The 43656-nt window shown below is 59.7% G+C and carries 34 protein-coding genes and 1 tRNA gene; 16 read left to right on the forward strand and 19 right to left on the reverse strand.

Going from position 1 to position 43656, the window contains the following annotated elements; genetic code table 11:
- Positions 1 to 158 precede the first annotated feature (158 nt).
- From WA157_RS03920 to WA157_RS03930, 3 genes are all read right to left on the reverse strand, one after another.
- A complete protein-coding gene (locus WA157_RS03920; RefSeq protein ID WP_422619715.1) occupies positions 159 to 3185 on the reverse strand; it encodes a chemotaxis protein CheB in 3027 nt (1008 codons plus the stop codon).
- Between the two features lie 36 nt (positions 3186 to 3221).
- Positions 3222 to 4886, reverse strand: a complete 1665-nt coding sequence (locus WA157_RS03925) for a methyl-accepting chemotaxis protein (protein WP_422619716.1) — start codon at positions 4884 to 4886, stop codon at positions 3222 to 3224.
- 70 nt (positions 4887 to 4956) lie between these two features.
- Complete coding sequence (locus WA157_RS03930; RefSeq protein WP_422619717.1) at positions 4957 to 6198, reverse strand: DNA polymerase Y family protein; 1242 nt, start codon at positions 6196 to 6198, stop codon at positions 4957 to 4959.
- 101 nt (positions 6199 to 6299) lie between these two features.
- Here WA157_RS03930 and WA157_RS03935 point away from each other — a divergent pair, with 101 nt between their 5' ends.
- Positions 6300 to 8978 carry a GNAT family N-acetyltransferase gene (locus WA157_RS03935; protein WP_422619718.1) on the forward strand — a complete coding sequence of 893 codons (2679 nt, stop codon included), beginning with the start codon at positions 6300 to 6302 and terminating at the stop codon, positions 8976 to 8978.
- Here WA157_RS03935 and WA157_RS03940 read toward each other — a convergent pair whose 3' ends face one another.
- Positions 8979 to 10136 (reverse strand): alpha-hydroxy acid oxidase, encoded by a 1158-nt coding sequence (locus tag WA157_RS03940; RefSeq protein ID WP_422619719.1) that lies wholly within the window; start codon positions 10134 to 10136, stop codon positions 8979 to 8981.
- Between the two features lie 246 nt (positions 10137 to 10382).
- Between WA157_RS03940 and WA157_RS03945 the strand changes: the two genes are divergently transcribed.
- The gene (locus WA157_RS03945; RefSeq protein ID WP_422619720.1) at positions 10383 to 11930 is read left to right on the forward strand and encodes a methyl-accepting chemotaxis protein; all 1548 of its coding nucleotides are present in this window, start codon (positions 10383 to 10385) and stop codon (positions 11928 to 11930) included.
- 58 nt (positions 11931 to 11988) lie between these two features.
- On the opposite strand, the gene WA157_RS03950 is transcribed toward WA157_RS03945, so the two are convergent.
- Positions 11989 to 12065: transfer RNA gene (locus tag WA157_RS03950), tRNA-Pro, on the reverse strand.
- A 54-nt stretch (positions 12066 to 12119) separates the two neighbouring features.
- Here WA157_RS03950 and aat point away from each other — a divergent pair.
- The 3 genes from aat to WA157_RS03965 all read left to right on the forward strand — a co-directional run bounded on the left by aat (position 12120) and on the right by WA157_RS03965 (position 14527).
- The gene (gene aat / locus WA157_RS03955; protein WP_422619721.1) at positions 12120 to 12884 is read left to right on the forward strand and encodes a leucyl/phenylalanyl-tRNA--protein transferase; all 765 of its coding nucleotides are present in this window, start codon (positions 12120 to 12122) and stop codon (positions 12882 to 12884) included.
- Between the two features lie 10 nt (positions 12885 to 12894).
- Positions 12895 to 13656 (forward strand): arginyltransferase, encoded by a 762-nt coding sequence (locus tag WA157_RS03960; protein ID WP_422619722.1) that lies wholly within the window; start codon positions 12895 to 12897, stop codon positions 13654 to 13656.
- 79 nt (positions 13657 to 13735) lie between these two features.
- Positions 13736 to 14527 carry an IclR family transcriptional regulator gene (locus WA157_RS03965; protein WP_422619723.1) on the forward strand — a complete coding sequence of 264 codons (792 nt, stop codon included), beginning with the start codon at positions 13736 to 13738 and terminating at the stop codon, positions 14525 to 14527.
- 11 nt (positions 14528 to 14538) lie between these two features.
- Here the strand turns inward: WA157_RS03965 and pbpG are convergent, their stop codons facing one another.
- On the reverse strand, positions 14539 to 15579 hold the full coding sequence (gene pbpG, locus WA157_RS03970; protein WP_422619724.1) for a D-alanyl-D-alanine endopeptidase: 1041 nt from the start codon (positions 15577 to 15579) through the stop codon (positions 14539 to 14541).
- 156 nt (positions 15580 to 15735) lie between these two features.
- Positions 15736 to 17274, reverse strand: a complete 1539-nt coding sequence (locus WA157_RS03975) for a 2-isopropylmalate synthase (RefSeq protein WP_422619725.1) — start codon at positions 17272 to 17274, stop codon at positions 15736 to 15738.
- Positions 17275 to 17507: 233 nt separating this feature from the next.
- Here WA157_RS03975 and WA157_RS03980 point away from each other — a divergent pair, with 233 nt between their 5' ends.
- From WA157_RS03980 to WA157_RS03990, 3 genes are all read left to right on the forward strand, one after another.
- The gene (locus WA157_RS03980) at positions 17508 to 17912 is read left to right on the forward strand and encodes a ribonucleotide reductase subunit alpha (protein ID WP_422619726.1); all 405 of its coding nucleotides are present in this window, start codon (positions 17508 to 17510) and stop codon (positions 17910 to 17912) included.
- A 238-nt stretch (positions 17913 to 18150) separates the two neighbouring features.
- Positions 18151 to 18465 (forward strand): BON domain-containing protein, encoded by a 315-nt coding sequence (locus WA157_RS03985; protein ID WP_318665150.1) that lies wholly within the window; start codon positions 18151 to 18153, stop codon positions 18463 to 18465.
- 192 nt (positions 18466 to 18657) lie between these two features.
- Positions 18658 to 20184 (forward strand): methyl-accepting chemotaxis protein, encoded by a 1527-nt coding sequence (locus WA157_RS03990; RefSeq protein ID WP_422619727.1) that lies wholly within the window; start codon positions 18658 to 18660, stop codon positions 20182 to 20184.
- Here WA157_RS03990 and WA157_RS03995 read toward each other — a convergent pair.
- Both WA157_RS03995 and WA157_RS04000 read right to left on the reverse strand, forming a co-directional pair.
- Complete coding sequence (locus WA157_RS03995) at positions 20181 to 20879, reverse strand: RnfABCDGE type electron transport complex subunit B (protein ID WP_422619728.1); 699 nt, start codon at positions 20877 to 20879, stop codon at positions 20181 to 20183. The genes WA157_RS03990 and WA157_RS03995 overlap by 4 nt on opposite strands.
- Positions 20879 to 22276, reverse strand: a complete 1398-nt coding sequence (locus tag WA157_RS04000; protein WP_422619729.1) for a polyhydroxyalkanoate depolymerase — start codon at positions 22274 to 22276, stop codon at positions 20879 to 20881. The genes WA157_RS03995 and WA157_RS04000 overlap by 1 nt, the downstream gene beginning before the upstream one ends.
- A gap of 241 nt (positions 22277 to 22517) precedes the next feature.
- Between WA157_RS04000 and ygiD the strand changes: the two genes are divergently transcribed.
- A complete protein-coding gene (ygiD, locus tag WA157_RS04005; RefSeq protein ID WP_422619730.1) occupies positions 22518 to 23375 on the forward strand; it encodes a 4,5-DOPA dioxygenase extradiol in 858 nt (285 codons plus the stop codon).
- On the opposite strand, the gene WA157_RS04010 is transcribed toward ygiD, so the two are convergent.
- The 3 genes from WA157_RS04010 to WA157_RS04020 form a co-directional block, all read right to left on the reverse strand.
- Entirely contained in the window at positions 23376 to 24725 is a 1350-nt protein-coding gene (locus WA157_RS04010; RefSeq protein ID WP_422619731.1) for a hypothetical protein, read from the reverse strand.
- Between the two features lie 71 nt (positions 24726 to 24796).
- A complete protein-coding gene (locus WA157_RS04015; RefSeq protein ID WP_422619732.1) occupies positions 24797 to 26500 on the reverse strand; it encodes a PAS-domain containing protein in 1704 nt (567 codons plus the stop codon).
- 112 nt (positions 26501 to 26612) lie between these two features.
- The gene (locus tag WA157_RS04020) at positions 26613 to 26801 is read right to left on the reverse strand and encodes a VOC family protein (protein WP_422619733.1); all 189 of its coding nucleotides are present in this window, start codon (positions 26799 to 26801) and stop codon (positions 26613 to 26615) included.
- Positions 26802 to 26939: 138 nt separating this feature from the next.
- Between WA157_RS04020 and WA157_RS04025 the strand changes: the two genes are divergently transcribed.
- Both WA157_RS04025 and WA157_RS04030 read left to right on the forward strand, forming a co-directional pair.
- Positions 26940 to 27146, forward strand: a complete 207-nt coding sequence (locus WA157_RS04025; protein ID WP_422619734.1) for a hypothetical protein — start codon at positions 26940 to 26942, stop codon at positions 27144 to 27146.
- A complete protein-coding gene (locus tag WA157_RS04030) occupies positions 27134 to 28558 on the forward strand; it encodes an FAD-binding oxidoreductase (protein ID WP_422619735.1) in 1425 nt (474 codons plus the stop codon). The genes WA157_RS04025 and WA157_RS04030 overlap by 13 nt, the downstream gene beginning before the upstream one ends.
- A gap of 44 nt (positions 28559 to 28602) precedes the next feature.
- Here the strand turns inward: WA157_RS04030 and WA157_RS04035 are convergent, their stop codons facing one another.
- From WA157_RS04035 to WA157_RS04045, 3 genes are read right to left on the reverse strand one after another with little or no spacing between them, the layout of a single operon-like run.
- Positions 28603 to 30162 (reverse strand): FGGY-family carbohydrate kinase, encoded by a 1560-nt coding sequence (locus tag WA157_RS04035; RefSeq protein ID WP_422619736.1) that lies wholly within the window; start codon positions 30160 to 30162, stop codon positions 28603 to 28605.
- Between the two features lie 6 nt (positions 30163 to 30168).
- The gene (locus WA157_RS04040) at positions 30169 to 31809 is read right to left on the reverse strand and encodes an FAD-dependent oxidoreductase (RefSeq protein WP_422619737.1); all 1641 of its coding nucleotides are present in this window, start codon (positions 31807 to 31809) and stop codon (positions 30169 to 30171) included.
- Complete coding sequence (locus tag WA157_RS04045; protein ID WP_422619738.1) at positions 31797 to 33413, reverse strand: FAD-binding oxidoreductase; 1617 nt, start codon at positions 33411 to 33413, stop codon at positions 31797 to 31799. The genes WA157_RS04040 and WA157_RS04045 overlap by 13 nt, the downstream gene beginning before the upstream one ends.
- Positions 33414 to 33762: 349 nt before the next feature.
- On the opposite strand from WA157_RS04045, the gene WA157_RS04050 reads away from it, so the two are divergent.
- The 4 genes from WA157_RS04050 to WA157_RS04065 all read left to right on the forward strand — a co-directional run bounded on the left by WA157_RS04050 (position 33763) and on the right by WA157_RS04065 (position 38349).
- Complete coding sequence (locus tag WA157_RS04050) at positions 33763 to 34755, forward strand: SGNH/GDSL hydrolase family protein (protein ID WP_422619739.1); 993 nt, start codon at positions 33763 to 33765, stop codon at positions 34753 to 34755.
- A gap of 265 nt (positions 34756 to 35020) precedes the next feature.
- Positions 35021 to 35833 (forward strand): thioesterase family protein, encoded by an 813-nt coding sequence (locus tag WA157_RS04055; protein ID WP_422619740.1) that lies wholly within the window; start codon positions 35021 to 35023, stop codon positions 35831 to 35833.
- Positions 35834 to 35922: 89 nt separating this feature from the next.
- Positions 35923 to 37221 (forward strand): glycerate kinase type-2 family protein, encoded by a 1299-nt coding sequence (locus WA157_RS04060; RefSeq protein ID WP_422619741.1) that lies wholly within the window; start codon positions 35923 to 35925, stop codon positions 37219 to 37221.
- Positions 37222 to 37308: 87 nt separating this feature from the next.
- On the forward strand, positions 37309 to 38349 hold the full coding sequence (locus tag WA157_RS04065) for an AraC family transcriptional regulator ligand-binding domain-containing protein (RefSeq protein ID WP_422619742.1): 1041 nt from the start codon (positions 37309 to 37311) through the stop codon (positions 38347 to 38349).
- A 135-nt stretch (positions 38350 to 38484) separates the two neighbouring features.
- On the opposite strand, the gene WA157_RS04070 is transcribed toward WA157_RS04065, so the two are convergent.
- From WA157_RS04070 to WA157_RS04085, 4 genes are all read right to left on the reverse strand, one after another.
- A complete protein-coding gene (locus WA157_RS04070; protein ID WP_011464613.1) occupies positions 38485 to 39243 on the reverse strand; it encodes an amino acid ABC transporter ATP-binding protein in 759 nt (252 codons plus the stop codon).
- Positions 39244 to 39270: 27 nt separating this feature from the next.
- A complete protein-coding gene (locus WA157_RS04075) occupies positions 39271 to 40374 on the reverse strand; it encodes an amino acid ABC transporter permease (protein ID WP_422619743.1) in 1104 nt (367 codons plus the stop codon).
- Positions 40375 to 40389: 15 nt separating this feature from the next.
- Positions 40390 to 41565, reverse strand: coding sequence for an amino acid ABC transporter permease (locus tag WA157_RS04080; protein WP_422619744.1), 1176 nt, complete (start codon positions 41563 to 41565; stop codon positions 40390 to 40392).
- A 130-nt stretch (positions 41566 to 41695) separates the two neighbouring features.
- The gene (locus WA157_RS04085) at positions 41696 to 42730 is read right to left on the reverse strand and encodes an amino acid ABC transporter substrate-binding protein (RefSeq protein WP_422619745.1); all 1035 of its coding nucleotides are present in this window, start codon (positions 42728 to 42730) and stop codon (positions 41696 to 41698) included.
- A gap of 273 nt (positions 42731 to 43003) precedes the next feature.
- Here WA157_RS04085 and WA157_RS04090 point away from each other — a divergent pair, with 273 nt between their 5' ends.
- Positions 43004 to 43606 carry an isochorismatase family protein gene (locus WA157_RS04090; protein ID WP_422619746.1) on the forward strand — a complete coding sequence of 201 codons (603 nt, stop codon included), beginning with the start codon at positions 43004 to 43006 and terminating at the stop codon, positions 43604 to 43606.
- Positions 43607 to 43656 lie beyond the last annotated feature (50 nt).

Consider the following 43656-nt stretch of genomic DNA (forward strand, 5'->3'; position numbering starts at 1 on the left):
CTGAAGCCGTAGAGCGCCCTGATTGGGGGCAAGATCGGCACCCGTTTAAATCGAACAAGCGCTATATATTTAATAGCTATACACGCATATTCAACGGGGGCTAGAGGCCTAAAACTTATATAGGACCGCCGTGACAACAGGGCGGGCATGGAAGGCGCTCAGCCTTTCGCGACCGGGTCATCGCCGGGCCGTTCGGTGGTGGCAATCGCATACACCTGACCCGCCTCATCGAGCAAGGCGGTGGCGGTTAACAACACGTCCAGCACGCGGCCGTCCTTGGTCAGCCGCCGGGTCGGGTAGGGCGCCAGCGTTTGCGCCTGACTGAGCCGGTGTACCTGTGCCAAGGCCTCTTCTTGCAGTGCTGCGGGGATGCGCTCGCGCACGTTCAGCTTGAGCGCCTCGGCCTCGCTCCAGCCATACAAGCGCTCGGCGCCCGGGTTCCAGGCGATGATGCGGCCGCTCAGCTCCTGCACCGTGATGGCGTCATGCGCGTCGCGCACCACCACCGCCAGGCGCAGCAGTTCATTGGTTTTGTGCAGCGCCACGCGCGTGCGCTTGACTTCGGTGATTTCGACAAAAGTGATCACCGCGCCTTCAATCACGTTGTCAAGCGTGCGGTAGGGCAGGATGCGCAGGGTGTAAGTCTTGGCATCAAAGGTCTGCACCTCCACCTCTTTGGGGATCAGGGTTTTGAGCACGGCCTGCAGGTCTTCCACCAGGGTGTTGTAGCCCACCAGATTGCTCACAATGTGGGCCACCGGACGCCCCACGTCGCTCAGAATCAGGTTGATGATCTGGCTTGCGGCCGGGGTAAAGCGCAGGATGCGCAAGGCATGGTCCACAAAAATGGTGCCAATGCCGGTGCCTGCCAGCAGGTTGTTCATGTCGTTGTTGGCGCGTGACAGATCTCCCACCTTGGTTTGCAGCTCGGTGTTGACAGTGGACAGCTCCTCGTTGATCGACTGCATTTCTTCCTTGGAAGTCTCCAGTTCTTCGTTGGTGCTTTGCAGCTCTTCATTGACCGACTGCATTTCTTCGTTGCTTGATTTGAGCTCTTCGTTGGTGGTTTCCAGCTCTTCATTGGCCGCGTGCAGGTATTCTTCTTTGGCTTGCAGCTCTTCGTTGAGTTCGGCAATCTGGGCGCTGGCATCAGCGCGCAGATTGTCGTTGCCGCCTGCCGCGCTGACGGCCGGCAGGGTGGCGGGGGCTGGCGGGCTTTTGGACTCAGCGGCGTTGGCATCGGGTGCTTTCTCCAGCATCACCAAAAACAGAGGCGACTCCAGCGCTGCGGCCGGGCCGCCCGCCACCGGGCAAATGCTGAGGTTGACCAGCGTGAAGTGGCCGTTGGTCTTGACGCGCACACCCGAAGCGCGCACGGTGTCGCGGCTGGTGGCGGCTTTGTGCAGGGTGGTGGTCAGGTCGCGGCGCAGGCCTTCACGCGCCATTTTCAGGATGTTGTTGATACCCGCTTCGCCCGGCGCGGGCTCCAGGTACAGGCCCGTGCGCCCGTGCAGGTAGAGGATGTCACCGTGGCCGTTGACCAGCGCCGCTACCGGGGCCACTTGCTGCAACAGGGTTTGCTCGGTCAGCTCGCGCAATGACAGCTTGGGCAGATGCGCGGCTTTGCCGGGCGCGGTTGGCCGTGTTGCCTCCTGGTCCGTCAAGGGCGGCAAAAACCGGCCCAGGGCGGCGCGCTGCGCCCCTTGAAAATCTTCCTTGCGCTGGTAGATCTTGGCTTTGCGCTCCATCACGGAAAACAAGCCGCTGACTTCACCAGCGGTCTCCGAGGTACCCAAAAACAGCACCCCACCGGGTTGCAGGGCGTAATGGAACAGTGAGATCAGCTTCTTTTGCAGCTCGGGGCCCAGGTAGATCAGCAGGTTGCGGCAACTGATCAGGTCAAGCTTGGAAAACGGAGGGTCTTTGATCACGTCCTGTTCGGAAAACACCAGCAGGTCGCGAATGTTCTTGTGGACGCGGTAAGCGCTGCCGTCGGGCTCAGCGGTGAAAAATCGGGCCAGTCGCTCGGATGAGATGTCGTCGGCAATGCTGCCGGGGTACAGGCCGGCCCGGGCCACGGCGATGGCGCGGCTGTCAATGTCGGTGGCAAACACCTGCACCCGGTAGCTGACTTTAAGGGCCTCCAGCCGTTCTTGCAGCAGGATGGCGATCGAATAAGCCTCTTCCCCCGTTGAGCAGCCGGCGCACCAGACGCGCACCGTGCTACCGACAGGCTTGCCCTCAAACAGCTTGGGGATCACCTGCGACTCCAGCACGGCAAAGGCCTCTGGGTCGCGGAAGAAATTGGTCACGCCAATCAGCAGGTCATTGAACAGCGCTTGCACTTCAACCGGTGTTTGCTGCAAATATTTGACATAGCCACCAATGCCATCGATCTGGTGCACCGCCATGCGGCGCTCGATGCGGCGGTAAATGGTGTTGGGTTTGTACTGGGAAAAGTCGTGCCCGGTCTGGCTGCGCAGCAGGACAAATATTTTTTTCAGCGCGTTCTCGGTGTGCGGCGCGGTCAGAGTGGCGGACTGGGGTGGGTGGCCAAAGGCATGGGTGACGTAGGCCATCAATTGGGCCGCCATCTCGGCTGGCGGCAGCTCATAGTCCACCAGGCCCGTGGCCAGCGCACTTTGCGGCATACCGTCAAACTCGCACGAGGCGGGGTTTTGCACCATCACCATGCCACCCTCGGTTTTGATGGCGCGCACGCCCAGCGTACCGTCGCTGCCGGTGCCGGAGAGCACGATGCCAATGGCGTGCTCATGCTGGTCCAGGGCCAGTGAGCGGAACAAAAAGTCAATCGGCAGGCGGTGCCCGCGTGGTGCGGCGGGCTCCAGCAATTGCAGCGTGCCGTTCAAAAACGCCATGTCGCGATTCGGCGGAATGATGTAGACGCAATTGGGTTGCACCGGCATGCCGTCCTTCACCTCGGATACCTGCATGCGGGTGGTGCGCTGGATCAGTTCAGTGAGAATGCTTTTGTGGTCCGGGTCCAGATGCTGCACCAGCACAAAGGCCATGCCGGGGTCAAACTCGGCAGGCATGCCCGAGAAAAACGCTTCAATCGCGGCCAGGCCGCCCGCCGAGGCACCGATGCCGACGATAGGAAAGCTGCTGGGCGCCAGCGTCGGAACGGCTTGTGTTGGGGCTGGGTTGGGGCCTTGGCTGGTCATGAAGGTTTTTGCGCAGTAAGCGTGGGGGATAGCGGGTCAAGCCCGCAATGACAGCCGGGAGGGTGTTGACAACTGAGGGGGCGTTGACTGCTGCACGCGCGGGCGCATGGGCGATGGGTTGCCAGCGCCAGAACTCGGGATTTTGAAGGTGCCAACCACCTCAGCCAGGCGTTGGGCCTGCTCGCGCAAGCTCTCGGCGGCGGCGGCGGACTGCTCAACCAGGGCGGCGTTTTGTTGCGTCATCTGGTCGAGTTGCACCACCGCGGTATTGACTTCGCCGATGCCCTGGCTTTGCTCGGCCGCGGCGCCAGTGATCTCCCCAATGATGTCGGACACCCGTTGCACGGAATTCACAATGTCGGTCATGGTTTTTCCGGCGTCTGTCACCAAGCGCGAACCGGTCTCGATGCGTTCGACGCTGGCGCCGATCAGGCTCTTGATTTCCTTGGCCGCCTCGGCCGAGCGGCCCGCCAGGCTGCGCACCTCGCTGGCCACCACGGCAAAGCCACGGCCCTGCTCACCGGCGCGGGCGGCCTCCACCGCGGCGTTCAAGGCCAGGATGTTGGTCTGGAAGGCGATGCCGTCAATGACACCGATGATGTCGCTGATCTTTTTGGAGCTCGTGTTGATGTCGTTCATGGTGCTGACCACTTGCGAGACGACCGAGCCCCCGCGCGCCGCCACGTCACCTGCTGTCGAGGCGAGCTGGTTGGCCTGGCGCGAGGCATCGGCAGACTGCTGCACCGTGTGCGTCAACTGGTCCATGTGGGAGGCGGCGCGCTGCAAGTTGCTGGCCGTCTGCTCGGTGCGCGCACTCAGGTCCTGGTTGCCGGACGCGATCTCGGCGCTGGCGGTGGCGATGCTGTCGGTTGACATGCGCACCTGGCCGACCAACTGCCCCAGCGATTGGCGCATGGCCTCCAGGGAGCGTAACAGCCGGGCGGCCTCGTCGTTGCCGCGGCAGTCTACGTTGTGGTCGGTCAGATCGCCTTGGGCAATGTCCTGAGCGACTTGCTCGGCCTTCAGGATGGGCACACAAATGGCGTTCATGTTCCAGATGGTCAACGGGATGAACACCAGCAGCAAGACGCCGGTGGCCCCGGCAATGAGCCAGACGACCTGGTTGACGGTGGTTTGCAATTTGCCCTGGCTGGTTTCAGTGGCGCGCTGCAGTCCAGTCGCCAGCGTGGTCAAAGTGGTATTAGCTTTGTCGTAAATCGGCTGCAGCTTGCCAATGGTGGCCGAGGCGACCTGCGCGGACGGAAATGCCAGGCTTTCCAACTGCTGGGCCAGGGGTGCAAATTCGGTGCGAAATTGCTGCATGCCCGTCACCACTTGCGCCAGTTCGGCGCGTTGGGCATCCTGCGGCAGCAGGGGTGCAAGGGCCTTGGCAGAGGCTTCAAGCCGCGCAAATGACGCCGTCCAGGCTTCCTTGTATCTGGCGGCCTCCACACTGTTCTCGTATTGAATGATCATCTCTTTTTCATTCAGCCGCACGTTGCCCATGGCCTGTTGCAGGCGGGCAAGTTCTGTCAGGGAGCTGATGTCGCGCGCCACCAGGTCGGTCGCGATGGAGTTGGCATACAACTGGGCCGCCACACCAATCGCGCCAATAAATACCAAGGCCATCGCCACCATGGCAATGGCACCTAACATTCGAAAACGGATGGTGAAGCGGCGCATGAAAGTGGCAAATTGCATGGGAGTCCTCAAAAAAACGACTGCATGTGAATAAATTTTCGATGCCGGACTTTACGCCAAAGTCAGTTGCCTAAAAGATCTGATCGTTCTGTGCTTCTAAATTAATAGCGGGTTGCGCATGTTTGACGGGGGCTAGAGGCTGATTTGTTATAAATTCCTGGACTTGTTCCGCTTTCACCAGGGTGGCCACGCGCACGCCCAGCAGGCGCAGGCGTTGCGCCAGCGGCACCCGTTTGAGACAGAGCCCGGCGGTCTGGCGAATGACGGAGAAGTCGGCGGTGTAATCGTCAAGGGTCTGGTCGCGCGTGACGCTTTTGAAGTCCTCATAACGCAGCTTGATGCCAATGGTCTTGCCGACGTAGCCTTTGCTGGCCAGGTCCGAGGCGACCTGCTGGCACAGACGGGTAAAGATCGCGCCGAGCGCCGCCTTGTCGCGCACGGCGTGCAAGTCGCGCTCAAACGTGGTCTCGCGGCTGATCGACACGGGCTCGCTCTCCAGCACCACTGGCCGCTGGTCGCGGCCGTGCGCGGCGTCAAACAGCCAGGCGCCCGTCTTTTGGCCAAAGTGGTCGATTAGCCAGTCAACCGTCTTCTGGGCCAGCTCACCGATGGTCTGAATCCCCAAACCCTGCAGCTTGACATCGGTCTTGGGGCCGATGCCGTTGATCTTGCGGCACGCCAGCGGCCAGATTTTGCTTTGCAAATCTTCTTCAAACACGACCGCGATACCCCTGGGCTTGTTGAACTCGCTGGCCATTTTGGCCAGCAGTTTGTTGGGCGCCACGCCGATGGAGCAGGTCAAGCCGGTTTGCTCAAAGATGGTTTTCTGGATCAGGCGCGCCAATACCCGCCCACCTTCACGCTGACCACCGGGCACATCCGTGAAGTCGATGTAGACCTCGTCCACGCCCCGGTCTTCCATCAATGGGGCGATGTCGGTGACGATGGTCTTGAAGGCGCGCGAATATTTGCGGTACTCGGCAAAGTCAACCGGCAGCAGAATCGCCTGCGGACAGAGTTTGGCCGCTTTCATCAGGCCCAGCGCGGAGCCCACACCAAACTGGCGCGCCGCATAGGTGGCGGTGGTGACGACTCCGCGCCCGGTGTAGCCCTGCAAGCGGGGAAAGGCGTCCAGCGAGATGCGCGCCAGCGAACTGTGTTCCTGTAGCTGGCGCAGCGTTTCGTCCTCGGCGCGCCGGGCGCCGCCTATGACAACCGGCAGGCCCTGCAGTTGGGGGTAGCGCAGCAGTTCAACCGACGCATAGAAAGCGTCCATGTCGAGGTGGGCGATGCGGCGGATTTTTTCGCTCATGGGAGGAGGATAGCGCGAACCCGTATTGCTTTGAGTCAAGCTACGACGCCGGTAAAATGGCTATGCTGCAGCGCAGCAACTAATTTTTTATTGGAATCGGTATGGACAAGCACTTTCTCACGCCTCTTTTTTCGCCGAGTTCGATCGCTGTCTTTATTGGCAAGGCCGACGATCCATCGACCCAGACGCCGCAGGCGCAGGCTTTGAACCGCGCTTTGCGGGCGCAGCGCTTTGCCGGTACGCTGGTGTTTCTGGATATCAACGTCAGCGGCACCCTGGGCGATCTGGCGCACACCGAGGCGGATCTGGCGATCATTGCCTTGCCAGCGGCCGAGGTGGCCGCCGCCCTGGAGATTGCCGGTCGCATCAAATGCCGTGCCGCCCTGGTGATCTCCAGCGGCATTGACGCCGCGCTGGCCGCCGAGCTGAACAAAATCGCGCGGCGTGACGGCATGCATCTGTTGGGGCCAAATTGCCTCGGTTTTCAGCGCCCGCACCTGCTGCTCAATGCCAGTGTGGCGGGTGCTTTGAGCGCGCCCGGGCCGCTGGCGCTGGTGTCGCAATCAGGCGCATTGACGTCTTCCATTCTCGACTGGGCGCAAAAAAATGGCGTGGGGTTTTCCACCGTCGTGTCGCTGGGCCCCAATACCGCCGTGGACATGGCCCAAGTGCTCGATTTTCTGGCCTCCGACGCCCACACGCACAGCATCGTCGTCTACCTGGAAGGCATCAGCAGCGCGCGCCGTTTCATGAGCGCCCTGCGTGCGGCTGCCAATGCCAAACCGGTGGTGGTGCTCAAGGGCGGCCGCAAAGCCGCAGGTAACCGGGCCGCACTCACCCATTCGGGCGCGATTGTCGGCAGCGACGATGTGTTTGACGCCGCCTTGCGCCGCGCTGGCGCGGTGCGGGTGCGCTCGTTTGTGGCGCTGTTCTCGGCTGCCAAGTGTCTGGCCTCGCGCTATCGCCCGGTGGGGCGCCGCCTGTCAATCGTGACCAACGGCGGCGGCCCCGGTGTGCTGGCCGCCGACTGGGTGAGCGAGATCAACCTGCTGTTGGGCAGCCTCACCCCTGAGCAGGCGCGAGCGCTCCAGCCTGAATTGCCACCACTGGCTTCGCTGTGTGATTTGATCGATATTTCGGAAGAAGCCGGCCCCGAGCACTTCAAGACAGCGGTGCAAGCGGCGGCCAAAGCACCGCAGATTGATGGCGTGTTGGCGATCTTTTCACCCAAGGTTGACGTTGACAGTGCAACGATTGCCACGGCGCTGGCTGATGCCAACAAGCAGCTCGGCAAGCCGCTGTTCACCTGCTTGATGGGCGATGCGACCGTGGGGGACGCACGGCGCATCCTGAGCGATGCGGCAATTCCGACCTTTCGCACGCCGGAGGCTGCCGTGGGCGCTTTTGGCAATATCGCGGCCTTTTACCAGAACCAGCAGTTGCTGCAGCAGACGCCGCCGCCCATGTCCGACCTGGCCAAGCCCGACGTGGAGGGTGCCCGCATGTTGATTGAGAGTGTGCTGGCCGAACGGCGCAAGGTGCTCACCGAGATGGAGTCCAAGTCGCTGCTGGCGGCGTTTCATATTCCGGTGACACGAACCATCCTGGCGCGCAGCGTCAACGAGGCGATCATGATCGCGACCCAACTGGGTTTTCCGGTGGCCCTCAAAATTGACTCGCCCGATATCAGTCACAAATCAGATGTGCAGGGCGTGGCGCTGAATATTCTCAATGCCGTCGGCGTGCGCGATACCTATATCGACATGATGGAGACGGTGACCAGGCTGCAGCCGCAAGCGCGCATCAATGGCGTCACGATTCAGAACATGTCGAGCCAGCAGCGCGGTCGTGAGGTCTACGTGGGGATGGTCACCGATGATCCGTTTGGCCCGGTGATCGCGTTCGGTTCGGGGGGCACCATGATCGAACTGATCAATGACCGCGTCATGGAGTTGCCGCCGCTGAATCAATTTTTGGCGCGCCGACTGATTGAGCGCGCCCGCGTAGCCGAGACGCTTGGTGACTGGCGCGGCGCAGCACCGGTCAACATGGAGGCACTGGAGCAGATATTGCTGCGGGTGTCCGAGATGGTGTGCGAGCTGCCGCAATTGCGCGAGATGGACATCAACCCCATCATCGTGGACGAAACCGGCGCCGTGGCGGTGGATGCGCGCATCGTGATCGACAACACGCCACCCTCAGCGCGCCACTACAACCACCTGGCGATCCTGCCGTATCCGTCGCGTTACGAACAAGTGTGGCCGCTCAAGGGCGGCGGCGATTACACGGTGCGCCCGGTGCACCCGGATGACGCCAGCATGTTGCAGGAGTTTGTGCGCAAGCTCTCGCCCGAGAGCCGCTACTTCCGCTTTGTGTCCTCCATGCAGGAGTTGCCAGCGACCATGCTGTCGCGTTTTACGCTGATTGACTACGACCGCGAAATGGCGTTGGTGGCGGTGTACCGGGAGCGCCGCGTTGGTGCCGGCGGCGAAGTGACCGAGGTGCCGCGCATCGTGGGCGTGTCGCGCTACATCACCAACCCGGATCGCACCACCTGTGAATTTTCTTTGGTGGTGTCCGATGACTTCAAGGGTCAAGGACTGGGATCGCGCCTGATGCTGTCGGTCATGGACGTGGCCCGCGACAAGGGCCTGTCCGAGATCGAGGGCCTGGTGCTGGCAAAAAATCAGACCATGCTCAAACTGATGAAAGGCCTGGGGTTCGTGATCAAGCCGTTCCCGGAGGATGCCGATTTCAAGCTGGTGACGCAGACTCTCTAATCAGTTGGGGGAGTAGGTCCCTGGCAACAGAATGCTCTGGTCGACGGTGTTGATATCGGTGCGGCCGCAAAACGCCATGGTCAGGTCCAGTTCTTTGTGGATGATTTCGAGCGCTTTGCTGACGCCCGCTTCACCCATGGCGCCCAGACCGTAAATGAAGGCACGACCAATGTAGACGCCGCGCGCACCCAGGGCACGGGCTTTGAGCACGTCCTGTCCGCTACGCACGCCGCCGTCCATGTGAATTTCAATGTCCTTGCCCACGGCCTCGACGATGCGGGGCAGGGCGCGGATGCTGCTTTCCGCGCCGTCGAGCTGGCGGCCACCGTGGTTGGAGACGATCAGTGCGTCAGCCCCTGCGTTGACCGCCAGGAGCGCATCTTCCGGGTCCTGGATGCCCTTGAGAATCAGCTTGCCACCCCAGCGCTTCTTGATCCACTCGACGTCGTTCCAGTTCAGCGTCGGGTCGAACTGCTTGGCCGACCATTCCGACAGCGAGCCCATGTCCTGCACGCCGCTGACGTGGCCCACGATATTGCCAAAGCCGCGCCGTTGGGTGCCCAGCATGCCGAGGCCCCAGCGCGGCTTGGTCATCATGTTGATGATGTTGGGCAGTGTCAGCTTGGGCGGCGCGCTCAAGCCGTTCTTCAAGTCCTTGTGGCGCTGGCCGATGATCTGCAGGTCCAGCGTCAGTACCAGGGCCGAGCAGTTGGCGGCGCGGGCGCGCTCGATCAGGCGCTCGATGAAGCCGCGGTCCCGGATCACGTAAACCTGGAACCAGAACGGATGGTTGCCGGTGCCCGCAGCAACGTCTTCAATCGAGCAGATGCTCATGGTTGAAAGGGTGAATGGCACGCCAAATCTCTTGGCGGCGCGCGCCGCCAGAATTTCGCCGTCGGCGTGCTGCATGCCGGTCAATCCAACCGGTGCCAGGGCAACCGGCATGGCCACCGGCAGCCCGACCATGGTGCTGGCGGTGCTGCGGTTGTCCATGTTGATGGCCACCCGCTGGCGCAGTTTGATGCGCTGGAAATCAGACTCATTGGCGCGGTAGGTGCTCTCGGTCCATGACCCGGAGTCGGCGTAGTCGTAGAACATGCGCGGAACGCGCTGTTGCGCCAGAACGCGCAGGTCTTCGATATTGGTGATGATGGGCATGAGATTTTCTTTCGGGATGCCTGAATGGTAAGGGTGATTGCTGATGTTCAACCTGAATACAAACACGCGGGCATCGAAAGTAATGGCGCGCCGGCGGTGTCTGGTGTTGGCTTACAGATTTCTGACCGGGTGACCAGCTTGGGCACGAACCGAGGGAAAACCCGTTGGGTGTTGCCGGGCCGGTTACTTATTATCATGAGCGCATGAAATTGCCTCATCGAGGTAGAGACCAAACCAGGGTTTTGTATGTTTTTATCGAATTTACTTCTTCGTCCCGGGGTGGCTTTGTTGCAGCGCTTGAGTCTGCGTGTGCGGCTGTGGCTGATGGCTATGCTGGTGCTGTTGCCCTTGTTGATCTTGGGTCTGCTGTTGGGTTATCAGTCTTATGCGCAGCAGTCTGGCCTCAGCCTTGCCATGGTTCTTGGGCTGCTGGGATTTCTTGTGGTGCTTTACTTGTCTGCGGCTTTTTATCAAAGCCTCACGCTGGCAGTGGACGTCCTGACGCGCGTCGTGCGCAGCAGCGCGCGAGGCGACCTGTCGCACAGCGTGGTGGTGCCCGGGCACGATGAGCTGTCGCAAGCGGGTCGCCATCTCGAATCCATGAGCGAGAATTTTTCTGGTTTGGTCGGCACCATTCGCAACCAGGCCGTGCATGTGGCGCAGGCGGGTGAATTGCTGGCGAGCGGCATGGGGGATCTTTCGCAGCGCACCGAGGCGCAGGCTGCCAGCCTGGAGCAAGCCAGCGCCAGCATTCTTGGCTTGAACGAGTCGGCACAGGCCACGGCGCGGCATTCCAAGGAGGTGGATGCCCTGACCCGGCGCGTGCGCGACGAGGCCGAAGCCGGCGCGCAGGCGATGGATGTGGCGGTGCACGCCATTGGCGAGATTCAGGACGGATCCAAGCGTATGGGCGAGATCATTGGGGTGATTGATGGCATCGCTTTCCAGACCAATATCCTGGCACTCAATGCAGCGGTGGAAGCCGCGCGCGCCGGTGACTTGGGGCGTGGTTTTGCCGTGGTGGCGAGCGAGGTGCGCACACTGGCGCAGCGCAGTGCCGCCTCGGCGCGCGAAATACGCGCCCTGATTGCACGCTCGGGTGATCAGGTCAGCGTGGGTGTCACCCGCATCGAGGCTGTCACCGGTAGCCTGCGTACCGTGGTCAGGGGCATTCATGAGGTGGCTGAGGGTCTGGATGGCATCACTGCGGCCAGCAACGAGCAGAGCACAGCCCTGTCTGAGATTGCGCAGGCGGTCAAGGAACTTGACAACATCACACAGCGCAACGGCGCCATGGTGGACCAGGCCTTGCAGGCAACCGTTGGCTTGCGTGACCGGGCCTCCAATCTCAGCGAAGCCGTTGCGGCCATCAAACTGCGTCGCGGTACTGCGGATGAAGCCCATGCGCTGGTCAAGCGGGGCTTTGATCTGATCGGCCAGATTGGCCTTTCAAACGCTGCCGCGCGCTTTCATGACCCCCACGGTGGTTTTCGCGACCGGGACTTGTACCTCTTTGCATTCGACCGCCAGGGCGTTTATCAGGTGTTTGGGTCCACGCCGGACCGGGTGGGCAAGACGGTGTATGACGTCCGGGGACTCGACGGCGATCATATTTTGCGCGAAGGCTTTGCCGCCGCTGAGCGTGGCGGTGATTGGATTGACTATGAGGTGGTGAATCCGGTGACCAGCATGGTGGATGAGAAAACCTCTTACATCCTGCCCTTGCCAGATGGACGACTGCTTGGTTGCGGCGTCTTTAAGCCCAAGGGCGGATTTAGCCTTCAGGTATCGTAGATTGAGCAGCAAATTGAAAAGGGTTAGCAGGTAAAACCCTGCTAACCCTTTTTAATATTGGTCGGGGCGAAAGGATTCGAACCTTCGACCCTCTGGTCCCAAACCAGATGCGCTACCAGGCTGCGCTACGCCCCGACGAGGTGGGATTGTAGCGGGTTGCCGCACTGAATCCGGGGTTAACATCTAATAATGTCCTCTCAACCGCCACTGCTGCCATGGCTGGATCCAAACCAGGACTTCCCGCCAACGAGTCAAGCCTGGGATGAAAATTCTCCAGCGCCGGGACTGTTGGCTGCAGGTGGCGTGCTGGATGTCGAGACTTTGCGCCGCGCCTATAGCCAGGGCATTTTTCCCTGGTACAGCCAGGGGCAGCCCACGTTGTGGTGGAGCCCCAATCCAAGAATGGTGCTGCAAGTCACCAATTTTCGTTTGCGCCCGTCCTTCAAGAAAAAGATCCGGCAGTTCTGCCAGACGCCGGGTTGTGAAATTCGGATTGACTCGGCTTTTGAACAAGTCATTGAAGCCTGCGCCAGCAGTGAGCGTATTGGCCAATCCGGCACCTGGATCGTGCCTGACATGAGGGCCGCCTATGGCAAGCTGCACCGCGCTGGGTTAGCCCACAGTGTGGAAACCTGGGTCAATGGCGAGCTGGCTGGAGGCTTGTACTGCGTGGCGCTAGGCAAAGCCGTGTTTGGTGAATCCATGTTCAGCCGCGTCAGTGACGCCTCCAAAATTGCCCTCGCCGCGTTGATCGGATTTTGTCGTCACCATGGCATCAAGCAGATTGATTGCCAACAAAACACGCCCCACCTTGCCTCGTTGGGAGCGGGTGAAATTTCGCGCGATCTTTTTTTGAAGGGCCTGGCTGCTGGGCTTGCCGAAGCGGGACCAGCTTGGGAATTTGACCGCCAATTCTGGCAACAGCTGCTGACCCCAGAGTCAATGTCAACGTGAAGGCAATGTGATGCAACTGAAGGAACTCCCGCTGAACGCGCTGCAGTTTTATGCCACCTCCAGCTATCCGTGCAGCTATTTGCCCGGGCAGCAGGCCCGCTCGCAAGTGGCAGCGCCCAGCCATCTGGTGAATGGCGTTATTTACGCTGAGTTGGTCCGACAGGGATTTAGACGCAGTGGTCTTTTTACGTATCGACCCTATTGTGATGGCTGCTCTGCCTGCACACCGGTGCGGGTTCTCGTCGCTCAATTTCAACCCGACAGAAGTCAGCGCCGCGCGTGGTCGCGCCATTGCGCTCTGCACGCGAGGGTGCTCAAACCTTCTTTTGTGCAAGAACACTATGACCTGTATCTTCGCTATCAAAATACGCGACATGCCGGTGGGGGCATGGACCATGACAGCGTCGATCAATACACGCAGTTTTTATTGCAGAGCCGGGTCAATTCGCGATTGATTGAGTTCCGGGAAACGCTGGCTGATGGTGAACCTGGTCCGTTGAAATTGGTCTCAATTCTCGATGTGCTCGATGATGGCCTGTCGGCGGTTTATACCTTTTACGAGCCCGAGAGCAGTGGTAGTCTTGGCACTTACGGCATTCTTTGGCAAATTGCCGAAGCCAAAAAACTGGGGCTCGCCTATGTTTACTTGGGTTTCTGGATCAAGGACAGCCAAAAAATGAACTACAAGACAAGGTTCAGACCGCTGGAGTTTCTTGTGTCAGGAACGTGGCGTGCGGATTACCCGTCCATGCCGGCATCCCAATTGTCCTGAGTCAAAGCTTCCTGCAAAAGGGTTTACCCTTGGTATCCATTTCACAAGATAAAATGACTGCAGTCATTCAGGAGTCATTATGCGAAAAATAGAGAGCAGCATTCCCAGTACCCCAACCGTTCAGGTGATTGAGCGCATGTTTACCTTGATGGACGTTCTGGCATCAAGAAAAGAATCGATTTCGCTGAAAGAGATTAGTGAGAAAACTGGTCTGCACCCCTCAACCACCCACCGCTTGTTAAATGACCTGGCCACCGGTCGTTTTGTGGATCGGTCACAGCCCGGCAGTTACCGACTGGGCATGCGCCTGCTTGAACTGGGCAATCTGGTTAAGAATCGCCTCAATGTGCGTGACGCAGCGCTGGTGCCGATGCGGCGATTGCATAAATTGATTCAGCAACCTGTCAACCTGAGTATGCGTCAGGGCGACGAGATAATTTATATCGAACGAGCGTTCAGCGAGCGCTCGGGCATGCAGGTCGTGCGCGCCATCGGTGGGCGCGCTCCGCTGCACCTGACGTCGGTCGGGAAATTGTTTCTGGCGACGGATGATCCACAACGGGTCCGGACGTACGCCACACGCACAGGCTTGAGCGGTCACACCAAAAACAGCTTGACCGAATTGTCAGGGTTGGAGAAGGAACTCTCGAAAGTGCGCCAGTATGGCTACGCGCATGACAACGAGGAGCTTGAACTTGGCGTTCGTTGCATGGCTTCTGGCATTTACGATGATCAAGGCACGCTGGTGGCGGGCTTGTCAATTTCTGCCCCAGCAGATCGTCTGGAAGACGAGTGGTTGCCCAAGCTTCAGGCGACCACCCATGAAATCTCAACGACGTTGGGTTTTAAACCTGAAGTCAAGAGCGCTTGACGCCTGAGCGGCTATTGAAAGGTAGCGATTTTTTCACCAGCGGCGCTAGCCAAAGGTACCGAGTTGGACCTGATGGCCGGCTTGGCCTCTACCCAGCGGCGAACCCGCTCGGCATCGGCGATACGGGTCAATTTTCCGGCCGAATCCAGAAACACCATGATTAACTTGCGGCCGGCAATTTTGGTTTGCATCACAAGACACCGACCCGCCTCGGAGATGTAGCCTGTCTTTTGCAGGCCGATGTCCCAAGATGGATTCTTGACCAGCCGGTTTGTGTTGTTGTATTGCAGTGTTCGGTTGCCGACAGCCACCTGGTAATCCGGCGAGGTGGTCAATTCACGCAAGATCGGGTCGCCATGCGCAACGTTGACCAACTTGGCCAAATCGCGGGCGCTGGACTGGTTCTTGCTGGAGAGTCCAGTCGGTTCCACATAGTGGGTGTCGGTCATGCCAATCAATTGGGCCTTGGCATTCATCAGGCCAACAAACACAGGTAAGCCGCCCGGGTAACTGCGGGCCAGTGCATGCGCCGCGCGGTTCTCGCTTGACATCAACGCCAGATGCAAGAGTTCACCGCGGCTCAATGTTGTTCCCACTTTAAGTCGTGACGAACTGCCTTTTTCGGTGTCCACGTCGTCTTGAGAAATGGTGATCATCTGGTCCGTGGGCAGGTGGGCCTCCTGCAGGACCAGTCCGGTCATGAGCTTGGTGAGTGAAGCAATCGGCAAGACCGCTTGCTCATTTTTGCTAAACAACACTTCATTGGTCTCTTGGTCGATGACCAGTGCCACGCTGGATTTCAGATCAAGGGTGTCAGATGCACCGTTCAATCCTGCAATTTGTCCAAACGATGGCTTCAGGGAAACCCCTTTTGCACGGGCAAGCGACATGCGTTTTCCGACAACAAAGATCTTGGTAACTTTTCGTTTCGCAACGATGGTGCTCTTGGAGGACTTGGCAAGCTGATGTTTTTTCTGAGCGGCCTGCGCTTGCGGCAGTGAGACAGCAGCAATGAAAAGCGTAAGGCCAAAGAAAAATAGTAGTTTGCGCACAATGTCTCCAAATGGAATCCGTCAAGAATGGGTTTTTCACCCCATTCCAGACCTATTTCTCAAAGACACAAGTTTAAACAAAAAAGTCGCACAATATCAAATACTTGCACGACTTTCTTAAACAATTACCAGCGAAGCAAGCAATTTCTCTGGACGTTATCCTTGCGCGGCTACCCGATCAGCTTTGCTGTGCAGTTTGCTGAGCGCACTCAGATAGGCTTTGGCGGAGGCAACAATGATGTCGGGGTCGGCCCCGACGCCGTTGACCACGCGGCCACCGTGTTGCAAGCGCACGGTCACTTCGCCCTGGCTCTCGGTCGAACCGCTGATGGCATTGACTGAGTAGAGCACCATTTCGGCACCACTTTTGACCTGTGCCTCGATCGCTTTGAGTGATGCATCTACCGGACCATCCCCATCGGATGAACTTTTCACTTCCTTGCCGTCGGCGGTAAAAACAATACTGGCTTGGGGACGTTCTCCTGTTTCGCTATGTTGCGACAATGAGACAAAACTGTATTGTTCCTTCTCGCGAGCCACACTTTCGCTGCCGACAAGTGCCAGGATGTCTTCGTCAAAAATCTCGCTTTTACGATCTGCCAATTCCTTGAATCTGGCGAATGCGGCGTTGACATCAGACTCGCTTTCCATCTGCGCCCCCAAATCTTGCAAGCGTTGCTTGAAGGCATTGCGGCCACTGACTTTGCTCAGCACAATTTTATTGGCGCTCCAGCCGACATCTTCGGCACGCATGATTTCATAAGTGTCGCGCGCCTTGAGCACGCCGTCTTGGTGAATGCCCGCAGCGTGGGCAAACGCATTGGCCCCGACGATCGCCTTGTTGGGTTGAACCACAAAGCCAGTGATCTGGCTGACCATGCGACTGGCGGCCAAAATGTGCTGAGTCTCGATGCCGACGTCAAGGCCGAAATAGTCGCGTCGTGTCTTGACCGCCATCACAACCTCTTCCAGGCTGCAATTGCCAGCGCGTTCACCGAGACCATTGATGGTGCATTCGACCTGGCGGGCGCCACCAATTTGGACGCCCGCCAGCGAGTTCGCGACCGCCATGCCAAGATCGTTGTGACAATGAACCGACCAGATGGCTTTGTCCGAATTAGGGACGCGCTCGCGCAGTGTCTTGATGAAAGTGCCATAGAGTTCAGGAATGGCATAACCGACGGTGTCGGGCACATTGATGGTGGTGGCACCCTCGTTGATTGCGGCCTCGATGACACGACATAAAAAGTCCTCATCGCTGCGGTAGGCGTCTTCCGGACTGAATTCCACGTCGGCTACCAGATTGCGCGCAAAGCGCACTGCAAGTTTGGCCTGCTCAAACACCTCATCGGGTGTCATGCGCAGTTTTTTCTCCATATGCAGCGCCGAGGTGGCAATAAAAGTATGGATACGGCTGCGGTTGGCGCCTTTGAGCGCTTCGGCAGCGCGTGAAATATCGCGGTCATTGGCGCGTGACAGCGAGCAGATGGTGGAGTCCTTGATGGCCCTGGCAATGCCTTGCACGGCTTCGAAATCGCCGTTGGAGCTGGCCGCAAAGCCCGCTTCGATGACATCCACTTTCAGGCGTTCCAGCTGGCGCGCGATGCGCAGCTTCTCGTCTTTGTTCATGGATGCGCCAGGTGACTGCTCGCCGTCACGCAACGTGGTGTCAAAAATAATCAATTGGTCGGCCATCTGGTTTCTCCTGTGTTCAACAATATCCGCAATCAAAAATGCCGGGGGTAAAAAAACCAAAAGCCCGTTGCGGATGCATACGGGCTTTTGGTTTGGGTGCGTGCGTACGCTACCGTCTCCGCCCGTCGGGCAGTAGTAGCAGGGCTAGCAACATCTTTTTCATAGGGCCAATGTACCACAAATGAGCGTTTGACCTGACACTTGAGCGCTCTGCAATCAAGAAAGTGCCAAGCATGAATATTTCCAGTTTTGATGATTTACTACAGGCGGCGCGCCAGCAAACCGAACCACAACGCTTGCTCTTTGTGTTTACCCGCGCTGACTTGCCTGCCGATGCCACGTCGGCGCAGCGTGAGCGCTTCAAGGACGGGCAGGGCGGTGCGCTGGTGCCCATCATGTGTGTGGACAAGACACCCGATGAGTTGCATACCTTTGCCGATCTGGCTGAAGAGTCACGCCAGTTTGGGCAAGAGTGGCACGTCGTCTTCGCAACCGCCATGTCCGGCAATGGCGGGCTGGCGCCAAGCAGTTCGGCGGCTGAAATGCCCTTGCAGCGCATGGTCGAAGCCATTAAGGCAGGCAACCTGGGAACGCTGATTCCATTTGACCAACAAGGCCAATCCTTGACATTGGGGTAGCTGTTCTTGCGCACCTGGTGCGCGCGCCACCAGATCATGGCTTGGCCCGCTGCAGACAGGCGGTGATGTCGTGATTCGGGCCAGTCGCGGTGTGAGTCCAGCACAAACTGGCTTCTCTGACGTCAGCGAGCGGTGTCGTCCTACAGGTACAGGCGGCTGAGGCTGATGGTTGCGCAACGTCAGTGATTTTAAAGTTCAGCCATCCCAATCACACATCAACTTTAACTGGAGATTCATTATGTTCATTCGCACCACTCTCGCCGCCGCCATTGCCGCAGTCGTTTTACTGACTGCGCCCGGCTGCGCCGTTCAACGCGGACAGGAGACTGTTGGCGCTTACGTTGACGATACCGGTATCACCACGCTCATCAAGTCACGTTTCGTCGAAAGCAAACTGGTTAGCGCAGCGTCCATCAGCGTTGAAACCCTGAATGGCACCGTCATGTTGTCCGGTTTCGCCAAGAGTCTGACGGAAAAGAGTGCTGCAGAGAATATTGCGCGTGGCGTTAACGGCGTGAAGTTGGTCAAGAACGAGATCACCATTCGTCCTTGAGCCGATTTCTCGCGCTCAGACGCGTAATTTGGCAAGACCAGCGGTTTGAACCGTTGGCAGGCTTTTGGCCCCGCATTCGTTAGCGAATGGCGGGGCGTTCCGTTTTTTAGGGGGTAAGTTTCACGTCATACTACTGCCATCAAATAACAGCAAGTGCCAAAGAGCACTGATAACTTTGAGAGACACAAATTCATGATTTTCGCAAGCCTGCTGACTCCTGGCCTGTTGCTGATGCGCCGCGTGCGCATCGTGACCAAGTTATCGCTGCTTGCAGTCATTTTGATGACGCCGCCGATTCTGATGTTGGTGCATTATTTTCTGACTGAGCCTGCCGGCGATGGTGCTGCGTGGATAGCTTGGCTGAGCGCTGCATGCCTGATCGTGTCCTTGTATGTTTTGCTGGCCATTTACCGCAGTTTTGCTCTGGACCTGGCGCAGGTGGCGCAAGCCATGGCGCAGATGTTGCGCGGCGATTTGCGTTTGAATGTGGTGCCTCACGGTCGTGATGAACTCGCGGAACTGGCGTCGGCAGTCAACAAAATGGGCTCAACCGTGTCGGCGATGGTCGCCAATGTGCGGAGCAACTCGGCCTTTGTCGCCCATGCCGGTAAAAGCCTGGCAAGCAGCAACCGGGAGTTAGCCGACCGGACTGAGCAACAAGCCGCCAATCTGGAACAAACGGCCGCCAGTGTGGAGCAGTTGTCGTCGACCGTGCAAGAGAACGCCCAAACGGCGGGTCACGCCAACGCACAAGCTGCCGGTGTGCGCGATCTTGCCGATCAGGGGGCCAGCACCATGGCGCAGTCCATCGCCTCCGTGGAAGCCATCCAGAGCAGTGCCAAACGCATGGATGAGATTGTCAGCGTGATTGACGGGCTGGCGTTTCAAACCAATATTCTGGCGCTCAATGCGGCGGTGGAGGCTGCGCGCGCTGGGGAGTCGGGTCGTGGGTTTGCGGTGGTCGCCAGTGAGGTCCGGTTGCTGGCCCAGCGTTCGGCTGAATCGGCCAAAGAGATTCGGCAACTCATCGGTGCCTCGTCGGCCCAGGTGGCCGCCAGCGTGCAGAGCATCAGGGCCGCGGGGGGCAACATCACGCAGATTGTGTCGGGCATTCGTGCTGTTGCCGTCAATATGGGACAGATATCAACGTCCAGCGCCGAGCAAAGTGCCGGCCTGACCGAAATTACGTCGGCAGTGCGTCAACTTGACGAAATCACGCAGCGCAATGCCCAGATGGTGGAGCAAGCGGTGTCACAGGCCACTGATCTGGAACACCGCGCCTCAACGCTGGTGGATGCGGTGGCACTGTTCAAGTTGCAACAGGGCTCCGCCGAAGAGGCCGTCGAGCTGGTGAATCGGGCTGTTGCGCAACGCCGACGCAGTGCCTCGCTCCAGGCCTTTGTGCGTGCTGTGACTGACCCAGCGCAGGGGTTTTATGACCGTGACATGTATGTCTTTGTGCTCGATGACGAGGGAACCTATCTCTCGTTTGGGGGCAACCCGGCCAAAGTGGGGACGCGGGTGCAGGACATCCCCGGCATTGACGGCCAGGGACTGGTCGATGACATCATTGCGCAAGCCCGGCGCGAGCCCGGCTGGGTTGAATACGACATCAATAACCCCACCACCGGACGCGTGCAGACCAAGATGTCTTTTGTGCAACTGGTGGATGGTTTGTACGTTGGCTGCGGCGTCTACCGAAACCTGGTGGTCGGCTAAAGCGGGTGCAATGGCTCAGGGGGGTGGGCCGACGCCGCGCTTGTTGCTGTGTCACGTTTCACCCGTGCGCGGGCCAAGGCCGCTTCAATGACCGCGCTTCTTTGTTGCTGGATGGCGACGTCAGTGTGGAATGAAGGGAGGGTCGGAACTGCTGTCGTGCGACTTTCTTCTTCAGGCTTTTCAAGGCTCAAGCCCCCGTCTTTACTACGTCTATTGCTATTAAGTTCATAGCGATGTTGGGCTAAATCCGCCTGCTGTCGTGACCAGGCCGCCCAGCCGGTGGCTGTTTTTGTCACATTCTCCAGTTTGATGCAGTCCACCGGGCAGACCGGCAGGCACAACTCACAACCGGTGCAATAGGCCTCGATGACCGTGTGCATCAACTTGTTGCTGCCCAAAATGGCGTCGGTGGGACAAGCTTCGATGCACAGTGTGCAGCCGATGCACCAGTCTTCATCGATGAACGCAACACTGCGCGGTGTCTCGCTGCCATGGACCGGATTGAGCGCTTGAACCGCTTGGCCGGTGATGGTCGCCAGCCACGCAATGCCTTGCTCGCCGCCAGGCGGGCATTGGTTAATACCCGCTGTGCCTGTAGACACCGCCTGCGCGTAGGCGGCGCAGTCCCGGTAGCCGCAGCGGGTGCACTGCGTCTGGGGCAACACCGCCAGGATTTGGGCGGCTAACGTGGACATTACTTTTTGCGTAGAGACTTGCCAGCTACATTTTTAGTAGCTACTTCCTCCCGTTTGACGGGGGCTGTCGATGGTTTTTTCTCAATTTTCGCAGGGGTGACCGGATCGATAGTCGGTGCCGGTTTTGCTGCTACTGGTTGGTGACTGAGGATGAACGATTTGACCGCTGGGTACACCACCTCGCGCCAGCGTCGGCCGCTGAAGATGCCAAAGTGTCCGGCGCCCTTGACCTCCAGGTGTTTTTGCTCCGAATTGGCAACACCACTGCAGATGCTGTGCACGGCCTCGGTCTGACCTGAGCCGGAGATGTCGTCAAGCTCACCTTCGACCGAGAACAGGGCGGTGGTGGTAATGTCTTGCGGGCGGACCGGTTCGATTTTCCCGTCCACGCCCTTGATTTTCCAGGTGCCGTTGAGCAGGCAGAACTCCTGAAACACGACCCGGATGGTTTCCAGGTAGTAGTCGGCGTCCATGTCCAGCACGGCGTTGTACTCGTCATAGAACTTGCGGTGCGCCTCGGTGCTCGCCTCGTCGCCTTTGACCAAGTCTTTAAAGTAGTCGTAGTGGCTCTTGGCGTGGTTGCTCGGATTCATGGCAACAAAGCCGGAATGCTGCAGGAAACCGGGGTAGACCCGCCGACCAGCACCGGCAAAGTTGGTGGGAACGCGGTAAATCACGTTGTTCTCAAACCATTCAAAACTCTTGTTCATCGCCAGGTTGTTCACGGCCGTGGGTGATTTGCGGGCATCAATGGGTCCGCCCATCATGGTCATGCTCAAGGGCGTCAACTCACCGCGACTGGCCATCAGGGAAACCGCTGCCAACACCGGCACCGTGGGCTGGCACACGCTGACCACATGGCAATTGCCGTAAATGCCCTGCAGATGGCGGATGAACTCCTGCACATAGTTCACGTAATCGTCCAGATGAAATTCACCTTCTGACAAGGGAATCAGGCGCGCATTCTTCCAGTCGGTGATGTAGACCTTGTGATCCTTGAGCATGGTCTTGACGGTATCGCGCAGCAGCGTCGCGTAGTGACCGGACAGGGGTGCCACGATCAACACTGCGGGCTGCCCTTTGAGCTTTCCGAGTGTGGCCGGGTCATCGGTGAAGCGTTTGAAGCGGCGCAATTCACAAAAGGGTTTGTCAATCTCTACGCGCTCATGAATGGCGACCTCGACCCCATCGACATCGACCGTGCGCAGGCCAAACTCCGGCTTTTCGTAATCTTTGCCCAAGCGATGCATCAAATCGTAGCCCGCAGAAATACGCTGGGCAAACGGGTTTTGCCCAAACATCGACAGCGGATTACCGTAGACCTTGGAGGCAGAGTGCGCCAGGTCGGAGAAAGGCTCCATCAAAGAGCGTTGGGTTTCGTAGATTTTGTACAGCACGATGAATTCACTTTCAGGAAATGTTGCAGTGCAATATAACAGTTTTGACGGGTATTGCGCAGGGGTGAAAGCACCAATTTCCCAGCCATTCGTCAGGTTTTTGCAAGGCTCAAATCGGTCAAAATTTTCGCTTGATGAGCTCTTTATAAAGGAAAATCAAGGACACTGCTCGCGTCGCAAGGCTTAGGGTTTTGGCACTGGTGCCACGGCGCCAGTGGTGTCGCTAATTTTTGGAGATTTGATGACTGTCGTGTCAAATGCTAGCGCCTTCGGCTCTGTCCAAGCGCTGAAAAAAACGAGCAAAATGCCGGTTATTTTTCTGGGCCATGGCAGCCCCATGAATGCCATTGAAGACAACGACTATCGTCGTAGCTGGCAATCGCTGGGGGCCAAATTTGGTGCGCAGTGGCCCATGCCACAGCTCATTTTGTGTATCTCTGCCCATTGGCTCACAAACGGCTGGTGGCTGACCGCCATGACTCAGCCCAAAACGATTCACGATTTTGGCGGTTTCCCGCCAGCGCTTTTCGATCAGCAGTACCCGGCGCCGGGTTTTCCGCAAGCCGCACAGGAAATCAGCCAGTGCCTGCATCAGCCCGGCAGCGCCAAGCCCTTATCACTCGATTTTCAGGAATGGGGCATTGACCATGGTGCATGGTCCGTGCTCAAGCCGATGTTTCCTGCTGCCGATGTGCCGGTCATTCAACTCAGCATGGATTACAGCCGCCCCCCTGCAGAGCACTATGCGCTGGGCCAGCAACTCAAAGGTTTGCGCGAGCTTGGTGTGCTGATTGTGGGCAGCGGCAATATGGTGCACAACCTGCGCACCCTGCAGATGGGCGCCGGGCCGAATCAGGCGTATGACTGGGCGCTTGAATTCGATCAAACCATTGCCGACTATCTGCAGAACGGGAATCTGGCTGCGCTACAGAATTTTCAGGCGCTCGGGGCGGTTGCAAAACAGTCACATCCCACCCATGAGCATTTTTTGCCCCTGCTTTATGCGGCCGGGGCCGTCGATGCCAGCGAAACGCCGCAGTTTTTCAATACCAGTTTTCAGGCGGCATCGATCTCGATGCGTTCGGTCATCTGGGCCTGATTACGGCGTCGCGCTGGCTTTCAGCACGCCGCGCACCATGTTGCGGCTGTGGGCGCCAAAATTACCCATCAGTTCGGTCGTGACACGGTCCAGCCCGGCCCGTTTGGCGGCATCTTGTTGGCTTAGTTCAGCCACCAGATTGATACCCGATTCCTTCACGCCGAAATCAAATGACGGGTCGGAAACATAGCCAGGCGGCAGGGTGTTGACAAGAATGTCGGTCAGCCTGCTGCCAAGGGCATGAGACTGGCGACTCACGACATCGCGTGCATACAGGTCGGACCAGGCCGGGTAGCTGGCGTCTCTGTCGCTGTTGCGCAGTGACTTTTCGATGCTGGTCTCCTGCCTGGCCAGCGCGGCGTTGTAAATGAGCTGATTCTGGTATTTTTCCAGCGCGAGATGGCGATTGGACAGCAGCACAATCATTTCGTCTTTCATTCTGGGCAGCCCGGCCATCGCCAGCAGGTTGATGCCGATTAGTTTCACGGATGAATTGCCGGGCGACAGGCTGGCGTGATACGGTTGCGTCAGATCCTGCACATAGTGCAGCGCCAGCCCGGTGAAGCGCCAGCCCCAATAAGGGTGGCCGGTTCGGAAAGCCAGCGCGGCCAGGCTGCTGTACTGGTGGGTACGTAGCAGAGGAAAAGTCTTCTTGATGAAGGGCGCCACCAGGTAAATAACGCGGTCTTCGTGGTAGAAACCCATGTGAAACGGCGCCTGGGTCGAGAAGTACAGCGCGGGATTGCCAAACGGCAAGGCGCCAAAGCCGTAGGCCTTGCCCCAGTCCGACGGGCTGTCGGCCCACAGATTGATGTCCAAACCGTAGTCCGGCTCATCGGTGGCCGAGGCCAGCACGCTCAGTGGCGAGACCTTGTCGCCCGCCTTGATGCCGACAAAACGGTAGTTTGAGTTGGGTTGCTCGGGCAGCGTGTTGACGCTGGCGTGTGCCAGCAGCGTGGCAGCGTCCGGGCGCGGGCTCCAGGGATCGGGTTGAATGTAGAGTGCCAATTTGCTGTTGGGCGCCACACGCAAAGCCATCAGAAATGCCAGTCGCCGGGCCTCGTCGGTTCGCGTTGGGTTGGCCCTGAAAACCAGTTCTGCCGGACAGGGTGGGTAGACGTCCAGGTGGGTTTGTGCCCAGGTTTCCTGGCTGACCAGCAGGGTTTCAATAGATTTTTCTTGCGCCTTCAGGAAGGCTTCCAGCGGCTCGACCGTGACCACCACTGCATTCGCCACTTCGGGCATATTTTCAAAAGTGCGGTAGACGGCAAAGCTGTGATTGCTCCAGGCCAGGGCGTTACCGGCTGCCAGCCCAAGTACGCTGGCCAAAGCCACCGCGAATCGTTTCATCTGAAGTCTCCTGTGCCCATTTCAAACTTGCATCGGGCCAGCGTCAGGCCTTGTGTGCAATTGGGATTTTGTCATGCGTCGCAGTCATGGAACACAACGGTATTGCGCCCCGCTTCTTTGGCTTTGTACATTGCGATATCAGCCCACTTCAGGAAGTCATCCGCGCTGCCTTTGTGGTCCATGAGCAACGCCACACCGATGCTCACCGTGCAATGATGCTCAACGGTGGTGTTGGTGTTCGATCCGTGATTGAGAGTCAGCAGATAGGGCTGCGCCAATGCGACGCGGACTTTTTCAGCAATGCACCGGGCCTGCAGGGCCGCTTGCGGCAGATTCGCTTCCAAATCGACCAACATCACCACAAACTCATCGCCGCCGAAGCGCGCAACAGTGTCTATTTCACGTACACATCGCGTCAGTCGATCCGCCGCCTCAACCAGCAGCAGATCGCCCACCTCATGCCCGTGCGTGTCATTGAGCGGCTTGAAGTTGTCCAAATCAAGAAACATCAACGCGCCATGGCAGGCACTGCGCTTGCTCGCTGCCAGGGCCTGGCTCAGGCGGTCGCTGAGCAGACGACGGTTCGGCAGTTGCGTCAGTGCGTCATGAAACGCTAGAGTCCTGATTTCGTCTTCCGCCCGCTTGCGCACGGTGATGTCGGTTAAGGTGGCAACGTAGTTGGTGACTTCTCCCGCGTCGTCCTTGACTGCGGTGATCCTGAGCCATTCGGGGTATACCTCGCCGTTCCTGCGCCGATTCCAGAGTTCTCCCTGCCATCTGCCGCTACATCGCAGGCTGTCCATCATGGCAGCATAAAAGGCTGCGTCGTGTCTGCCAGATTTGAGCAGGCGCGGATTCTGACCCACGGCCGCTTCGGCCGTATAGCCGGTAATGTCCGTGAAGGCCCGGTTGACGCGCAGGATCGTGCTGGCCGCATCGGTGATGAACATGCCCTCCTGAGATTCAAAGGCAGTGGCGGCAATACGTTGCTGCAAGTCGGCCAGCTTGCGCTCGCTGATATCCATGTAGGTGCTGACAAAACCGCCGTCTGGCAGGGGCATGCCACGGATCTCCAGCACCGTTCCGTTGGGGCGAACTCGCTCGAATTTGTGGGCCTGAAAGTGGCTTGCCCGGGCAACGATGGCTGCGATCTGCTGCTCGGGGTCACCGGGGCCGTACTCGCCGCGACCCGTGTTGTAGCGAGCGATGTCTTCGAAACCCACCCCGGGATTGCCGAGCAGCGAATCGGGAAGATCGAGCAACTGCTTGAACTGGTCGTTGTGCGCCGCCAGGCGCAGCTCAGCGTCGAACAGTGAGATGCCGCCTGGGAAGTTGTCGATGACGGCGGACAGTATGTGGTTTTGCCGTTGCAGTTTCTCTTCGATGCGCTTACGTTCAGTGATGTCACGCCAAACACAATAGATGACTGGCCTGCTTTCCAGTTCGACGATCGAGAGCGTGACCTCGGCGAGAAAATTTGTGCCATCGGCCCTTTTGTGCATCCATTCAAACCGGTGCAAACCCTTGTCCATGGCAATGGCCATCATGCTCTCGGCCTTGGCAAAGGAGTCTTGACCATCGGATTGCGTGGGGGGCGAGAGTTTTGACGGATGAACGTTCAGGAACTCGCCACGGCTTGTGTAGCCCAGTGTCCTGACGGCTGCCTCATTGCACTCGACAAACCGGTTACCGTCGATGATCCAGGCGGGATCTGGTGATGACTCAAACAACTGCTTGAACCAGCGTTGATCGGATTTCAGGTTGGGGCGGGACATTCAAGTGCCTGTTGATGCGCGTATTGAATGATGCCACCTTAGTCGACCGGGAGCAAATACCCGTTTTTCCCCGAACGTCATGGGAGCCGACAAGCCCTGCGGCCGCTGGCGTTCACGCCACGTCTTCGTGCAGGCACAGGATATTGCCTTCGGTGTCCTCAAACCAGGCCGCCTTCTCCGTGCCGAGCACGCAGACATGGTCGACCGTTTTCAGGTCGGGGTAGTCGTAATCGGCAAAAGTTACGCCACGCGCCCCAAGCCGTGCAATGGCATCAGCGATGTTGTCGACGCGAAAACTCAAGGCCGTGTGTGGCGCCTTTCCGCCCGCTGGCCTGCCTCCCATGGGCTGCAGGCTTCGCGCGGCTGTCCTTGACCGGAAGCATGCATGTCACTTTTGTAATAGGAATGATGCTCATTTCAGAAAATCCTTGTAAGGTTTATGAAATTGACTATATTGAAAGCGTCATGTGCGGATTTCAATACGCAGGACTGCGCCGGAACAGTGCCTGACGACGAAGTGACGTCCGTGGCGGCGATGGTGCCCGGCCTGCCTAAGCTGAACCCCAGGGACGGACAAGGCGCGAAGACGGATCAAAGCGAGATCCGCATTATTGATGGAAATGGAGGCGAAGTATGGAAAGCTTGAAAGTGCTTCAACTGTCTGGAGAGCGTGCCACATTTGATGAAGCCACTGTCGAAAAATTGAGATCCTCTTTGCGAGGCGGGCTGCTGCTTCCGAACGACGATGGCTTTGATAAAGCGCGCACCGTTTGGAACGCCATGATCCATCGCAGCCCTGCGTTGGTGGTGCGTTGCGCTGGCGTGGCCGACATCCGCCAGGCCGTGGCCTTTGCGCATGAGAACCGCCTCCTGACGGCCGTCAAGGGAGGCGGACACAATATTGCGGGGAATGCTGTCTGCGATGGCGGCTTGCTGATCGATTTGTCGGCCATGCGCGCCGTGACGGTCGACCCCATCGCGTCAGTCGCGCACGTCGAGCCGGGCGCAACGCTGGGCGACTTTGACCACGAATGCCAGGCCTTTGGATTGGCCACCCCAATGGGCATCAATTCGACCACCGGTGTGGCCGGGCTCACGCTGGGGGGCGGATTCGGCTGGCTGTCCCGAAAGTACGGCATGACGGTGGACAATCTGCTGGCCGCCGACGTCATCACCGCCGACGGGCGCCTGCTTCGCGCCAGCGCCACCGAGAACCCCGATCTCTTTTGGGCGATTCGCGGCGGCAGCGGCAATTTTGGCGTCGTCAGCCGGTTTGAGTTCAAACTGCATCCGGTCGGGCCAGAGATCCTGGGCGGCCTGATTGTCTATGCACTCAAAGACGCGACCTCTGCGCTGAAGCAATTGCGTGAGTACGTCAAGCAACTCGGCGAGGACACGAATGTCTGGACCGTGATGCGCAAAGCGCCGCCCCTGCCTTTTCTCCCGCCCGAGGTGCACGGAACCGAGATCATTGCCTTCTGCGTGTTCCACGCCGGCAAACCCGACGAGGGGCTAAAGGCGATAGAACCCATGCGAAAACTCGGTACCATCCTTGGAGAATTTATCGGCATGCAGCCCTACACGGCCTGGCAACAAACCTTTGACCCGCTGCTGACACCGGGCGCCCGGAACTACTGGAAATCACACAATTTTGTTGACCTGAGTGACGGCGCCATCGAGGTGGCGGTGAAATACGTGCAAAACCTGCCCTCGCCGCACTGCGAAATATTCTTCGGCCTGATCGGCGGCGCGACCACGCGGCCCAAGCCGGACGCGACCGCATACGCCCATCGGGATGCCATCTACGTCTGCAACGTTCACGGGCGCTGGGACACCGCGGCGGAAGACCAGAAAGGTATCGCCTGGGCGCGCGGGTTCTTCCGCGAGGCCGCGCCTTATGCGACCGGCGGTGTGTACGTCAATTTCCTGACCGATGATGAACCCGAGCGCATCAAGGCCGCTTACGGACCCGGGTACGAGCGCCTGGTCAGCGCGAAGAAAAAATACGACCCAGATAATCTGTTTCGCATGAATCAGAATATTCGACCCAGCCCCTGAGGCGCATTGTTGGCCAGTGGGAGATCATGCTTGATCTGGTTTTTTCAATTCTCCGGATAACCCGTGATCGCCTGAATATCCCGGTACAGCGGCTGCAGCCGCTGGTACATGCGGCAGTAGACGCGGCGGTAGAGTTGCTCGTAGGTATTGGCGTGCGCGGGTTCGGGTTCAAACACCTGGCCGATGCGGGTCATCTCATGAACGGCGGTGGCAAAGTCAGGGTGCAGCTTCAAACCCACGGCGGCCAGAATGGCGGCGCCCAGGCCGCTGGTCTCGTACAGATGCGGCCGCTCGCACGGCAGGTTGAAGACATTGGCCGTGATCTGCATCGCCGCGTCGCTTTGCGAGCCGCCGCCCGACACCCGCACGCGCGTGATGCGCTGCCCGCCACGCTTCTCAATTCGTTCCTTGCCTTCACGCAGCGCATAGGCCAGGCCTTCCAGAATCGCGCGGTACAGGTGGGCGCGTGTGTGCACGTCACCAAAGCCAATGACCGCGCCCTTGGCCTCCGGTCCCGGCACCTTGATGCCGGGGTTCCAGAACGGCTGCAGCATCAGGCCCAGTGAGCCCGGTGGTACGGTGTTCACCAACTCGTCAAACAGGCTCTCCGGTGCCACGCCGCGTTGCTGGGCAAGCTGCTGCTCGTGCAGACCAAACTGCGCCTTGAACCAGCTCACCATCCAAAAGCCGCGCGTGATCTGGATCTCGGTGTTGTAGTGGCCCGGCACCGCCGCCTGGTAGGGCGGGATGAAGCGCGTGGCTTCCAGGTAACGCGGTGTGGTGGTGTTGATGGTGGCAGCGGTGCCGTAAGACAGACAGGCAATCTCGGGCGTGAGGCAGCCCGCGCCGATGACCTCGCAGGCTTTGTCGGCGGCGCCCGCGATCACGCTCAATCCTTGCGGAATACCGGTGGCCAGTGCCGCCTGCGTGCTGACCTGGCCGATGGTGGTCCCTGCAGGCACCAGCTCGGGCAACATGGCGGCGGTGATCGGCATGGCTTGCCATTTCCAGTCGTGTTTGGCGGCCCAACAACCTTTTTTGTAGTCGAACGGGATGTAACCCACCTGCGCAGCCACCGAATCAACAAATCGGCCGGTAAAGCGGTAGTTGAGGTAGCCCGACAGCAGCAGGTATTTATCTGTCTTGGCCCACAGTTCAGGCTGGTGCTGCGCGATCCAGTTGGCCTCGGCTTCGCGTTGAAAAAAGCGCACGGTCTCACGCATGCCAATGGCGCGAAAGGCAGCGTCCCACCACCACGCCAACTTGGGCAACTGGTCGGCGCGGCGCTGGTCCAGCCAGATCATGGCCGGGCGCAAGGGCTGGCCGTTTTTGTCCAGCGCGATGGTGGTGCCGCGCTGGGTGGTGATGACCACGCCTGCAATCGCGCTTTTGGGCACGCTGGTGACGGCCCACAGGCGCTGGCAAGCGTCGCACAGGGCTTGCCAGAAGGCCTCGGGGTCGTTCTCCATCCATCCCGGTTGCGGTGACTGGTAGCTGGTTATGGTGACCTGCGCCTTGTCCACCAGATTGCCTTGCAAATCAAAGAGCAGGGCGCGTACGCTCTGGGTGCCGTTGTCGATGGCCAGCAGGTAGGTCTTGCTCATGGGGGTTCAATCAGTTGAGGACAGAGCTGGCCTGCTGTCCAGGCTGCGGTCTGTCCCGCAAGGTATCACGAGTGGGTCGGGCGCTTGATAGTGTGCGGCAATTAGCGCGCGGTAGCGCTCGATCTCAGTTTGCCATTGGGTATCGCTCCACAGCAAATGCGGCGCGCACAGCGACCGGATGCGCGCCAGATGGTCCAGGCCACCACGCGGCAACAGTATGCCCAGCCGTGTGCGGCGCAACAGAAGATCGTCCAGATGCACGACGGCCTCATGCTTGGCCGCGATTGCAAGCTCCAGCCACAGGGTGTTGGTGCCGGGAATGGTCTGCAGCTCCACGTCCGTCGTGCCAGTGCAGAGTTCCTGTGCCCGATAACCATAGCGCGCCGCCAGCCGGTGGTGCACGGCCGTGCTCCAGTGCGGATTCAATTCACCCACCGGGGTGAACACGGCGGCGGCGTTACGCGCAAACGGCTTGCCGACATGCGGCGCCGCCAGTGCCAGCGCGTCTTGCGCCATCAGCCTAAAGGTTGTGAGCTTGCCCCCGGTCAGCGTGATCAGGCCCGATTCATTGAGCACCACATGGTCCCGTGCGGCTTGGGAGGCCGAACCCGTGCCGTCATCCACTACCGGACGCACGCCGGCATAACAGGCGCTGATATCGGCGGCGCGCAGGGCGGCGGCGGGGAACTGGTCGTTCACCGCTGCCAGCAGGTAGTCCACTTCCTGCAGCGTGATGGAGGCCTCCACATCCAGGTCTTGGCGGTGATCCAAATCGGTGGTGCCGATCAGCGTGGCGCCCTCCCAGGGATAGAGAAACACCGGTCTGCCGTCTTGAGGGTGCATCAGGCTGATGGATTGCGCGACGGGCAAACGCCAGAACGGCACCACCAAGTGACTGCCGCGCAAGGGGCGCAGCATGGGCTTGCCGCCCACCGCCCCACGCAGCCGGTCGGCCCAGGCGCCAGTGGCGTTGACCACGGCTTTGGCACGCACCTGAAACTGCCTATTGGTGAGCACGTCTTGCACCGTGATGCTGGATACGCGACCCGCATCAAGCTGCAAGCCAAGTGCGCTCACGTAGTTCAAGGCCAGTGCCCCGTCGCGCTGCGCCTCCATCAGCACACGCCACACCAGACGCGCATCGTCGGTCTTGGCGTCCTGGAATACCAGGGCGCCGCGCATTTTGGGCGGCGCCAAGCCGGGGGCGAGCATCTGCACCTCGGCCAGATCGGCCCAGCCGTGGCTGTGAAGACCTGCCATCAGGTCGTACACCATCAAGCCGAGTTGAAACAGCCAGCGCCCGGGTTTGCGCCCTTTGCAATCGGCAAACAAGAAGCTCTGCGGCTCGATCAGTTCTGGCGCCTCGCGCATCAGACGCTCGCGCTCGCGCACCGAGTGCAGGGTGGTTTTGATGTCGCCTTCCTTGAGGTAGCGTAAGCCCCCGTGCACCAGCTTGGAGGAGCGGCTGGACGTGCCCCAGGCAAAGTCACGCTGCTCGATCAGCAGCACGGTCCAGCCGCGGCGCGCCGCCTGCTGGGCCACGCCGGCGCCGCTGATGCCGCCGCCAATCACCACTAGGTCCCAGGTGGGGGCGTCGAGCCGCGCCAGGCCTTTAGCGCGTTCTGTGCCTGCGTTTAACTCGCCCATGGGCCTTCGTCCTGCAGCAGCTTGCCGGGGTTCATGATTTTTTTCGGATCAAAGTGGCGACACAGCTCAGCCAACGTGGCCATGCCCAATGGTCCTTTCTCCTCGGCCAGGTGGGCGGCGTGGTCGCGCCCGACACCGTGCTGGTGGCTCACCGTGCCGCCGTGCGCCGCGATGGTGGCGGCGACCGCGGCTTTGAGTCGCTGCCAGCGCTCAAAGTTCGGCGCAAAGCCGCCCGGCGCAGTGGCCCAGACGAATTGCGAATAAATGCTGCTGCCCTGCGGGTACAGGTGCGACAGATGAGTGAAGGCGTGCACCCGCTCGCCGTAGGGCGCAAATACGTCGCGTGCGGCTTGCTCCATGGCCAGCATCAGGCGCTTCACCTGCGGCCAGTCCACCGCCGTCTCGATCGTGTCGGCGGAGTAGCCCTGTTCCCACAGCGTGTTGCGCAAATAGGGTCCCTTGAAGCGATTGGCCGCCCACTTGGCTCCCATGGCAGGACCAATGTAGACGGCGCCATGTCTTGCCAGCAGGCGCCGCGCCTCGCGCAGGGCGTGCCGCGCGGTGCGGGTGTCGGCCGTCACGCCCAACATCAGCATGCATTTGGCATCAAAGCAGCCGCGCCAGGACAAGTAGCGCTGCAGCCAGCCGATCAGGCGCGCGTGGCCCGCCAGCGTGAGGTTGGTTTCGGTCTCGATGCCGTTGGACAGGCGCAGCAGACTCAAGGGCAGTTTGCGCTGCACCAGCTCGCGCACCGCAGCCTCGGCAGCGTCCCAATGGGGGAAGAACAGGGCGTGAAAACTCTCGTGCTCTGGCAGCGGTGAGACCCGTACCGCGGCCTCGGTCAGAATGCCAAAGCGGCCTTCCGAACCCAGCACCAGCTCGCGCAAGTCCGGCCCGGCGCTGGCCGCGGGCACGGTCGGAATGGTCAGTGTGCCGACCGGAGACTCCATCTTTCCACCCGCAAACAACTGCTCGATGCGCCCATAGCGCAGCGACTGCTGGCCGCTGGAGCGTGTCACCACCCAGCCGCCCACCGTGGAATATTCAAACGACTGCGGAAAATGCCCCAGTGTGTAGCCGTGGGCGCGCAATTGCGCCTCGACCAGTGGCCCCGGCGTGCCGGCGCCGAAGGTGGCCAACTGGCTTGGCTTGTCCAGGTGCAGCAGGCGGTTCATGCGGCTGAGATTGACCGACAGGATCGGCCGCTGGCTGATCGGGCAATCCAGATGTCCGGCCACGCTGGTGCCGCCGGCAAACGGGATCACGATCCAGTTGTTTGCGTTGGCCAGGTCGATCAGCTCGCGCACTTGGCTTGAGGATTCAGGAAAGGCCACGCCGTCGGGCACCGGGGGCAGGGCGCCAAAGCGCTTGCGGATCCAGTCGCCAAAGCTCTCGCCCAGCGCCATGGCAAAGCGGGTGTCGGCGTCGGTTTGAATGAGCGGATGCGTGGGCAGGCGCGAGGTCGGAACCTGCGCCAGCATCGCGTCGCGTGTGGCGTCAACTTCGGGTAGTCCGGGCCCCAGGCGCGTGTTCAGCATGGCGCGCGCAGCCTCGCTCAGGTCCATCGAGGTCGCGTCGTCCCCCCAGCCGTTCCATCGTCGCATGCCTTGCTCCTTGTTGCTTCAATATCAAGCCGAATGTAAAACAAGGCCAGTCATTTGCCGTTTCGCAATGCCGCCAATCGATTGTTCTATCGCGCCAGGTTTGATGGATGCCAAGGCCTTGGATGCCCCAGGGCAATCGACCCGACGTCGGTTTACTTTACAGTTCGCCGCGTGATCCCGGAAGTGTCTCCCGCAAGCCCTTGAAATTTAACAATTTTTTGCATTTGGCCTGAATCTTGCGCATGTTTGACGAATTGCGAATGATGTGTCGCAATTCGTCAAGAATGTGCTCGCGCCAGCCGGGCGCGCCGTTCGCTGTGACCAACGACTTGGATGGGGAGTGCGGAAAATGCTTGAAAAGATATTACGTGGCGTCTTGACACTCGTTCTCGCGTGCGCTTCAGTCGCGGCGGCGGCTACACCGTACACGTCGATCACCGTCTTCGGCGACAGCCTCTCGGACGGTGGCAACGCCTATGCCTACACCGAAGCCATTTTCGGGTCAGGGAACGGCTTCCCACCCGCTCCGTATGCCCAGCGCTTCAGCAACGGCCCCGTCGCCGTCGAGCGACTGGCTGCCAATCTGGGGCTTTCGTTAGCCCCGTCGCTGCTCGGAGGCAGTAACTATGCCTACGGGGGCGCAGAGACTGGATCGATGAACTACCTCAGGTTCAATTCGAATCCGTTGGTTGCTGCGGCATTTTCCGGCAGTAACACCGGCGTGCTGGCACAAGTGGCCGATTTCACTTCATTGCACAGTCTCAATCCCTCAAGCCTGGTCGTGCTTTGGGCCGGACCGAACGACCTTTTCTCGGCGCTCGATTCCTCAGCCGATCCTGTGGCTGCCATGTCCCTGGCGTTGTTCAACCTGCAGTTGGCGGCGCAGCAGTTGTATCTTGACGGGGCCCGTACCATCCTGATGCCGAACATGCCCAACATAGGGCTGACGCCTTTTGGGCTGTCTTTGGGGGCAGCAGCGTCGGCTCAACTCACAGGGATATCCGTGGGTTTCAACGCTGGGCTTCATTTGTTGGCCGACGCATTGAATGCAGCGGACCCCGGCCTCAATATTCTCGAATTTGACACTTTTAGCCTGTTGGACAGTCTGATCAATAACCCCGCTGACTACGGTTTCTCGAACGTGACGCAGCCGTGTTTCAACGGCGTGGCGGTCTGTGCGAACCCCGATTCCTACCTGTTTTGGGACAGCGTGCATCCGACGGCGAGCGCACATCAACTCATCGGGGACCGCTTCACGATAACCGTGCCCGAGCCTCCCCTGACTGCGCTGATGGCAGTCGCCTTGATTGCCCTTTACGCGTCGCGCCGGCGCAAACGTTGAGCAGAATCGTTTTTTACGAGAGTCCGGCATCGGCGCGGGCTTGTGTCTTGTGTGCCCTCGGGAGGGTGTGAGCCACTCCATGTGTCGAGGTCGCAGGCCGCGTTTCAAAACGGCTGGCCCCATACCAATGTCATTTGACAGTTGAGAGGCCATGTCGGCATGGCATAGCCGGGATCAGTTTCGTCGGTGCTTGATGCTCCCGCGCCGCCGCTTCTTCACGGGATAATGCGCGCACAGGAGGGGGCTCCACGAGCCTCAATAACCCATGACCATGACCTCAGCCATGCCCGCCAGCGCCTACACCGTGTTGGACAGTGGCGCCTACCATGCCAGCTTGCTCACGCGCGGTCCCTGGCACCCCGCGCACCAGCACGCCGGGCCACCCATTGCGCTGGTGTGCCGCGCCATTGAACACGCCGCCGCCGCCCACGGCTTGACCCACATCGCGCGCCTCACCGCCAACCTGCTGCGTCCGGTGCCGATTGGCGAGGTCGCGGTCGAGGTCGCCACCGACTATGCCGGGCGCAACGCCGGCCATTTCTCGGCGCGGCTCCTGGCTGGCGGGAAGGAAGTCGCGCGCTTCACGGCACTGGCCCAGCGCGAGAACGACCTGCAACTGCCCGACGGCCTGCCGGGCCACCCGCTGCCATTGGCGCCGATGGGGCCCGAAGCGTCGCAAGCGGCGACGTTCCCCTTTGCCAGCAAGCATGTGGGCTACTCCGACTTGGTCGAGACCCGCGTCGCGCATGGCCGTTTCTTCAACGGTCCCTGTGCCATCTGGTTCCGCTTGCGCCACCCGCTGCTCGGCAGCGAGGCACCAAGTGTCTACCAGCGCGTCGCCGTTGCCGCTGATTCGGGCAATGGCATCAGCGCGATTCTCGACTTAAAAAGCTACAGCTTCGTCAATTCGGACCTGACCATCAATCTCTTGCGTCGGCCTCAGGGTGAGTGGATCTGCCTCGATGCCCGTACCTTTCTTGGCCCGAACGGCGGCGGCCTCGCCGAATCGGCGCTCTACGACACACACGGGCTCATTGGCCGGGCCACGCAGAGCCTGTGCGTCAGCCAGCGCGACTGAGGATGTCGCCAGTTGAGGGTTCTATCGCGCCAAGTGCGAAACTCTTTTCGGTTCATTCGACCCTTACCCCTTGATCAAAGAGTACCAACATGACAACAAAAACCCCGATCGACCGCAGGCAATTGCTGGGCAGCATGTTCGACGCAGCCGTTGCGTCAGCGCAGCCGGCGCTGTGCCTGCCGCCATTTCTGCCAGCACAGCCAAAGGGCAGAACAATCGTCATCGGCGCGGGGAAAGCCTCTGCTGCCATGGCGCGGGCGCTGGAAGAGCATTGGAGCGGTCCGCTCGAAGGTCTGGTGGTCACGCGCTATGGTTACGAAGTGCCTTGCAAGCGAATCGACATTGTGCAGGCGGCGCATCCGGTACCCGATGCAGCCGGTCTGCTTGCCACCCAGCGCATCTTGGATGCCGTGAGCGACCTGACCCCTGACGATTTGGTTATCGCACTGATCTCCGGCGGCGGTTCCTCACTGCTGGTCGCACCGGGCCCCGGCTTGACGCTGGCGGACAAGCAGGCCGTCAACATTGGGTTGCTCAAGAGCGGGGCGAGCATCTCCGAGATGAACTGCGTGCGCCGTCACCTCTCAAGCATCAAGGGCGGGCGGCTCGGTGCAGCCTGCCACCCCGCCAGACTGCTCACCCTGCTGATTTCGGACGTGCCCGGCGACGCACCGGTTGACATTGCCTCCGGCCCCACGGTGGCGGACCCAAGCACCTGCACCGATGCGCTGGCCATCGTTGACCGATACCGCATTGAGTTGCCGCCCGCAGTGCGCTCGCTGCTGGAATCCGGTCAGGGCGAGAGCGTCAAGCCTGGCGACGCGCGGCTGGTGGGAAGCGAGACGCGCATGATCACAGCGCCCCAAATGGCACTCGAAGCTGCGGCACGGGTCGCCCGCAGCGCGGGCCTTGCAAGCTACATCCTCAGTGACAGCCTGGAGGGCGAGGCACGCGAGGTTGGCAAGACGCTGGCGGGCATCGCACGACAGGTGGCTCTGCACGGTCAACCCTTCACACCGCCCTGCGTGCTGCTGTCGGGCGGCGAGACCACGGTGACGGTGCAGGGAACTGGCCGGGGTGGTCGCAATGTGGAGTTTTTGCTCGCGCTCGCTGTTGCCCTCGACGGATTGACCGCCATCCATGCCATTGCCGGCGATACTGATGGCGTTGATGGCGCCGAGGAAATTGCCGGTGCCGTCATCACACCCGACACCTTGGCTCGGGCCTGGGGCCTTGGCATCAATCCACGTGCCAGTCTCGACAACAACGATGGTCACGGGTTCTTTCAGGCGCTGGGTGACTCTGTGGTGACCGGGCCCACCCTGACCAATGTGAACGACTTTCGGGCCATCGTCATCGACGCCGGTCCGGCCGACAGAATGCCCTGAATGCAGCGCAGGCGCTGGAACTTGTTGAAGACATAGCGGCCAAGCAAGCCAATTTTCCATGCAAAGGCGCGCGACTATCATTGCGCGATGCCGTTAACCGACTGTTCAATCCCGGCCGTCGCTCCAAACGCGCGCGTGGTGGCGCCCTACGCCCACACGCTGTGGGATGCAGCGCGTGCACAGGGGCTGGACGACGCACTGTTGATGGCGACGCTCGGGCGCGCCGCCATCGGCGATGACGATGTTTCGGTAGCGGCCTACCTGGACCTGCTGCAGGCGGCTCGCGCCCAAGGTGGGCCGCTGTTTGGCTGGCGTCTGGGGCAGTGTGTCAAACCCACCTCCTATGGCGTCAACGGTATCTTGCTGCTGGCTTGTCCAACCCTGGGGGATGCACTGCAACAGGTGCTGCGTTTTGAGTCGCTCGTGCATGACCTGGGTCGCTCCAGCTTCACCCGGCACGCAGACAGGGTGGTTTACGCCTGGCGCAACGACTGCGCCGCGCACCCGATGGCCGGTGTGCTGGCGGAATCTGTGTTCTCTGGCATTCAGACCTGCGCCCAGTGGCTGATCGGCAAGCCCCTGATCGATTTTGACCTTGAGTTCACGCACGTCACCGACGCCGCCACATCGGCGCGTATTGCGCAGTGGAGTGGGGCGCGTGTGCGCTGGGGCGCGGCTGAAAACCGGGCCATCTTTCCGGCCTCGGTACTGGCCTGGCCCATCCCACAGGCCAACAAGGCCTTGTTGCCGCTGTTGCAGCAGCACGCCGAAGCCTTGCTGCAAGCGCGTTATCCGCAGGATGTGGGCATCGTGGCCCAGGTGCGCCAAAGTATTTCTGGTCGTCTGGGAAGCGGTTCGGTCAAACTCGCCGGCGTCGCCTCAGACTTGCACCTGTCCACCCGCACCTTGCAGCGCCGCCTGGCGGATGTGGGGGTGGCTTATCAGACGCTGCTGGACAGCAGCCGCCACGAATTGGCTCGCCATTACCTGAGCAACTCGGCCATGCCGGTGGCCGAAGTGGCTTATCTGCTGGGTTTTCAGGATACGCCAGCGTTTCATCACGCCTTCAAGGGCTGGCAAGGTCAGGGGCCAGGGCAGTACCGCGTGTCAGTTTGCCAAAAAGTTTAAGGCCTTTAGGCCTCAAGCCACCGTGGAATAACGATATATAGCTATTAAAGTAATAGCTAATGTCAGCTGGCCTTTGCGGGCCGGCTTGATCCTGCCGCCGATCCAACCGAACCCGGCCATCAGCTGACCCGGCGCTCAATGCCCCAGAATCTTCGACAAAAAGTCTTTGCTGCGCTCGTTTTGCGGGTTGTTGAAGAAGTCGTGCGGATTGTTTTGTTCCACGATCTGACCCTGATCCATAAAGATCACGCGGTCGGCCACCGCCTTGGCAAAGCCCATCTCATGCGTGACGCACAGCATGGTGATGCCTTCATCGGCCATGGCAATCATCACATCGAGCACTTCCTTGATCATTTCGGGGTCCAGCGCCGACGTGGGCTCGTCAAACAGCATGATTTTGGGCTTGAGGCACAAGGCACGCGCAATGGCGACCCGCTGCTGCTGGCCGCCTGAAAGTTGCAGCGGGTATTTCTCGGCCTGCTCGGCGATGCGCACCCGGTTGAGCTGGTGCATGGCCTTTTCTTCGGCTTCCTTTTTGGGCATTTTGCCGACCCACATCGGTGACAGCGTCAGGTTCTCCAGGACCGTCAGGTGGGGGAACAGATTGAATTGCTGAAACACCATGCCGACTTCCTTGCGCACCTGGTCGATGGCCTTGACGTCGTCAGCGAGTTCGATCCCGTCCACGACCAGACGCCCTTGTTGGTGCTCTTCAAGGCGATTGATGCAGCGGATCAGCGTGGATTTTCCCGAGCCCGACGGCCCGCAAATGACGATGCGTTCGCCTTTGGCCACGGTCAGGTCAATGTCGCGCAGCACATGAAAGTTATTGCCGTACCACTTGTTGACCTTGTCGAAAATGATGATGGGTTGTGGGGTTGAGGACTCGGACATGATTGTTTTCTTTTGGGTGAGAGGGTTTCAGCGCAGTTTGCTTTTGTTGACTTGTTTTTCGACCCAGTGGCTGTAGCGCGACATGGAGAAGCAAAACACAAAATAAATCAGGGCAATAAAAATGTAGCCTTCAATCGTGAATGGGCGCCAGTTGGAGTCGGAGTTGAGCGCCAGGCTCATGGCCCCGGTCAATTCATAGAGGCTGACGATGGTGACCAGCGAGGTGTCCTTGAAGGTGGAAATGAAGTTGTTCATGATGCCCGGCACCACCATCGCCAGGGCTTGCGGCAGCACGATCTTGCGCTGGGTTTGCCAGTACGACAGCCCCAGGGTGGCGGCCGCCTCGACTTGCCCCTTGGGAATGGCCTGCAAACCGCCGCGAATGACCTCGGCCGAATAGGCCGCGGCAAACAGGGTGATGCCCACCAACACGCGGATCAGCACGTCGATCTTGAAGCCTTGCGGCATGAACAGCGGAAACATGAAGGAGGCCATGAACAGCACCGAGATCAGCGGCACGCCGCGAATCAGCTCGACGTAAATGGTGCAAAAACTGCGGATGGCGGGCAGGCTGGAGCGCCGCCCCAGTGCCACCAGCAGTGCAATCGGGAACGACATCACCAAGGACAGCGAGGCCAGCAGAATGGTCAGCGGCAAGCCGCCCCAGCGATCGGTGTCCACCTGGGTCAGGCCCAGTGTGTTGCCGTACATCAGGGTGAAAAATGCTGCCAGCACGACCAGCCACAGCAGCGGCAGCCAGGTTTTCCAGAACATGCGCACGCAGCTGGCCACCAGCAAGCCGGTGAGCAGCACAGTGGCAATCAGCGGGCGCCATTGTTCCTCAAACGGGTAGCGTCCGAAGATGATGACACGGTATTTCTCGGCGATCACGCCCCAGCAGGCGCCCACACCGTCGGCGCGGCAGGCCTCATAGTTGGGTAGCCAGGCGGCTTTGAACACCGCCCAGTTCAGGATTTGCGGTACCAGCCACAGTAAAACGCCGCCAACGATCAGGGTCGCCAGGGTGGTTTTCCAGTCAGCCAGCAAATTGGCCTTGACCCACGCGACCGGGCCTTCGGTATCGACCGGGGCAGGGCGCGCCGCGATGGGTTGAAAAATAGTTGCAGTCATGGTGTGGGTCCGGGGTCAACGTTCTTTGATAGCGGAGCGGCTGTTGTACCAGTTCATCAGAATGGCGGTCCCCAGCGAGGTGCTCAGGTAAACCAGCATCACCAATGAAATGCACTCCACCGCGCGGCCGGTCTGGTTGAGCGCGGTGTTGGCAATGGAGACCACATCGGGGTAGCCAATGGCCACCGCCAGGGAGGAGTTTTTGGTCAGATTCAGGTATTGGTTGGTCAGCGGCGGGATGATCACGCGCAACGCTTGCGGCAGCATCACCAGGCGCATTTCCTGCTGGCGGCTCAGGCCCAAGGCGGCAGCCGCTTCACTCTGGCCCAGTGGTACCGACTGGATGCCACCGCGCACCACCTCGGCGATGAAGGAGGCGGTGTAAAGCGTCAGACCCAATAACACAGCCAAAAACTCAGGTGTCAGCGCCCCCCCGTTTTCAATCGAAAAATCACCTTTGAACGGTCGGTTCAAAGCAGTGGGTGCGCCACCGAGCAACCATCCCAGCAGGCTGGCCGCAACAATGATCACCGTCGGCATCCAGAACATGCTGCGCACCCGGCCGGTCGCCTCAAATTGGCGCTTGGCCCAGCGCCGGTAAACCCAGGCCAAAACCAAACCGGGGATCAAACCATAAGCGGCCCACAATTGCCCGATAGACCATACCGGAATAGGGTAGTTGAGCCCGCCTTTGCTCAAGAAAAAAGAGCCCAACACCCAGGCATCGGAGGCGGCGGGCAATACCTCGGTCAAGATCACGTACCACAACAGCAGTTGCAATAGCACGGGGATGTTGCGGAAAAGCTCCACGTAGACCTGGCACAGGCCGCGCACCAGGGCATTGCGCGAGAACCGCCCCACGCCTAACAGGGTGCCTAACACGGTCGCCAGAACAATGCCCAGCACGGCCACGCGCAGGGTGTTGGTGACGCCGACCAGGAAGGCTTGCCAGTACGGTTGGGCCGAGTCAAACGGGTACAGGCTCTCGCCGATATCGAAGCCGGCCGCTTGTGTCAGAAAGTCAAACCCGCTCTGGATGCCACGCACCCGCATGTTGAGCAGGGTGTTGTGGGCCAGAAACCAGACAAAGCCGCCAATGACAAAAAGGGCAACGACCTGGTAAATCAGGCCTCGAAAGGCCTGACTTCGCCAGGACCAGTTATTCTTTTTAGGAGGATTTTTGGAATTCATTGTGCTTTGCGATTTGCAGTGCTTCGTGAAACAACAAGAGGGACACCTGAACAGAGCGTCATAAAAAAAGGCGCCGCGTGAATCGCCAGAGCGACATCAAGCGGCGCCGGTCAGGGCTGAGTGCCGCGAATTAACGCACCGGATAGGCGTACATCAAACCGCCCTTGTTCCACTGGTTGTTGACGCCACGCGGCAGGCCCAGCGGCGAACTGGGGCCGACATTGCGTTCAAAAATTTCACCATAGTTGCCAGTGGCCTTGATGGCGTTGGCCATCCAGTCCTTGCTCAGACCCAGCAGCTTTCCGGAGTCTTCAGAGGTGCCCAGGATGCGCTGCACCACGGGGTCTTTGCTGGTGGTCTTCAAACCTTCCAAATTGGCTTGGGTGATGCCGTATTCTTCAGCTTCGAGCAGGCCATAAATAACCCATTTGACAATCGCAAACCACTCGTCGTCACCGCGGCGCACCATGGGGCCCAAAGGCTCTTTAGAGATGAGTTCAGGCAGGATGATGTGTTCTTTGGGGTCCTTGGCAACCTTGTTGCGAGTCGAAGCCAGACCGGATGCGTCGGTTGTGTAGGCAATGCAACGGCCGGTAAAGTAAGCGTTTTCAGCGGCCTCAAGCTTTTCAAACACGACCGGTTTGATGTTCAGTCCGTTGGCCTTGGAGTAGTCGGTCAGGTTCTTTTCCGTGGTGGTTCCGGATTGCACACACACGGTTTGGCCCTTGAGCTGCTTGGCGCTCTTGATCTTGCTCTTGACGGGCACCATGAAGCCCTGGCCATCATAGTAGGTCACTGCGGTGTCGTGCAGGCCCAAAGATGCATCGCGGGTCAGGGTGAAGGTGGTGTTGCGCGAGAGCACGTCCACTTCACCCGACTGCAGGGCCGTGAAGCGTTGCTGCGCATTGAGCGGCACATATTTGATCTTTTCAGCATCGCCCAAGGTGGCAGCAGCGATGGCGCGGCATACATCCACGTCCAACCCAGACCATTTGCCCGCTGAGTCAGCCGCACCAAAACCGGCCAGACCGGTGTTGACACCGCAGACCACCTGGCCACGGGCCTTGATGCCGTCCAGGGTCTTGCCCGCGTGGGCAGGGGCGGTCATGAAGGCGCCCAAGGTTGCCACGACAGCGGTCAGGGTTTGTAATTTACTCAGATGCATTTGCATTACTCCAGTGGAAAAAATGAATCAAACAAAGGACAGCGGCAGTTTCCTGCGGATTTATCCCCGGGGCGAACTTTAGTCCCCCTGGGGATAGCTTGGCATCGGGGTTTACTCTTGCTGTTCATGCAAAATATTTATAACCTGATCCAACTATGTCGCTTGTCCCATAAGCCATGAGCAAAATCTGTACCAACCGACAGATAGCCTGAACACTTGCGGTTTAATTGACCAGTACCCGAAAATGTTCAATTTCCTAAAGGAAAGCCTGCCATGTTGCTAGATGCTGCCCAATCCCAACTCGTGCTGGTGGATTACCAAAGCCGCCTGATGCCCGCCATTTTTGAAGCTCCGCTGGTGCTGGCCAACGCGCTGCGCCTGGCGCAAATGGCGCGTTTGCTGGAGGTACCAATTTGGGGCACTGAGCAAAATCCGTCCAAGTTGGGCGAAAACGCGCCCGAATTGCGGGCGCTGTGCACGCAGACCCTGAGCAAAATGCATTTCAGCGGTGTCGAAGAAGGCCTGGGCGAGTGGTTGCGTCCACCAGCCAAGCCGGTCGCGGGCAATGCGCGCAGCTTGCCCAAGCACCTGCAAAAGCCGACTGCAAATGCGCCCGAGCGCAACACGGTCGTGATTGCTGGCTGCGAGGCGCACGTTTGCCTGCTGCAAACCGCGCTGCATTTGCTCGAAGATGAGTTTGAAGTCTGGGTGGTGACCGACGCCTGCAGCTCACGCACCGAGCGCAACCGCGACGCTGCCTTTGACCGGCTGGCGGGCGCTGGGGCCGAACTGGTAACGACCGAGATGGTGGCGTTTGAGTGGCTGGGCGGCGCCGAGCATCCCCACTTTAAAGCCGTGCAGAATTTGATCAAATAGGGCAAAAGCCGGCGTCAGTATTACGTTAGTAGCTATTGGTTGTATAGCAG

Source organism: Rhodoferax ferrireducens (assembly GCF_049302455.1).
GTDB classification, from domain to species: Bacteria; Pseudomonadota; Gammaproteobacteria; order Burkholderiales; family Burkholderiaceae_C; genus Rhodoferax; species Rhodoferax ferrireducens_B.

Bases quoted from the DNA above. Each gene is read 5' to 3' on its own strand.
- WA157_RS03920 (WP_422619715.1), bottom strand. From the start codon at position 3,185: ATGACCAGCCAAGGCCCCAACCCAGCCCCAACACAAGCCGTTCCGACG.
- WA157_RS03925 (WP_422619716.1), bottom strand. From the start codon at position 4,886: ATGCAATTTGCCACTTTCATGCGCCGCTTCACCATCCGTTTTCGAATG.
- WA157_RS03930 (WP_422619717.1), bottom strand. From the start codon at position 6,198: ATGAGCGAAAAAATCCGCCGCATCGCCCACCTCGACATGGACGCTTTC.
- WA157_RS03935 (WP_422619718.1), top strand. From the start codon at position 6,300: ATGGACAAGCACTTTCTCACGCCTCTTTTTTCGCCGAGTTCGATCGCT.
- WA157_RS03940 (WP_422619719.1), bottom strand. From the start codon at position 10,136: ATGCCCATCATCACCAATATCGAAGACCTGCGCGTTCTGGCGCAACAG.
- WA157_RS03945 (WP_422619720.1), top strand. From the start codon at position 10,383: ATGTTTTTATCGAATTTACTTCTTCGTCCCGGGGTGGCTTTGTTGCAG.
- aat (WP_422619721.1), top strand. From the start codon at position 12,120: ATGTCCTCTCAACCGCCACTGCTGCCATGGCTGGATCCAAACCAGGAC.
- WA157_RS03960 (WP_422619722.1), top strand. From the start codon at position 12,895: ATGCAACTGAAGGAACTCCCGCTGAACGCGCTGCAGTTTTATGCCACC.
- WA157_RS03965 (WP_422619723.1), top strand. From the start codon at position 13,736: ATGCGAAAAATAGAGAGCAGCATTCCCAGTACCCCAACCGTTCAGGTG.
- WA157_RS03975 (WP_422619725.1), bottom strand. From the start codon at position 17,274: ATGGCCGACCAATTGATTATTTTTGACACCACGTTGCGTGACGGCGAG.
- WA157_RS03980 (WP_422619726.1), top strand. From the start codon at position 17,508: ATGAATATTTCCAGTTTTGATGATTTACTACAGGCGGCGCGCCAGCAA.
- WA157_RS03985 (WP_318665150.1), top strand. From the start codon at position 18,151: ATGTTCATTCGCACCACTCTCGCCGCCGCCATTGCCGCAGTCGTTTTA.
- WA157_RS03990 (WP_422619727.1), top strand. From the start codon at position 18,658: ATGATTTTCGCAAGCCTGCTGACTCCTGGCCTGTTGCTGATGCGCCGC.
- WA157_RS03995 (WP_422619728.1), bottom strand. From the start codon at position 20,879: ATGTCCACGTTAGCCGCCCAAATCCTGGCGGTGTTGCCCCAGACGCAG.
- ygiD (WP_422619730.1), top strand. From the start codon at position 22,518: ATGACTGTCGTGTCAAATGCTAGCGCCTTCGGCTCTGTCCAAGCGCTG.
- WA157_RS04010 (WP_422619731.1), bottom strand. From the start codon at position 24,725: ATGAAACGATTCGCGGTGGCTTTGGCCAGCGTACTTGGGCTGGCAGCC.
- WA157_RS04015 (WP_422619732.1), bottom strand. From the start codon at position 26,500: ATGTCCCGCCCCAACCTGAAATCCGATCAACGCTGGTTCAAGCAGTTG.
- WA157_RS04025 (WP_422619734.1), top strand. From the start codon at position 26,940: ATGAAATTGACTATATTGAAAGCGTCATGTGCGGATTTCAATACGCAG.
- WA157_RS04030 (WP_422619735.1), top strand. From the start codon at position 27,134: ATGGAAAGCTTGAAAGTGCTTCAACTGTCTGGAGAGCGTGCCACATTT.
- WA157_RS04035 (WP_422619736.1), bottom strand. From the start codon at position 30,162: ATGAGCAAGACCTACCTGCTGGCCATCGACAACGGCACCCAGAGCGTA.
- WA157_RS04040 (WP_422619737.1), bottom strand. From the start codon at position 31,809: ATGGGCGAGTTAAACGCAGGCACAGAACGCGCTAAAGGCCTGGCGCGG.
- WA157_RS04045 (WP_422619738.1), bottom strand. From the start codon at position 33,413: ATGCGACGATGGAACGGCTGGGGGGACGACGCGACCTCGATGGACCTG.
- WA157_RS04050 (WP_422619739.1), top strand. From the start codon at position 33,763: ATGCTTGAAAAGATATTACGTGGCGTCTTGACACTCGTTCTCGCGTGC.
- WA157_RS04055 (WP_422619740.1), top strand. From the start codon at position 35,021: ATGACCATGACCTCAGCCATGCCCGCCAGCGCCTACACCGTGTTGGAC.
- WA157_RS04060 (WP_422619741.1), top strand. From the start codon at position 35,923: ATGACAACAAAAACCCCGATCGACCGCAGGCAATTGCTGGGCAGCATG.
- WA157_RS04065 (WP_422619742.1), top strand. From the start codon at position 37,309: ATGCCGTTAACCGACTGTTCAATCCCGGCCGTCGCTCCAAACGCGCGC.
- WA157_RS04070 (WP_011464613.1), bottom strand. From the start codon at position 39,243: ATGTCCGAGTCCTCAACCCCACAACCCATCATCATTTTCGACAAGGTC.
- WA157_RS04075 (WP_422619743.1), bottom strand. From the start codon at position 40,374: ATGACTGCAACTATTTTTCAACCCATCGCGGCGCGCCCTGCCCCGGTC.
- WA157_RS04080 (WP_422619744.1), bottom strand. From the start codon at position 41,565: ATGAATTCCAAAAATCCTCCTAAAAAGAATAACTGGTCCTGGCGAAGT.
- WA157_RS04085 (WP_422619745.1), bottom strand. From the start codon at position 42,730: ATGCATCTGAGTAAATTACAAACCCTGACCGCTGTCGTGGCAACCTTG.
- WA157_RS04090 (WP_422619746.1), top strand. From the start codon at position 43,004: ATGTTGCTAGATGCTGCCCAATCCCAACTCGTGCTGGTGGATTACCAA.